Raw genomic sequence first — 57,671 nt, forward strand, 5'->3', positions numbered from 1 at the left:
CATAGCAAATCTCACTTCTAGTCTTGATTTATACTATAAGAATAGGCCAAAACTGACTCAGATGCATAGGCATGTTACAAAATTTCATTAAAAAGGCGAATGAGATACATAATTATAAATATGACTATGTAAAATCTACTTCTATAAATTTAGTGAAAAAATTAGTTATAATATGCCAAGTTCACGGAGAATTTACACAACGCGTTGATACTCATTTAAGAGGTGATGGTTGTCCCAAATGTGGTTATATTGATTCCGCTGATAAAAATAAAATAAAAACTGATGAGTTTATACTTCGTTCTAAAGTTATTCATAATAATAAATATAACTATGATAAAAGTCATTGTGATGGAGGATATAGTCTTGTTGATATTAATTGTCCCGTTCATGGTTTGTTTTCACAAATAGCAAGCCAACACTTAAAAGGTTCAGGTTGTAGAGCGTGCTATGTTGATTCAACTCGTTTATCACAGGACATATTTATCCAAGAATGTATATTAAAGCATCAAGGTAAGTATGATTATTCTTTAGTTGAGTACAATACAATAAGAGATAAAATCATTGTTAAGTGCCCGGAACATGGGGCGTTTTTGCAAACCGCTCATGATCACAAGAATGGTGGCGGCTGTCCAAGATGCGCTGAATATGATAGAAATCTTGGTAATAAAGATCCAGAAACACCTTGTTATTTATATTACTTAAAGCTAAAAGTAAACGAATTGATATTTTATAAAATCGGTATTACGACCGTATCAATAGGACATAGGTTTCAAAGTCTTATAAACGATAATGTTATAATAGAGGAAGAGTATTCATTTTTAACAACCTTACATAAAGCGATTAATGCGGAACAACAAATAATATTTGAGTTTTCTAACCACAAGCTATTGATGAATGATGTTTTGAAGCATACCAGAGGTGGCACTGAGTGTTTTGCTGATAATATTATGGCTCTTTATAATATGTCTCCAGAAGACTTTATTGAATAATGAGATACAGTTTTTTGTGGCGAATGGCGATGTCTATATTTGACTTTGTAGTGGATTAATAAATTTGAGTGCTACTTTGTTAATCATTCGAACGATTTTTCGTAGGTCATGCCATCGATGTCCGCCGCGCCTTTATTGGTTTTCACTTGGCGAAAACGTCATTTTGTATTTCTTGGATTTGAGTTTTACTGGGGCAGAGATTACGAAAGGTAAAGCAAGACTCAGACGACGAACCGCTGTGAAGAAGCAGAAGGCGACGTTGAGCGAGTATTATCAATGGATTAAAGCTAAACGCTCATTAAAACTGAGAGAGTGGCTACCACAGTTAAAGCGAAAATTAGTCGGATTTAGAAATTATTTTGGTTTGCCAGATAACAGCCGAAGCTTATCGTATGTATATGACTATGTTCTTCATAGCTTATACAAATGGTTGAATAGGCGTAGTGGACGGCGAAGTTATAACTGGAGTAATTTCAAGAAGATGTTAGAGTATTTTAGAATTGAGAGTCCAAAGGTCAACAAGCGTTTGGTGTTGATTGATTGGTACTAGGATCGTGTTTTACACGAGTGAATATATAACTGAAGAGCCGGATGCGGTAGTTCCGCACGTCCGGATCTGTGTGGGGTCGGGTCAGTAATGGCCCGCTCTACCACGATAGGCTGTAGAATTACTCTTTGTTACGAAAATACAGCCTATTTTATGGGTTCCAAATGCATTACTAGTGTCTTAAAAGCGCTTATGATTGATTTCAGGATCTCGTTTTTTAATTGAATTTGGCTGTTAGAGTTATTCTATAATCTCGTTATATGTCCAAATAAACCGTCGCGACAGTCAGCCAGAATAAGGAAATATCTATGAGACTTATCAAAGCAAGGGTAGAAAATTATCGCAGCATTATTGATTCTGGCGAGTTTGATATTGAGCGATTAAAAACAATTCTCGTTGGTCCGAATGAAGCAGGTAAGACCGTATTGCTTAGAGCATTACAACAGCTCAATAAACCAGAAGACGTTGAGGGGTTTGATGCTCTTAGAGACTATCCAAGGTCTAAATATAATGAAATTACCACAGGTCAGGTAGATCCGAATAAAGTCAAAGTGGTTACAGGCTGCTTTGAGTTAGAGGATAGTGATAAAGCACTAGTACCCTCCGAGTATCATGGATGTCAATATCAATTTACTCGTATGCTAAACAACACGGCATCTCACACACTTATAAATGCACCCGATAGAAAAAAAATAATTGATATCAGAAAAAGCCTAGCTAGAATGGCTGCACATATGGATAAGCAGCACACCAAATTATCAGACTCGGAACCCGACACTAAACCCTCTAAAGAACTTAATGAATTTATGTCTAGTTGGCTTGACGGAAGTTACATTTCTGGCGAGATGGCAAAATCATTAAAAACATGGCTTGACAAGTTTTATGAATACGTCGAGGAGGATAATGAGCAAGAAGAAAAGAGACATGTAGATCTTCTTGAAATAATTAAATTCAATCAAAGCAGGGACGACGTGTTATCGACCCTCCATAAAAGAATACCCGTATTTATACTTTTTAATAATTATTTCAATGTAAAACCGTCAATCCATTTAGAGCATTTAGCACAAAGGGTTGATGGAAACCTCTTAGATGACAAATATTATGATTATGGTAATTTGTGTTTATTGAAGTTGCTTGGGTTCACTCCTAGAGAACTAGCTAATCTAGGCGCAACACCTAGCCCAAATATTAATGATTCAGTCGCGCTTAAATCTTATCGGGATAAACTTGATACTAGGTCATATCAGCTTAATGCGGCAAGTGTAAGATTAACTAAAGAGATTAGATCTGTATGGATGCCAAATCCAGAGAGACCTGAAGCAGACAAGCTAAAAGTAACAGCTGATGGACAATACCTAAAAGTGGTAGTTGAGGATGACCTTGGCGTTGACGTGGAACTAGATCAAAGGTCAGAAGGGTTTCAATGGCTTGTATCTTTTTTTGTTGTGTTTTTCTCCGAAGCTATGGATAAGCACAAAAATGCGATTTTGTTACTAGATGAGCCAGGGATGAGTTTACACGCACTGAAGCAACGGGACTTTAGAGAAACGATATCTCGACTTTCTGAGGGGAATCAAACCCTATTTTCAACTCATTCTCCTTTCCTTGTTGGTCCCGATGAACTTGATATTGTTCGAGTTGTAGAAATGAAAAGCAGAGAACAGGGTACAGTTGTTCATACCACGTTATCTTCTGAGGATCCCGCCGGAATGCTGCCTCTTCAAGAGGCTCTAGGTTACGATCTTGCCAGTAGTGTATTTTCACAGCAAAGAAACCTGATTCTAGAAGGAATAACTGACTACTGGTATATCGAAGCAACCGCTGAACTCTTAAAAGAGTCTGGGAAAATAGCTATAAACAATAAAATCGCACTCGTATTTGCGAATACAGCTGGAAAAGTTGTTTACTATGCAACGATCCTACATGCCCATAAACTGAAAGTTGCTGCCTTGTTAGATTCCGACAGTGCTGGTGATCAAGCTGCCCAACAGGAAAATCTTGTACATGCCTTAGGTAATAAAAATATCCTGAGGACAAAAGATTATTGTAATGTTGGTAAGGCAGAGATAGAGGATTTGTTGAGAAGTACATTGGTAAGTATTGTTAAGTCTGAATACGGAGTTGATTTATTGGAAAAATCAAAGCAACAAGCAGAGAGGCCAATTGTAGAGCTTTTCTCAAAAGAAGTTGATGGATTTTCTAAATATAAATTGGCGAAGGCATATATACGTTGGACAAGAAATCACACACTAGAAGATCTTAGTGCCAATGAGATTTCTCAGTGGGAAAAACTTATTGAAGCAATTAATAAGTCTTTAAAATAATACTAGAAATGAAAACACATAACAAAAACAGTCAAGGCGACGCCAATAAAGCAGCGTGCTTGCTGTTGGCGTTACCTATAGAAATTTAACCTTAAACTCACAAACTAGAATTAATGTATTAACTCGAAAATGTCCAAAAATGGTTTAGTAAATGGCCCATTTATACCGATAATACAATTTTTGTAAGAGGATTCCTTTGTGGAAAAACATGGCTCTGCAAAAGGTATTTTAAAGGATATTAAAATAGACGGTTCTTTAAATGATGATGAATCTTTGCAATCTGCCATAGATGAAGATTGCGAAATAGCTGAAATAGCTGAAATAGCTGAAATAGTTTATCGGCGACGTGATCAAGAAGAAATCGAAATTGGGATTGATGACTTGTAATAGTCTTTAATGAAAACTAACTGTCCATTACTAACTTCTAGATGAATTTATCCAAAGTACCAATAGAGATTGTTTGCATCTTTATTTCTGTCCAAAAGTGAACTAGTAAGATGTCCTCTTAACTGTAATAAAGTTACAAATCGTTGTTATAGGCTATTAGAAGTCGCATCGATTTGTCAGACTATGCGTATATTTTATGTCAAAGTATGAGTTATTCATTTTTATAAGTGATTGAATCTTAATATGCAGCTATGTCAGACTTTGCTTCCAGCGACAAATGTAGGTTTGTTGATGGCTATTCAAATTAGTCTTTTGATTTAGCCGCTCACTCATCGTTTAGTTAAGATTGGGCGGGATATCCATACTTGCTGTAGCACTTGAGTTAACTTTTTTGGTATCAGAGCCAGGAAACCACTTGGCAACAACATGGTTAAATTCGCCGTTTTCTTTGATGGTGTCAAACGCTTGTTGCATTTGATTAAATAACTCAATGCGGGTGTCTTTGTGAGTTGCTAGCCCTAATGAAATTTTGCTAACAATAAATGCCGGAGTAAAATCGGCATGATTAAATCCTAAGTTTTTTACTGCTTCATTAAAACCAATTTCATTGTTGTAATTTAAATCAACGCGGCCAAATTGGAGCATGTTTACCGCAGTAGTTTGGTTGGTCACTAAATATACGTTGGCATAATCATGTTCAATGTTTAAGCGATCCAGTGACACGTCATTGCGAGATAGCGCTATGTTGTACCTGTCGATATCATCTGGATTAGATATATCGATATCGGTTCTTGCGGTTTGTTTGTAAATCGCGTCTTGTACCGTGTAAAAATCGCTTACCCATTTAAAAGACGTTAAGCGTTTGTCGGTTTTCCCAATTGAAAAAATAAACGTATTAGGGTGCTTTTGAGCATTTCTATAGGCCCGACTCCAAGGCATCATTTGAATATCGATATCAAAATTAACATATTGCTGGGTAGCGTGTAAGATATCAATTGAACATTTTTAGGGCGCATTCTCGCTTGCTTTAGCTGCGAGTTAAGCCTTGCGTAAAGCGAAGCTTTACTGTTTGCTTATTGCTTTGCTTTGCTTAATGGATTTATCAGAGGGAGGCTTCTTCTGATTGTCAATATAAGCAGCTACCTGTTCCAAATTTCCGCCACCACATGAAACTACACAATAGCTTGGTGACCAAAATTTACTACCCCAAAGTTTGGTACGAATACTTTCCCAAAACTCTCTGCGAAGTACATAACTAGATTTACCTTTTAGTTTTCCAACTAGATTTGATACAGCCACTTTGGGGTGTACCTGCACCATTAAGTGTACGTGGTCAGCTTCAAAACTGTATTCCATTAACTCACATTGCATTTGTAGGCAAGTCTCGGAAAACACCTCTCGAAGACGCTCTCCCATTTCTAAAGTAAAAACCGCTCTTCTGTATTTCGCAACAAAGACTAGATGGACTTGGTTTTTATAGATGCAACTGCGTCCTGTTCTCCACTCGTACATATAAACCTCACGCTTGATTTGCTATGCAAAGTAGTCTAGTCTGTTTATAAACACATTACAAGGTAGCTTACGCATGGCAATACGCGGTTTTAGTATCAATATCTCTGACAAAACAAGTAGCCGTCAGGCTACTTGTTTTGCTCAGTGGATCGGTGCTTCTAACGTAATGCGTAATCAAAAAAGATCAGAGTATGTTGGTCTGCTTGCTGAAAGCAAGGGCGACCAGATTAATCAAGCCTACAGCCACATACGCACAAATAAGGAACTGCCTTTTTTAAAGGCAATTCCTGTGCAGATAATGCGTAACGCAGCAAGCCTTGTATTTGCTGACGTAGAAGCTTCACGCAAAGGTTTACGTAAGTTTCCTAAGCAAAAGGGGCGCGGCAAAAAACGCAGTGCTTTGATCACAAAAGAGCTGTTTATGCTTGAGCCGTTAGGCGAAAGTAAAACGCTCTTAACCATCTTTGATAATGCGACCAAGAAACGGCAAAAGTTGTTTTCAATTCAACTGGATTACGTACCAGATCAACTTTGTAAACAGTTTAGGATCTCAAGATTAGGCAATAAGTTTACTTTCTCGGGTTCGTATAACGACGGTGTAGACTCACCCACAAACGAAGAATTACTTAATGGCTTTGTAGAATACAATGACGATGATTTGCTTGCGCAAATCACGGGCATCGACCGTGGTGTTGTTCTCCCTGCTTGTACAAGTGAGGGCGCACGCTACGCTTATAATCCAGCACAAGTTGCTAAACTGAAAGCTATCGCTAAGAAAAAAGCGCATTATCAGCGCCTTTTAGCGAGTAAAAAACGCTTAAACAAAAATAAAAACAAGCACCGCTGTGAGTCTAAGTCACAACAAAATTTAGCGACTAAAATTTCTAAATTAGATAGCAAAACAGCTAATGTTCGTGAGAACTTTTGCCATACAATTTCTAAAGAAATTGTTATACAAGCCAAACCTATTATTAGCTTAGAAGATTTAAAGCTGACCAATATGACGCGCAAGGCGAAGCCTAAGCGTGACTCAACAGGTCGTAAATTTATCAAGAATAATGGTAGAGCAAAGAGTGGTCTAAACCGCTCTTTACTTAATGTATCTCTCGGCAGGCTTGGTATGTTTATTACGTACAAAGCGAACGACTACGGCAAAGCCGTCGTAGCAATAAACCCTGCTTACACGTCACGAACGTGTCACATTTGCAAAAAGAAACACACCGTCAGACCAAACCAAGCTACGCTGGTTTGTCTAAACGGGTGTGGTACATTTAACGCTGACGAAAATGCAGCGATAGTAATAGCACAACGTGCAGTACCTTACATCAAAGAGTCTAAGTTTGCTGATAAAGCAAAAACTCGTAAGAATACTGCAATCAGGAAGAAAAAGGCGGTATCACCGCCACTGGTGAGCGAACTGTCATCAGTTAAAAAATCAGGAAAGTTAGAGGCTGTTTCTTCGGAAATGTCACCTTGTTTGCTAACGCAAACAAGCCGACGTAAGACCACCATCAGGCGGCACGCTGTGTACCAAGCTTTCTTACAACAAGTGACATTAACTTAGTTTTTGTCTTGGAAACTCGATAGCTTTAGCTACGAGTAGTTCATAAACCAACTAATTGACCTTGCTGATTTTGAGATTGAAATGGCGAGTATGCCTCAGTATAAAAAGTCACTTTTTCTTTTGCTTCACTAACGAGCGAAATAAGCGATATCACCACAATAGTTATAAAAGTGAAAAGAGACCTAATCATGAAATAGGATTACCTTAAGCCGAATTTTCCGCGCATCTTATCCTATTTATTCTATATATCAACGATCCTACTCATTATAGTTTATTACTGGATGTTGAAAAGTTGTAGACAGTGGTGTTTCTTATTTTGGTTTTTTAGTTTATGTCTTTGTTATCGTGATTTATTTACCACTGATTCAGTTACACCACATATTCGTCTGCCCAATCTTTTAAGCGCTCTAAAATATCCAATGCGGTACGGCCAAGATCGGTAATGGCATAAGACACTGCAATAGGGCGATCACTAATCACATGGCGAGTAACCAGACCTTGGGTTTCTAATTCTTTAAGACGTTGATCGACCATTTTCTTACTGGCGCCGCCTAACATGCGAGATAAATCATTAAATCGTACTGGACCATCTTGCAAGTGCCATAGTATTGATGCTTTCCATTTTCCGCCTAACACTCGCATTCCACGCTCAACTGAGCAGGGTTCTGCGCAAGGGTTGATAACTTTTTTTTGACCGTTATTCATTGTTTCAATTGTTGTTTTCATTTTTTCAACTTAAGTTAGCCTAGGTTACTAAAAGTATACTGGTTGCTTTTGTATCCTATTGTATCAAAATAGACTTAATTCAGGCTAGTGTCATTTTTGTCCCATTAAGGAATATTTCTCCATGGCAGTATTAACCTCTTACGATCCGGCGAGTTATCACAAAGCCGATGACGGCCAACATATTGAAGCCACTGCGGTTGGCAGTGTTGAAACCTTAGCGATATCTCAGTTACCTGAGGTCATTGCCAATGCCCGAGTCGCGCAAAAAAGTTGGGCGAGTTTGTCGCTCATTGAACGTCAACAGTATCTGGTCAAGGCCTACCAGCAACTTGTGGCGGTACAAGATGAGCTGGCAAGATTAATCGGCCAAGAAATGGGTAAAGATTATCGCCGTGCCACTTATGAAGTGGGTGGTACGGTACAAAATGCAGCGTATTTTGCCAGTGAAATAAGCGATGCATTAACCACTGAGCAAGTTGATAACCGCACTGAAATACAATATCGACCATTAGGTGTTGTGGCGGTGATTTCGCCATGGAACTATCCGTTAGCCATGGCCAATAACTTGCTGATGCCAGCACTTATGGCCGGTAACAGTGTGATATTAAAACCGTCGGAACAGACACCATTAGTGGCTGAGTTGTTTATCAATACATTGAATAGCGTACTGCCAACAAATGTGCTGCAACTGGCACAAGGCGATAGATCCCTTGGCCAAGCTCTGGTGGCGGCAGACATTAATATGGTGGCATTTACGGGTTCTATGGCGGCAGGAAAGCACATTATGGCCAATGCGGCAGCGGGCTTAAAACGCTTAGTGATGGAGCTTGGTGGCAACGATCCCATGATTGTGATGGCGACGGCCAACATTGACGCAGCGGTCAGGTTTGCAGTAGCCAGTTCGTTTGAAAACGCCGGACAAATGTGTACCTCAACAGAGCGCGTCTACGTGGATGAACGTATTGCCGATGAGTTTGAACAGAAGGTGGTGATGCTGGCCAGCCGTTATCAAGTCGGTAAATGGGATGAAGCCAATGTAAATATTGGTCCTTTAGTGAACCCAATGCAGCACCAAAAAGTACTTGAGCAATTGCAAGATGCTAAAGCCAAAGGGGCGAGTTTTTTACTTGGTAGCGATGATTATCCATTACCGTTTATTCAGCCAACCGTGGTTAGCGGAATAACGCCAGAGATGTTAATCGAGCGCGAAGAAACCTTTGGCCCTGTGGTCGCTATCAGTCGTTATAAGCACATTGACGAGGCCATAAGCAGAGCGAATGATAGCCATTATGGTTTAGCTGCAGTGGTGTTTGGTGGCCAGGGCGCTAAAGCGGTTGCTGAGCAACTTGAGGCTGGCATGGTGGGGGTTAACCAAGGTGCGGGTGCCGGTAATGCGCCATGGGTTGGCGCTAAGCAAAGTGGTTTTGGCTTTCATGGTACTGCTGCAGGGCATCGTCAATTTGCCCAAGTACGCGTAATGAGTTATTAAATTTTTGAGCTGGGCAACATTGATTAACCCATTTTTTGGTGAACAATCGCTGGCCCATTTTATGGTTAAAGGTATAAAAAAATGAACACAACAAGTGAAAATTCAGCTTATTTTGTGGTGGCACGTGAACCCGGCGCAGAGCATCCGGCGTTGCCAACGTGGGCTAATTATCAAGCCAATATCGCAGAGCTTAACGATGCAGAGCTGACGCAAACAGAGCGAACTAAGGTGAGCAAAAAAATGTTAGCCGAAGTGCCTGGTGCTTTTCAATTACTCAATGTGTTGTCGGCCGATGAGTGTAAACGGTTAATTTCGGCCAGCGAGACGATGGGCTTTTTACCGGATGCCGCAGTGTCACTGCCTCGTCATGTTCGTCATAACGACAGCTTAACTTGGGTGGTTGATAACACCACTGAGCAAGTCATTTGGGATAGGGTTAAGCATCTTATGGATGACACCTTAGGCATTTTTGATGGTAAAGCCGCCTTAGGATTAAATAACCGTTTCCGTTTTTACCGTTATAACGAAGGCGATTTCTTTAAGCCGCATTCAGATGGTTCGTGGCCAGGCAGCCAAGTGATAGACGGTGAATTAGTGCGAGATGCTTTTGGCGATCGTTACAGTCAGCTGACTTTTTTAATCTTACTGACTGAAGACTTTGAAGGTGGTGCCACCCGATTTTTAGTCAATGCGGATAACCCTAACTTACCGGCAAAACACGGCGATAATGTTAAGACCGTGGATGTCAGAACCCCAGCGGGGAGTGTGCTTTGTTTCCCTCACGGTATGCATCCGCTGCATTGTATTCATAGCTCTGAACCGATTTATCAAGGGATTAAATACATTATCCGCACCGATGTATTGTTTGAGCTGTAGACATAACGATTAAGCGATAAATAATATGATGGGTTAGCTTAACAATAAGCTAACCCATTTTTATGGGGCAATATAAATGATGTGTAGCGTCCGTTACGCTTAACGGAGAGTGGTTCTATATTAGAGAGAACAAACGTTACGTTTATCTATCTCTAGAGGCGATCAGCGCTATTCAATTAACTCTTTATTAACCAAATTTAATCCGTCTCAGTACTTGCTATTTTAGTGACGAGGTTATCTAATTGTGCCGCTTTCTCCACCACATTTAAAGAGGCGTTTACATGAGAGCTGTGCTGTGTAGTTTGTTGGTTGTGAGTGTTGTTTGCCTGTCTGGATGTGCAGCAACGCAAAATAATTTTGCATCCAAAGTGAAAGCTGAAGGTGAGCAACACCTCGACTTGTCCCAGCAATGGGAACAAGGTCAAAAAGACGTTAAAAATGGCAGCAGCTTGTTAGTTGATGGCCGGAATTTGATCGGCAAAGGTAATACGAAAATCCGTGAAGGAGAAAAGCTGATTATCGTTGCCAAAGAAGCGGCACAACAACACCGTGTTGCATTTCAATTGATGGCGAGCACGTTAAACGGTGCTCAAAATGGCGCACGAGCACTGGTATTAGTTGAACGATTAGACGATATTGCCGATCTTTGGGAAGATGCCGACGACATGTATGCAGACGGTAAAGAACTTATCGAAGACGGTAATACCAACCTAGCAGAAGGCCAGAGTTCCATTGAACAAGGTCAAAATATGCTCACCAACGGTCGCACTAGAATGCAGCAAGCTGAATCTCAGTATCAGCAACGAACCGGTCAAGGTTTGGTTGAGCAAATGCATTTAGAAGAGCAGCCTCGTCAGTTCTAGTTAGCGTAAGTCATCATCAAGGCGAGTTAACAATGAAAACCGATATTGCTGACCCAATATCGGTTTGCTGTTTTTAATGCTTTGGCTTAGTGCTTTGGCCTAATGCTGTGGGCTTAGTGCTGTGGGCTTAGTGCTGTGGGCAATAAACTAAAGCGCTTTGCTGTTAAGCCATTATTCAAAATCGGCTTTTACTTCAAACACCATTGCTTCGCCGCTCACCGGGTGATTTAAGCCTAAATACTGGGCGTGCAAATGCAGTCTATTAGCGACAACCCCGTATAAATCATCGCCCACAATCGGCATGTGCAATCCGTCATGATGAGCGCAATGGATGCGCAACTGGTGGGTGCGACCTGTTTTAGGATACAAATGCAGTAAAGTGCGTTTTCCTTGACGTTGATACACCTGCCAAAATGTCTCGGCATGCTTACCGTATTCATAGCACACGAGTTGCTTCGGCCTGTCGTCTAAATCAACCCTAAGCGGCAAGCTAATGTCGCCCTCATCTTGGTCCGGCGCACCTTCAATGAGGGCAATATATCGTTTGGTGACAACGCGCTGAATAAACTGCTGTTGCAGGGCTTTATTGGCCTCTTTGGTGAGCGCTATTACCATTAAACCAGAGGTCGACATATCGAGGCGATGGACAATTAATGGCCCGGTTGCATTAGGATATTGTTGCTGCATGCGGCTAAATACCGAGTCGGTAATGTTTTTACCCGGAACCGATAACAGTTCAGCGGGTTTATTAATAATGGCCATCGTCTCATCTTGATAAATAATATCAATCGGTAAGTCTTTACCTGGATTAATCAGTAACGGGTCATCATCAACCTGCATGCCTGTTAACATATGAGTCAAAATCGGGCGGCATTTTCCGTGGCAAGCAGGGTAGTAGTTTTGATGTTGTTTGATTTCAGATTTAGGTGATGACCCCCACCAAAACTCCGCCATGGCAATGGGGGTTAATTGATGGCTAAACGCATATTGCAGCAACTTAGGTGCAGCACATTCGCCAGCCCCAGCGGGCGGTAAATGATTGGGAGCATCATTAAAAATATCGTTTAAATCCCGCGCTTCACCTAAGGTATTTAAAAATTGATACTGGGCAAATAGCTTTTTTTGTAAGCCATTAGACAGTTGTTTACGCTGATATTTAAGCTGCTTAATCTGTTGTTGCAGGCTACCGAGTTGTGATTGTGTCGCGTCTATTAGAATCTGCCATTGTTGCTTTAACCCGTTAAGCTGGTGCTTTTGCTGCACGCTTTGACGGCTTAACTCAATCGACAATCTTTTATACTCATCGGCACTTATGTTTGATAGCGCTAATGCCGAATCTGCTTGCTCACGCTCTATTTTTCGTTGTTTGCGACTTGCCACAATTAAACCGCGTTGCTGCTCAAGTTCGGTGGCAGATTGCTGTTGTTGCTGATGTGATTTCGCGGTTAGCGTCGCCAGTAATGGATTGGCTTGTTGCTGACTAATCGACAGATTAATTTGATTAATCTGTTTATTCTCGGCACTAAAAAAACTGTCTTGGGTTAGCATGTCAAATACTGGCGGCACAAACGGTGGCAAGATATTTTTATCAGCCAATTTACCCGAAAAAGCTGCTAAAAAACCGATATTCCCTTGAGGATTTTTTACCACCAACACACCAAACATTTTACCAATCACCATACCGCGATCGTTTACGCTGTCTAAGCCAAAGTTATGTTGCCAAGGGTTTGATATAAGTAAGTCTTGTTGCAACTGCTCAGCAGCCTGCAAACATATTGGGTGTGGCTGATAATAGAACGGAAAGGTAAACGACTCAGGCTGGCTGTGCTCAGCAATACTGTGATTAAAAGGAATAAAATACGGGTCGTTAACAGCCATTACACACACTCACAGTACAAAAGGGTCGCTATTTTACCCCGTAGCGGTTTGTGATGCATCTATAAGTGCATTGCAGGTTTGGTATTAGTTCCTATCACCTTGGAGACACTTGCTGACATAGGATATAAATAGTCAAAAAAAATCCCCGCGGATAAACACCGCCGGGATAATATTTTAAAAAGCTCTCTCATCGCAAGCTCAGGCTATAGACCCAAAACGACTTAGGCTTTAGCCACTCTGTGCAAGGCACAAACTTTATTACCATCTGGATCGCGAAGATAAGCTAAATACAAGTCAAACGCTGGACCTGAGCGTACCCCAGGCGCATCTTCACAGCCTGTGCCGCCATTGGCTACACCTGCAGCATGCCATGCATCAGCCAATGCGGGTGTTTCAGCGGCAAAACCGATAGTCGTGCCATTGCCATGACATGCTGACTCACCATTAATGGGTTTAGTTAATGCCAATATACCCGTTGGCGTCATGTAAAAACACCGACCTTTGTCATCAATCTTGCCAGCGGCGTGGCCCAATGTTGCTAAAATTGCATCGTAGAACTTCTTTGATGTTTGGATGTCATTAACGCCGATCATAATGTGACTAAACATAGTAACTCTCCTTGTATGAACTCAACTGAATTCAATGGTTATCAGGCCCATCTATATCTTCACGACGGGTTTAGCTTATTGATGTGTTTTTATTGTCTAACATTGAGCTTAGTTAAGCTCAAATTTGAGGTTTGATAAACAGAAAATAATGTTGCTACGTTTACTTTGGCATTAAGTTTTGCCGCCAGTAAATACATACCTGCCAATTTTCGATGTATAAAAATAGCATCGGTTGGCGGGGTATGCCATTCATTTTGTTGGGTACTCATGACTTTACCTGCTTGAGTAATGCGTTTAGCTAAATTACTTGCGCCAAAGTCGTAATCCCCGTCAAAGCGAAGTGGCTCGCAAGCTTGATAGAAAATATCAATAATTAATTGTTGCTGGGCGGGATCAATTTGATCTTGAAAAAAGCCAATTTGCTTGGCTGCAGCCGTCATTTTAGTCTTGTCTTCATCAGCGGCTCCTAGCATGAGCTCTAGGTAGCCATCTGATAACGTATCACTGATCGCTCGCGTAGCGCCAAAGTCGAATAGAACGATTTTTTGAGTATCTTTTTGATACTGAAAATTGGCAAAGTTAGGATCAGACTGGACTAATTTAAATTCAAATAGCTCTTTAAAGCACAAGGCCATTAGCGTGGTAGCAATTTGATCCCGCACCTCTTGTGGTGATTGTGCTAATGACTCAATGGCCACCCCTTCGACAAACTGCATGCACAAAATACTGTCATTACTGAGTTGCTTATATACCTTGGGCACAATAAAGCTTGGGTCGTCAGCCAATTGCTGCTGATAAAGTGCTATTTGTTGTGCTTCGAAGTGATAATCTGCTTCGTTATGCAGCTGCGCTTTAGCTTCAGCCAATAAGGTATCGAGTTTAACGTTTGCCGGAATAAGGCGTGAGACTTTTAATAATGTGGCAACGTTGTCGATATCGCTGTCGATACTGTCTCGAATACCTGGGTATTGAATTTTGATTGCCAGTTTTTCGCCAGTCTCTAAATAGGCTAAATGCACTTGGCCAATAGAGGCCGCGGCAAATGGGCGTAATTCAAATTGAGCAAACGGAGCAAGCCAGTCTGGGCCCCAATGCTCAACTAATAAATGGGTTAATTGCTTATGTGGCATAGCTTTAGCGTCTGAACGCAGTTTTGCGAATATGTCTGCTAACTCGGGAGGCACGAGATCGCCCGCATCCATTGACAACATTTGACCCACTTTCATCGCGGCGCCGCGCAGCTGTGACAACTTGTCTGCTACATGGCCAATGTTGGTTGGGGTCATCATCAGTTGTTGCATTGATGGTGATTTGCCTTGGCTAAACTGTTTTGCGCCTTCAAACAGGACGTTACCCGCTAGGCGTGAAGCCAGCCCACCCATTTTTGATAATCGAGATAAACGGCTAGTTGGCACTTTGGCTTCATTATTTTTCATCATCACTCACTTGTTTCGCGTAAATGGGGAACGCATGTAGTCATTGTACGCTTAAGTTGATTATTTCGTTCAATATGCGCTGATGCCCTAGTCAGAAATAGCGGTATTTTATGTTAATGTTATTGGGACTCATAAACTAATAATAAGAAAAGGACCCTCGTTTGAGTATTATTAATCAATATTTGAGCCAAGCGGAATCGCTGTTTAAATCTAAAAATTATTCGTCGGCCAGAATATATGCTCGTAAAGTGGTTAAGCGTGATGATAGGCACGTTGGCGCCCTAGCATTATTAGGCCACATTCATTTACAGCAGCAACAATATGCCCAAGCCGAAAGCTATTTTGTTAGCGCTGTATCGATTGAACCTCATACGGTTTCAGTGTTGACGGGGTTACTGGCTATAGCTGAAGTGAAACAAGACTTTTTCTCGGCTAAAGGCTATTTAGAACAGTTAATTAATCTGCAACCACAGGTCGGCCAATACCGTTATAAACTGGGGCTAGTCGCGACTAAAGTGGCCGATATGGCATTAGCTGAACACAGTTTTGAATGGTGTGTTGAACATGATTTTGAAGAGCCAGCGGTGCAGCTCAATTTAGGTCATATTTATAAAGCGAAAGGTGATACTGAGCGCGCGGCTAATTTTTATCATCAGTATATTCAATTAAGCCCAAAGCAAGTCGGTGTTGGCTATTGGAGCTTAGCTGATTTAAAGCAGTATCGATTTAGCGCTAATGATTTAGCGTTATTACAACACTTTGCTTCGGACGCGTCGCTCAGTAAGCAAAATCAGGCGTTAGTTTATTTCGCCTTGTGTAAAGCCTATGAACAACATCAGCAAATCGATAAAGCCTGTGAGTCGATGTTATCAGCCAATCAAATTATGGCGGTTTATCGGCCATTTAAGCAGCCTTTGTTCGCTAAAATTGTGTTGTCTTTACTTGGACATACTCCGTCGCCACATATTGATAGTTTACCGACAACTGGCCAAACGCCCATTTTTATTGTCGGGATGCCGCGTTCTGGCACCACTTTGGTTGAACAGATTTTAGCCTGTCATAGTGAGGTAGGTGCTACCGATGAGTTACCATTTATGGAGCGATTTGCGCTACAAATGGACATGTCGGGCGGTTATCAATCTCAATTAAGCCAGCTTTCTGCTAATGAGATTATGCAGTTCCGCCAACGTTATTTAACCGAAGTGGATCATTATTTTACCGAGGCACCGACTTATGTGATTGATAAAAATCCGAATAATTTTTTGCATATTGCCCTCATTAAAAGCTTATTTCCCCAAGCAAAAATTATTAACGTGGTGCGTAACACGGTCGACAATGGTTTGAGCGTGTTTAAGCAGTTTTTCAGTTTTGGTCACGATTATTCGTATTCGTTTACGGGAATAACCAGTTACTGGCAGCATTATTTAGACATCATGGCGCATTGGGACAAACTGTACCCGAACGAGATATTACATGTGTGTTTTGAGCAACTGGTGCGTGAACCAGACTCGCAAATTCAGCGCATGCTGGACTATTGTGGCTTAACTACTCAGGCGCAATGCTTTACTTTTTATGAGTCAGATCGCGCCGTATTAACGCCCAGTGCCAGTCAGGTTAGGCAGCCTATGAACCCTAAGGCTATTGGTCAGGCTGCTAAGTACCAGCCTTTTATTGCGGCGGAAATTGCGCAACTTGATGCGATTGCCAAAAAAGCATCGCAGCAATTTTTTGGTTAATAAAATGGCGCCAATAAGGCGCCATTTTATCTGATTAGGATTAATGCTAACTCACTTTACCGTGGCAGGCTTTATAGCGTTCGCCGCTGCCGCATGGGCAAGGACTGTTGCGTGATTGTGGTGCCGCGATAGGACTGGCGGTTGTTGCCGTCGCCGCTTTAGCGGGGTGATTTTTACCAACGCCACTTTTGGAGACGACGTTAGGTGTCGCGGCTGCCGATTTGTTGCTACCTTGATATTGTTCGCTTAGTTCAATATTCATACACGCCACGACAACCAATTGTTCGAAGGCTTTTATCGCCGAGCCCGAATGCATTAGTTGCAGCGATTTAGCGCATTGGGAGGCTTTGACCATGGTTTGCTGGCGCAGGGCATGATAATGCGCCCAACCGGCTTTAGTACACTCAAATTGCAGCCATAACACCCGCCAATCGGCAACAAACTCAGCCATCAGCAACCTAAATGCACTCACTTCTTCAGTTGTGTTTTGGGCATTGTGATTAATTTCAGTTAACAGCTCATTGGTTAAATATTCAACCTCTGCCGCAGGCATGATCAGCGGGGAATTAAATTGCTCAGTGATGAATGTTGCAGGTAAGTCTGGGTTAAAGCCGACGAATTGACTGCTTAATGCGGTTGATTGATCGTCTACTATTGAGCGAGAGTGTTGAAAAACAGTGCGCCAAAATTGGCTTGAACCAGCAAGGTCTATCACTAAGTGCACTCGATACTGGTCACTGTTATTTTCCACTTTGTGATGTTTCCAAGAGTCGAAAATCCAACACTCCCCCGCACCCATGTGGACTTGTTTGTCATGACAAAAAAACTGTACTTGTTCGGTGGTGGTAATAGGAATATGTACGCGAACGCGTTTATACCAATGATAATTGATGTCTGAATGCAGTGGTACTTGTGCGCCAGGGGATAAACGCATTAAGCGTGAACGACTGAGTACTTCGCCAAATGAGGCTAATATTTGTTTGATGTAAGGGCTTTTATCTAGCGCCAATGTGGGCTTCATTGGCCCTTTAAAGTCATTATTAAATTCGCCGTTGACCGAGATTAACGGAATGGCAGAATTGCCTTGAAAACCTTCATGATGAGTCACCCAATCTGATTCGGTAAATTGCTCGATCTCTTTGGTTAATTGACCAACATCAAAGCTAAAAGGTAACTGATAAAACTCATGGGGTAACTTCATAATTTGGCTCTCTGCTGTTTAGCTTAACGCACCATGGCATTGTTTAAATCGTTTGCCAGACCCACAAGGGCAGGGACTGTTACGAGCCACATTATTATAGATAGGGACTTTTGTTAATGGCTTTGTTAATGGTGCGGCTTGCGGTTTTGCTAATGGCACGGTTGGCTCAGCAATGTCGTGTTGCTGCCATTGAGTGTCATATATTGGATGACCGCGTTCGTGTAAATGATGATTGATTTTGTTCAGTGTCGTAGAAGTACTCGGCCAAATTTTGGCAATGTCATGATAGTTTTCGAGCCACTTATTGGGTTTGGGTGTCGATATGGTGTAGCGAGAATGCGCTAATGGCTTACTGCATAATTGCGCTAAAGCTGGGTCGAAATCCGTACCGGTAAATTGACAGAGTTGCTTAACGGTTTTCGCAGGGTTGGCAATTAATTGATCATAAGACACCATGCACCAGCGATTGCTGTCGATCTTTTGCAATGAATCCATAATAGCTTCATTAGCCGCTTGCCATTGAAATGCGGCGATAGCCTGCAATGGTTGCTGATTTAACTGTTGCCATTTTTCTGGAAGCAGTAGCGACCAATTGTGTTTATCCCACCCCGGTAAGTTAGGGTAAGTGACAAACTTATTCGACCGCCAAGCTTGCATAATACTGCTAATATTTTCTTTGGGTTCTCTGACGAGGTAGATAAACAAGGCGTCAGGAAATAGCGCATTAAAAAAATCGACTCGTAAGCTATTCTTGGGGGTTTTCTCTAAAAAACGAATACTCGCATCGCTATTTTTTTCGGGCTTATGGCCTTGGTTATCTTGCAGCGCATCGCTAAAACGGTGCAATAATTGCTGACGTAAATCGGCATCAATATCCTGTTCCGTTAAGGCATTAGAACTAAATTGACGGTAGGCAACATTCAGTTTGGGAATGGTTTCAATCAGCGCATGGCTCTCCCCACCAATAGTGAATATTGACTGGCTTTTTGATAACACCTCGAACAACAGGGTACTGCCAGAACGGGGCGCGGATAAAATAATAATGGGCCGATCAAATGGGTGCATAGCAGTATGATGTTATTGTTATATTTATTTTAACATCATACCCACACTGGCAACCTATGGCTACTTTATCAATTTCAGTAAGGCCTTAAAGCGATCACCTTGGGCAACATGCTGTAGTTCAAATAGCAGTGATTCGACATTGGTAAGTTTAGCGCCATCATTGAGCATCATTTGCACTCCAAGTACTTTATTGTCTGTACCCCGAGATGACACCGCATCGGCGACAAGATGCACTTGATAGTCGTTAGCCAATAAGTCTTGGCAGGTTTGGTAAACGCAAACATGGGTTTCAATACCGGCTAGGATCACGTTGTGACGTTTTAATGAGTTAAGTTGTTGTTTTACTTCTTCACAGTGCCAGCCACTAAAATGCTTTTTAGCTATGGGTTGTGTGGTTTGCGACAACAATTGTGAGAGTTCTTCGCTAGTATGGCCTAATTTATCGGGTAATTGTTCTAACCAAATAATGGGGATATCAAATAGTTGTGCACCTTGAATTAATATCGCAAGTTTTTGGTGTAGCGGGGCCGATTGCTGCATAACTTGGGCGAGCTTACCTTGTACGTCCACAATCATTAATACACTTTGTTCTGCTGTTAGCATGGTCAGTTACTCGAATAGATTAAGTGAGCTTTCGAGTATTGGTTATTTTGACGATGGTGAAAATAGGCATTTAGTCTATTATGCTTTATGGGATTATTTACACTGGAGCGTCAGGGATTGATATGAACAAACGAATTATTATTTGTGCCGATGGCACCTGGAATCGGCCAGAAAAAGATCTTGAAAAAGATCACGCCACTAATGTGCTTAAACTCGCCAGAGCGATAAAGCCTATTGCCGATGATGGTGTGCCCCAGCAGGTGTTTTACGATTGGGGGATTGGTTCCTACTATGACTCGATGATTGGCGGCGCGACGGGGCGAGGGCTGCATAAAAATATTATGGATGCTTACCGCTACATAGTGCAAAACTATTCCCCTGGTGACCAAATATATTTGTTTGGGTTTAGCCGAGGTGCTTATACAGTGCGTTGTTTGTGTGGCCTAATTAACAATTGCGGTATTGTTACTCGGCCAGATGCCAAGCTTATCCAGCAAGCCTTTGACCACTATAAAATGAAAACTAAACCCTTCGCTCCAGATGGTGAACGTTCGCTGCAGTTTCGTCAGCAGCATTCTCATCCATCACGTGATGTGGCGTTTGTTGGCGTGTGGGACACAGTCGGAGCCATGGGGATCCCGGTGTCTTTTTTAGGCCTGTTTGAAGACAAAGATGAGTTTTACGACACTAAACTTGGCCGTAATGTAAAGGTGGCGCGCCACGCGCTGGCGCTTGATGAACATCGCAGCGACTTTGAACCGACACTTTGGCAACCCCGAAGTGGCATTGATATCAAGCAAGTGTGGTTTGCTGGCGCCCACAGTAATATTGGTGGTAGTGTTGCGCCCAATTCAGACGGTAGTACCTTGTCGGACATTGGATTGCAGTGGATGATTAGCCAAGCAATGGCATTTGATTTAACGGTAGAATTGCACTTAGCTGATACATTGTTGCCTAACCCTATGGCTGATATTGAAGATTCGTATCGCAGTTTTTATCGGATCAAAAAGCGTTTTTACCGTGAAGTAGCCCCTGTACTTGAGCCCGCACTTAAGTCTGAGCTTTCGCTAATACAGATCCATCAATCGGTTAAAACCCGTTGGTTAAATGACGATCGTTACCGGCCTCAAAACTTAGTAAAATACATTGATAACTATGGCTGGCCCGATAAACTGGTTGATTAGCCACTTTTGATTCGTCGCTTTTAATTAACATCAGGTATTAAGGAAAACATCTTGTTGCGTCTATTTTTATCGCTGAGCATTGTCATTGGATTATTGTCGGTGTCGTTGATTTTACCTGGGGCTGAACTCACTTCAGTACAAGCTCAACAACAAAAGCCACCAGCCAAACGGATTATTGCCTTGTCACCTCATGGGGTTGAAATGCTGTTTGCTATTGGTGCTGGGGAGTCAATTTTAGCCACCACTGATTATGCAGATTATCCCGCAGCGGCTAAAGATATTCCCCGTATTGGTGGCTATTATGGTATTCAGATAGAGCGGGTGATTGAGCTAAATCCAGATTTGATCATCGTTTGGCAAAGTGGCAACAAACAGGGCGACATTAATCAGTTGCGTGATTTAGGCTTTACCCTGTTTAATAGCGACCCTAAAAACTTAGCCGATGTGGCCACTGATCTTGAAGCGCTCGGTAAACTGACGGGTAACGAGGTGCAAGCGCAGCAAGTGGCGACAGATTATCGTCAACAACTAGCCCAAATCAGGCTAAAAAACCAAGCCAAACCTGCAGTCAAAGTGTTTTATCAGTTATGGTCTACACCACTAATGACCGTTGCAAAAGGCAGTTGGATCCAACACCTTATTGAAGTGTGCCACGGTGAAAATGTGTTTTATGACGCTGCTAGTGAGTACCCGCAAATCAGTATTGAGAATGTGTTATTAACTGGAGCCGAAGTAATTTTACAAAGCCAAGATGAAGGCAATGTATTAGGCATTAACTGGGCCGATTGGCCTGAATTACCCGCAGTAAAAAATCAGCATATTTACCAGTTTGATGCCGATTTACTTCATCGGGCCACCCCAAGGGCGATTCAAGGCGTTAATGCGGTTTGTGGGGCGTTGGATAAGGTAAGAAGGTAGATTATTGAACTGGTGCGTTTTGCACTGTTTCTTATGGCCTGCGGCCACTAACGTCGTGGCGCTTCGCCCACACCAGACCAAGAGGAAACCAACGGCTGTTCCCTCTTTACTCTTTATCAAAAATTGGCCCAGCCGCCCCGCAACATTTTCAAACAGCGAAAAGGTCGCCATGGGGATTAATCCAGCTTTTAACTTTGTTTGTATTCTGCCTCAGCCTTATTCGAAAATGCTAACGCTTCCGATAGGCCATCCTTGGCCAACGAAAGCTAGCCTGACGTCCTGTCAGGCTCACGCTATTTTCTTCAACGGCCTCAAGTTCAGAGTTGAATTTGTCCCTTTTTAAATCAAAAACCAACTTGTTTTTACCCCAATTCTTGCTGGCCATCATTAGAGCTCAAGCCTCTGCCGACTAAATTTGCCATAGATAACTTAATGAACTGGCAAAAGGCGAGGCTTGTCCCGATTTTTTTAGATGACGGGCTACTATTAGAGTTTTACGTACACAATCACGGTGATTGAGATAAATCAAACAAATTGAAAACAGTGACTTACGCTATTGATTGAAAACACTACGAACTGGTATGGTAGTGCGCTTGCATAGGGTTTAGAGCAGTTTGGTGTTGTAGATAATCTAAGTTTGATTTAATCAATGGAGTAGCAACTGTGTACACTTTTAAGAACACAGAAATTACCAATAAAAAATCATCTGAATATGAAACTAAATCGATGCTGTATCTAATGGGAATGCGCCCAGATAGTGATATGGTAGAGATTGTGGTGGTGGATTGCTTTAACGACGTTACTGGCGTAAATGATAACTTTACGATAATGCTTGATGTTCAAAGTAAAAACTACAGTACATTCAACCCATCGCGAATTGGAGATAGCCTTTACACCTTATTCGATAACTTCGTATCAAAATTTCAATTTCATGATTATGTTCTTTTTAGTAAGCCATTTAATCATAGCTATGTTTTTGACTCAAGTTTACGTTCGTTTGACTACAGCAACATCAAGCCTAAAACGCAACAACGTATAGAAAAAAAGCTACGAGAAGTCATCATTAAGAATCATAAATCTCTTGATGAAATAAAGTTCATAGAGTTTTTAGATGAAGTAACGTTTTTTAATGATGACTATCCTTGCAGTCATTATATTAAGGAACTTTCTAATTTTAAATCAAAGACAATAATAAATGATTTAACTTATGGAAATATTTTTGACGAAATACGAGATAAGCAATCAGCTTTAAAAAATTCAGAGATTGAAAATGAGACTATCTTAGAGCCTCGTGAAGTGTTAAGGCTAGAAAGATACATAACTAAGTCACAAATAAACTCTCTTATTATAAGCAGAATTATAGGGGTCGCTGATATTTTTAAGGGGAGGGGTATTCCTATTGACTTTATGACAGTTGTTACTAATGAAGGGCTTGGAAAGAATAAAGATGCGTTGAAAGATACGATACAAGACTGCAACTCTAACCTCAGTAGAACATTATTCGATAAGGGAACGTCTAAGAAATTTTGGCGACTATCTGAAGCAGTTATAAAAATGGTTAGAACATCTGAATCTAACTGTGTTTGTGATTTATACGATGAGTTACGGATAAAAGTAAAAAATATGCCCCCACATATGGATAAAGTATCCACATTATATTTGATCTCGTTGGTTCTTCAAGGAATGAATAATGATTTTTAAGGTTTTTGGTGTTGGTAATAAAGCAGAGTCTTTTTTTGAGGATAGGCTTAGCGAGAAAGTAAATGTAATTTACAGCGACGATAATAATCGTGGTAAGACTCTTGTTATGCAGGGGCTTCTTTATACTATAGGTAACAACTCAATTTTCCCTGATGGGTTTGATGAAAAATCATATACATTTTACTCATTGATTAGAATAGGTGAAATCGATTATCAATTTGTACGTAAAGGTTCAACTTTTGTAGTTAAAAGCGAGGGGCTTTTAAAAATATTCGATACTGAATCTGAACTTAGAACATTTTTATCAACCGTGATTGGAACTATACCAAAAGTACAGAAAAAAGGTATGGATGTAACGGTCGATCTAACGACTTTTTATGAAATGTTTTTTGTCGGGCAAGACAAAAGAAACCCATCATCTCTTATTGGTAATGCTTTCTTCAAGAAAGATGACTTCAAATCTATGATATGTCAGTTAGCTGGGATTGAAAGACCGAACTTCGATAGTGATGATGAACTAGAAACAAAACTAAAAATTAGTGAACTTAAAGTTCAATATAAATCTCTAGTTAAAAAATTATCAATGCTGTCTGAAACACCATCACTTGCGTTGTTGACCTCTAAGATAGCAGATCATGAAGATGCTCGTTTAGTTCGAACTAAAGCAAAGCAACTCGCTGAAGAGATAAATGAGAAACGCAAGCAGCGTAACAGAGAGACAGTGAGAATAGAAAAACTCACTACACTCACAAATGAGCTAAATTCATTGAACCGAAATATGGATTTAGGTGAAATTGTTTGTTCAGATTGTGGTTCAACTAATATTGTATTCAAAAACAAGAGTATTGAGTTTGATGTAAGTAATATAGAGGTTAGAAATGAAATATTGAAATCTATATCTGAGAATATAGCGGATAAAAATGAAGCTGTCGTGTCATTTAGTCATGAGATAAACACGCTGCAAAGTAGGTTGTTAGATTTAGAAAAAAGCACGCCGCCAGATTTATTTCAATTGGCAATGTTTAGTGAAAACATTCGTACGGAAGAGCAATACGATTCAGATGCACACGAAATATTATTAACAATTCAAGAGCTAGAGAATCAAAAAACCAGCCTTAAAAAAGGTTTCAATGACACTAAAAATCAATGTGTGGAATACTTAAAACTTATTGTTAATTCAATGAATCGTTATCGTGATGGAATAGACCCAAATGCTCGCCTACATTTCAACGATCTATTCTCAAAAGCGAATAATGTATACTCAGGCAGTGACGAGCAAGAATACTATTACTGTAGAGTAATGGCGATTAATAAAATTCTAGAACACAATTTTCCAATAATCATTGATTCATTCAGAGATGGTGAGCTTTCTAGTTATAAAGAAGAGAGAATGCTTGGTGAATATATAAATTTAGAAAAGCAGGTTATATTGACTTCAACTTTGAAGAAAGAGGAATACAATAACGGGAAGTATTCCGATCAAAGAATTAATAGTATCGATTATAGTAGGCACCCTAATGGTAAGTTATTATCTACCGATCACAATGAAAAATTTAAAAAGTGTATTGACGCTTTCGGTGGTTTAATCATTTTGTCCTAATACTTCATCTGATAAAATCATAAATTTTCTAGTTTGCCGTAATTTCCACAATAAACTCGAATTCATATGATAGTAGTAAATGATTAAAGTCATCGACTGGGTGATGCCAGAACTCAGCAGTTACGGAATTTCAATTCGTAAACAATAGGTTCAGGTCTGGCGTTTTGCTACTGGACATTCAGCTTAGTTTTACTAATCCTGTATTGGTGGACTAGAGCATGAAATCTAGCTCATTTCTGTCCATAAACGAGTTGATAGTAAGATCAAGCCACCCATGATTATTGGCGAATATTTAAGCATTGGTCTAGTCTTTAGTTAAGACCAAGTCACCCATGATTATTGGCGAATATTTAAGCATTGGTCTAGTCTTTAGTTATCTTTATTTACTTGCAGGTAATGAATGATGGCCAGACCAAGACAAACAATAGTCAGTTTAGATGACACGCCCTATTATCACTGCTGTTCACGTGTTGTTCGTAAAGCATTTCTATGCGGTATTGATAACACGACGGGTGAAAACTTCGAACATCGACGAGAGTGGGTTGATTCACGCATTGTTGAACTTGCCACCATTTTTGCAGTTGATATCTGCGCCTATGCGGTGATGAGTAACCACTTGCATGTTGTGGTTAAGGTTGATGCAGACAAAGCCAAAAACTGGTCAGATAAAGACGTACTTTTTCAATGGCACAAAGGCTTTAAGGGCACATTGTTAACGCAAAAGTTTATCAAAGGTGAAGACCTAAACGAATTTGAGCTTAAAACAGTGAATGATTGTATTACTCAATACCGACAACGCTTGGTCGATATCAGTTGGTTTATGCGTTCCTTGAGTGAGCCGATTGCCAGAATGGCTAATAAAGAAGATAAATGCACTGGCAGGTTCTGGGAGGGACGTTTTAAATCCCAGGCGTTATTAGATGAAGCTGCGGTATTAGCTTGCATGGCCTATGTCGATTTAAACCCTATTCGCGCAAAAATGGCAACAACCCCCGAAACCTCAGATTACACTAGCATTCAACGTCGAATAAACTCAGCGATAAAAGGTGAACAACCAGCAGAGTTACTGCCTTTTGTTGGTAATGAACGTCAAGGAATGCCTAAAGGACTGATGTTCCGTGTAGAAGACTATATTGTACTTGTAGAAGATACCGGCCGTATTATCCGTGAAGACAAGCGGGGTGCTATTAGCTCAAGTAGCCAACAGATCCTAAACAGACTCAATATTCCCGCAGAAAACTGGTTAAAAATAACCACCGAATTTGGTCATTTATTCAAAGGTGCGGTCGGTGCGTTACCGGCATTAACTGAATATTGTGAGCATCTAGATAGAAAACGACGACAAGGTGCATCAAACTGCCAGCGTTGGCTGTGCGCTTAACCGTTAATTTATAAAACCTGCCACTTAATTTCTACTTGATTAATATCAGGTTTTTATGTTGTGTTGGATTTATTATATTGACCGCGTCTAAACATTGCGAGCGTATTTTTTTGATGAAATCTATTGTCTTCCCATTTGGCTAGTCATAGAAGGCTATCGTCATCTAGGTTGAAAGAGGTTAAGTTAATTAGCTAGAAAAATGGGTGGCATTGTTGCTTGCAGGAAAGTCATGGAGCAGAAAGTATCAAAGCTTCGAGTGAGTATTGCAAAGGTAACCCCTGTGGTTACCGGGTAACATAGTACGCCTTAGTGGAGGCTTGAGCCGTATGCAGTGAAAGTTGCACGTACGGTTCTTAGGAGAGCGGCACTTGGCAACAGGTGTCGCTTATCCGACATAAACGAGTTAGTAACGCTTGCAAAAGTCTAAATTCAACTCTGAACTTGAGGCCGTTGAAGAAAATAGCGTGAAGCTCACATGGATGTGAGCTTAGCTTTCGCGGTACAGGATGTACCATCGGAAGCGATAGCATTTTCGAATAAGGCCGAAGACGGTTACAGATGAAGTTAAAAGCTGGATAAATCCCCGTGGCGACCTTTTCGCTGTTTGAAAATGTCGCGGGGCGGCTGGGAGTTCCAAGAGGGAACGGCCGTTGGTTTCCTCTTGGTCTGGTGTGGGTGAAGCGCCACGACGTTAGTGGCCGTAGGCCATATCTTAAACCCACTTTTGTCCATAATTTACTTAGAAGTCTTGATTGAAAATGCCTAAATTCAACTCTGGACTTGAGGCCGTTGAAGAAAATGACGTGAGCTGGCCATGGACGGCCAGCTAGCTTTCGAGGGGAAGGGACGCCCCATCGGAAGCGTTAGCATTTTCACTCTTTACAATAAGATGGGCTGAAGCAGGTTACAAACGAAGTTTAAAGCTGGATCAATTTCCGTCGCAATTTTTTCGCTGCTGTTGTTTGGTTAAACAGCGAAAATGTTGCCGGAACGGGAGGGGTGATCCAAGAGGGGATTGCTGTTGATCCCCTTTTGGCCCGTGCAGGGTGGAACCTTGCGATCTTAAGCGTTAGTGGCCGCAGGCCATATCTTAAACACACTTTTGACCAAAAATGATTTAATCACTATTAAATATATTACCTACAGGCATCAATCGTTTCTGTTCGCGAAGTAGATAACCCCCCTATATCCATAAAACAAAAAGTGTCCGCTCGGACACTTTTCTATTGAACGGACAGTTTTAAAGCTGTCCGCGGACACTTTTATGCTGTTCGGCTATCTTTTTTAATTCTTATCATTATGAAAAATAACAATAAATAACTATTGGCATGGCTTGTGCTTTACCTTGGTATATACGTGAAGTGGTGTGTGTTGTCAGCACCGACTGGGGAACTGAGATGATTAAAGACACAAGTAGCCAAGATACCGTTATCGCGCCGAAGTTAGGCAATAAGTTGCGCTTACCCTTGATAATAGGCTGCGGTGCTATTTTGATGAGTGCATTGGTGTGGGCAAGTTTAGGCCATGACAGCTCAGTGCGTTCAGTTGATGGTGCTGACTTACGCTTAGCAACGCTAACCCGTGGCACCTTGGTTCGTGATATCGCCACCACAGGTAAAATTGTGGCGGCTAACGCGCCGATTTTATACAGCACTGAAGAAGGTGTGGTGACGTTACTCAGTCTGCCCGGCGATGAAGTTGAGCAGGGACAAGTGGTGGCCAAGATTGAAAGCCCGCGTTTGCAAAGTGAGCTGCAACAGCAGCAGTCATTACTTGAAGGTATGCAAGGTAATTTAGAGCGGTCTAAGTTGGATGCTCGCCGTGAGCAGCTTAGGGTGAGCCAGATATTAGACATGGCGAAAGTGGATTTAGAAGCCGCTGATCGCGAAAGCCGTCGTGGCGATCAATTGATTGAGTCGAGTTTGATCAGCAAAATCGATTTTGAAAAAAGCAAAGATGACTTACACAAAGCAAAATTACTGCATAAGCACGCCCAGCAAGAAGTCGAGTTGATGCGCGACACCCTCAGTTTTGAAATTAAAAACCGTACCCTTGAAGTACAACGCCAAGCACTGGTAGTGAGTGAGTTAACCCGCCAAGCCAATGCCCTCAATATTATTGCCCCTGTTAGCGGCATTATTGGTAATTGGCTGGTGGAGCAAAAGGCCCGTATTGGCGCGAGCCAGCCGATGTTAACCGTAGTCGATTTAACGGCCTTTGAAGCAGAACTGGCTGTGCCAGAGTCTTATGCTGATGAGTTGGGACTGGGTATGGATGTTGAGCTGAGCTTTGGCAACGTCAATGTGGTAGGGCAATTGTCGTCAATATCACCTGAAGTACGCAACCGTGAAGTGACTGCCAGAGTGCGTTTTGCCGACAGTAACACCTTATCTTTGCGCCAAAACCAACGTTTATCTGCCCGAGTATTACTGGAAAATCGCCCCAATGTGTTGATGGTAAAGCGCGGTGATTTTCTCAATCTTGGCGGTGAAATGGCCTACCAAGTGAGTGAGTCTGTTGCCCGCCATAAAACGGTCAAGCTTGGCGCACGCAGTATGAGCCAAGTTGAAGTGCTTGAAGGGGGTGAAGAAGGTGAGGTGTGGGTGATATCGGGCACCGAAACCTTTAAACATGAACCCAAGATTCAGATCCGATAACTAATTTGATAAACAGGTCGAGAACTTAAGCTGACAGCGTAAGTCGATAACTACAAATACTAATCGAGTAAGGATATCCCATGACATTCACTCAACGTAGACAATTTATTGCGTTAGCCGCGCTGGTTCTTTTGGCCATAGCCGTTATTTATCGTATTGATAATCATACTGACTGGTTATCTGTCAGTTTGCAGTTAATTGATATGAGCAGCCAGGTATCGACTCGTCTGTGGGATAACAACCCTATAGTCAGTTTACATATTGATATCAGCTCAATTGCACACATTAAGCTACAGTTTTAGCCCTTTTATTAACATAACAGCATTTGGTTTAGCAGCACTTGCATTAGCAGCCATAGCCGCTGGGATGTTACCCCAAATTCACCAAGGAAAGTCACTATGTTATCCATGAAAAACATCAGCAAAGTGTTCAAAACTGATTTAGTTGAAACCCATGCCCTGCGCGATTTTAATCTTGAAGTTAACGAAGGCGAGTTTGTCGCGGTTACCGGTCCGTCTGGTTCGGGTAAAACCACCTTTTTGAATATTGCTGGTCTGCTAGAAGGGTTTACTGCTGGCGAGTATCGTCTTGATGGCGTTAATGTGTCTAATTTAAGCGATAACAAAAGTGCCAAAGTGCGCAATGAAAAAATCGGCTTTATTTTTCAAGGTTTTAATTTAATCACCGATCTTAATTTAGCCGAAAACGTCGAAGTACCATTACGTTATCGCGGTATGAATGCCAGCGAGCGTAAGCGCCGCGTTGAATCGGCTCTTGAACAAGTGGGCTTAGGTGCGCGGATGAAGCATTTACCGACCCAATTGTCTGGCGGGCAACAACAGCGCGTCGCGATAGCGCGTGCATTAGCGGGGGAGCCACGGTTTTTACTCGCCGACGAACCCACAGGGAACCTAGACAGCTTAATGGCACGCCAAGTGATGGAATTACTGGAAAATATCAATCAAAACGGTACCACCATTATCATGGTGACCCATGACCCAGAATTGGCCCGCCGCGCTCAGCGCAATATTCAGATTGTTGATGGTCAAGTATGTGATTTTTCGATGTATCAACACGCTGCCACCGGCACTCGTAACCGCTAAGGGGAATACTGATGTTTTTTTATTATTGCGATTTAGCGTGGCGAAGCATTAGACAAACGCCAATGTTATCAATGTTAATGGTGTTAGCGATTTCGATTGGTATCGGCATTACCATCACCACGCTCAATGTCTACAAAACCATGTCTTATAATCCGGCGGGCGATCGCAGTGAGGTGATTAACTCGGTGCAGTTATGGAGCCAAGGGTTGGATACGTGGGATGAGTTAATGGCAAATATCACTTATACCGATGCGATTAATTTGCGTAATAACAATGGATTAAGCCTTAAGGCAGCGACTTACCGTACTGGCTTAGCCCTGCAGTCTGACAACCTAAAAATTGAGCCAGTGTTGAACGGTGTTCGAGTGACAGATAGGGACTTTTTCCGAATTTTTTCGGTGCCATTTTTATATGGTAGTTACTGGGATGCTAGCGTCGATTTACGCCCTGCTTATCAAGTGGTGATTAGTCAAAAATTAAACTTACGCTTTTTTGAAGGTAAAAACAGTGTGGGTAAAACGGTATTTTTAAACCGTAAACCTTACCAAATCGTCGGGGTGATTGATGACTGGAATCCACAGCCCAAATACTACGATCCTCTCAATGGCGCATTTAATGACGCGGAAGAAATATTTATTCCTTTCTCGTTAACTGGCCAAGAAGAATTTGATGTGTGGGGCAATACCAGTGGTTGGAAATTTGAACCTATGCTGACTTACAAGGATCGATTAGTGTCTGAAAAAGTGTGGATTCAATTTTGGACCGAGCTGGCTACCAACGAGAAAAAGCAAAGCTATCTCGGCTGGTTAACGCGTTATGTCGAGCAGCAACGAGCCATTGGCCGCTTTACTGACACCGCTAAAACCCCCGCAGAATCTGTGCAAATCAGTGATATCGACAAATGGCTTGAAGACAATAATGTGGTACCTAAAGATAACAAAATATTAGTCGGATTAAGCTTACTGTTTTTAAGTGTGTGCTTGGTGAATATCCTCGGGTTATTACTGACCAAATTTTTAAAGCGTGCGCCAGAAGTTGGCGTTCGCCGTGCCATTGGCGCCAGTCGTGGACAGATTTTTAGTCAGTACATGGTCGAAGTGGGCATGATTGGCTTTATCGGTGGCGTGGTCGGGTTGTTGTGGGCGTGGGGCTCGTTGACGGCGTTGCACAGCTATTTTGACATGGACCAAAGTGTGACAGGACTTGATGTCAGTATGTGGTTTATCACCCCGTTAATAGCGATTTCTACCGCGGTTTTGGCTGGTATTTACCCTGCGTGGGTGGTGTGCCGCACTAAACCCAGTGTGTATTTAAAAGCCCAATAAGGACATCATCATGTTACATATTAAACCGATTTTATCCAGTTTAATGCGCAGTAAAAGTTCACCTATTTTATTGTTATTACAGATTATTCTCTCTGTTGCGATTGTGGCCAATGCCAGCTTTATAATTAACGAACGTTTGTCGTTAATGCAGCGTGAGTCTGGTTATGCTGAAGATCAAATACTCACATTTAGTGTGTATAACTTTGACCCCGCCATCGATAATGCGAAGCAAAATCAGGTTGATCAACTCATTTTGCGTTCATTACCGAACGTCATCGATGCCAGTTCCAGCAATATGTTGCCTTTAAGCGACAGTGGCTGGATGGACCGTTATGTTGATGGCCCTAATCCAGATACGGCTAAAAGTACCCCTGGATTTGCTTTTTACTTGGGCAATGAACATTTATTGGATGTGATGGGGGCTAAGTTAATTGCCGGGCGTAATTTTACTGCCGACGAAATCAATAGCAACTTAGATGACAGTGGCATGCTGGCGTTAGTGTCACAGCCCTTAGCCAAAGCCTTTTGGGGCGATGAGTCACCGCTGGGTAAAACCCTATATCAAGGTGAGCAAGCTGTGACGATTATTGGCGTGGTGGATAAGTTGCAAGGTGCTTGGGTTGACCATGAAAACTTTGAATATAGCGTGATCCAAAATATCGACTTTGGTGGCAATGGTAGCAACAAGTCTTACATGGTGCGAGCGTTACCTGAGCATATTCCCGCGTTAGAAGAAGCGATCCGCAAAGCATTGCATGCTGAAAACCCCAATCGCGTGTTTGATAACTTTCAAACGCTGTCAGAGATAAGATCCATTACCTACGGTAATCACCGACTAATGGCGACGGTACTGAGTATTATGGTGGTGTTACTGCTACTTATTACTGCGCTAGGATTAACGGGCATGGTGATGTTTAATATTCAACGTCGCACTAAACAAATCGGTACTCGTCGTGCACTAGGCGCTAATAAGCGTGACATCATTGAATACTTTATGATCGAAAACTATTTAATTTGTATTGTTGGCGGGGTGATAGGCGGCCTGTTGTCGCTCGTGCTGGGTCAGCAATTGATGAAGCTGTACAGCTTACCTATGGTGCCGATAATGTATCCTATCGTATCGGTCATGGGTTTGTTAATGGTTACCACGCTGGCGGTCATCGTGCCCGCCACCAAAGCCGCCAATATTTCACCGGCTATGGCGACCCGCAGTGTGTAAAGAGATTAACATGGCGATATTTTTCATTTAAATTATTTACGATAGCGTGACGATTTGTTATTACGTCATGCTAATGTTGTTTAAACATACTGCCGTTTAAACATACTGTTGTTTAGAGATAACCTAATTGGACGCAAGCATACTGCAATGGACACTATTTTAATTGTTGATGACAATCACCCAATTTGCCAAGCACTTGCGCTAATGATTGAGCTGCATGGCTACCAAGCTGTTTTTTGTCACACACCAGAAGCGGCCATTGAAATTGTCACCAAGCAAGAGATCAGCTTGGCTATTCAAGACATGAATTTTAGCCGCGACACCACCTCGGGTGAAGAGGGCAAACAGCTGTTTTATGCTTTGCGTCAGTTGCAGCCTAATTTACCGATTATTTTAATGACCGCCTGGACTCAATTAGAAACCGCTGTCGAGTTAGTCAAAGCGGGTGCGGCCGATTACATGGGTAAACCGTGGGATGACGCTAAGCTTTTAAATAGCATTAGTAACTTATTATCTATTTATCGATTGTCACAGCAAAATAGCCAACTAAGTCGAATTCACAGCGATCGGATGTCGGCCATTAATGGTGCCGACTTATGTGGCTTGATTTTTGGTAGTGGTGCAATGCAGCGTTGTGTTGACTTGGCGTTGCAAGTTGCCCGCTCCGATGTATCCGTGATGATCACCGGCCCTAATGGTGCCGGAAAAGACAAAATAGCCGATATTTTACAGGCCAACTCGCCATTAAAAGACCAGCCGTTTATTAAGGTTAACATTGGCGCATTACCAATGGATTTATTAGAGGCCGAACTGTTTGGCGCAGAAGCCGGTGCGTTTACGGGCGCTAATAAAACCCGCATGGGGCGTTTTGAAGCCGCTGACGGCGGTACGTTATTTTTAGATGAAATTGGCAACTTGCCTTTGTCTGGTCAAGTTAAGTTATTGCGGGTGCTGCAAACCGGTGAGTTTGAACGTTTAGGCAGTCACCAAACCCGCAAAGTGAATGTGCGGGTGATTAGTGCTACCAATGCCGATTTGGCCGATGACATTGCCCATGGCCGCTTTCGTGAAGATTTATTTTACCGCTTAAATGTGATTGAACTGAGTGTGCCGCCATTGCATCAACGCCAAGATGATATTTTACCGCTAGTGAAACACTTTATTGGTGCTAATTTTAGCCTTGATAAGTCGACCCAGCAGGCGTTAATTAATCATAGTTGGTCGGGTAATGTGCGCGAATTAGAAAATGCCTGCAAAAGGGCGGCGCTATTAGCCAAGTCACCACAATTAACGATTGATGACTTTGGCTTGATGGCGATAGCTAATGGCGGCGCGGCTACCCAGCATGCGCTTGTCGTTGAACATCATTTTGGCCAACGAGAGCAGGGTATGGATGATACTCAGTCGATTTGCGAACCAGATAAGCAACAGATAGAAGATGCCTTAGTGCAATATAATGGCGTTATCGCCAGAGTGGCAAAATCCTTTGGCTTAAGTAGGCAAGCCTTGTATCGCCGGATGGAGAAATACGGCCTTAGGGTGACTAAATAATGATGTTATCGTTACGCACTAAATTGCTGCTCAGTAACATGTTGAGCTGCCTTTTGGGTTCAGTGTCAGGGGCTTTAGTGTGGCTTACATTGGGTGACGACACCTTATGGCTGGCTATTATTGTGATGCTGGCCGTGTGTTATTTTTGCAGCATGTGGCTTACCCGCAGATTGAGTGACAGTCTACGAGCATTAGAAATCGGTCTACTTAACTTTAAAGATAATGACTTTAGTGTGTCGCTGCATCCTTACGGCGAGCCACAGTTAGATGCGTTAGTGAGCTTATATAACCAAGCGTCGGCAAAATTGCGCAGCGAGCGACAGTTTATTTATCAGCGTGAGTTAATGCTCGATAAGGTGATTCAAAACTCGCCTAATGTCATGCTGTTAATTGATGATAATCAACGGGTTATTTATGCGAATGGCGCCGCGAGGCATTTGTTTAATCAGGGTGTCAAAGTAGAAGGCATGTTGTTACCAGAACTTGTCGTTACGTTACCCGATGCGCTTAAAACGGCGTTAAACAGTGAACAAGAAGGCTTGTTTTCGATGGGCAGCAGCGATAGCACTTCGGATGATGTTGATAATAACGCTGGTAGTAACGCTGATAATAACGCTGATAGTAGCGATGTTGAAACCTGGCATATTTCTCGGGGGCGTTTTACCCAAAACAATCAGCAGCACCATTTAATTCTACTTAAACAGCTGACTAAAGAGCTTAATCGTCAAGAAGTGGCTGTGTGGAAAAAGGTCATTCGAATTATCAGCCATGAGCTCAATAATTCGGTCGCGCCCATTGCCTCCATGGTCAATTCGGGTAAGTTTTTAACCCAACATTTAGATAATGATAAGCTGCAATTAATTTTTGATACTATTGAAAATCGTACTACTCATTTAAGTCAGTTTATTTCCCATTATGCCCAGTTTTCCAAACTGCCACTGCCACAAAAAGAGTTGATTGATTGGACTAAGATGACCCAGCAGCTGGCGCAGCAATATCCGTTTCGTCTGTTATCAGCCTTACCGCAAACCGCGATTAAGCTCGATGCAGTGCAATTAGAACAAGTACTGATTAATTTACTTAAAAATGCCCATGAGTCCGGCTCTAGTGCCGATAATGTGGCGCTGAGCTTTGACGAAACGATTCATCCGCTTGCGGGTTTATTGATAAAAGTGGATGATCAAGGCAGCGGGATGTCGAGCGAAGTATTATCGCAGGCGTTATTGCCTTTTTATTCTACCAAACAGTCTGGCACTGGCATTGGCTTGCCATTATGCCGCGAAATTATTGAGGCCCACGGCGGACGGATTAGCATGCAAAACCGCCCACAAGGCGGCTTAAGCGTCAAACTCTGGTTACCTGCTCAACCCTGACACGTCATTAGCGACTCACTATTGGTTCACTCACTATTGGTTCACTCACTATTGGTTCACTGTTAGCTCATCACTATTGGTTCACTGTTAGCTCATCACTATTGGTTCACTGTTAGCTCATCACTATTGGTTCACTATTAGCCCATCACTTCTAACGAATCAACTTTAACAATTCACTATTAGCGACTCACTACCGCTCGAATTAACCCTTGTTGAAACCAAGCTTGTAAGGTTTGTAATACCATCAGTGGCGCTGACTGCTCGTCATGCCATTCAAGCATGTGTTCACACTGGTTGGCAAAGTTGTTTCCCTGAATAAAACCGAGCAATAATCCATGTTGTTCAGCAGACAATGACACAAACTCGGTTAAGCGAGATCCACCGCGCCATAGTAACCAAGCACGAGGTGACAAATAGTCTGGCGCAGGTGGCGGGGTGTCTATTTTTAAGGCTTGCCAAGCTTCAACGGCATTACTATGACAAGTAAACACTTGCACGCTGGGATGAAAACGTAAACAGCAATTAGGCCATTGTTGTGGCGGTAATGCTTGTAAGTCATTAAAGCTAGCGCGTGGGCTATCGGCTGCGTCAAACGCATTAAGCAACCGGCGTTCAAATCTGGCTAAATCAGCAATGATTGGGTGCTGTTTAAAAAAATCATCTTGTTGTAAAAAATCGGGCAGTGCATCGCAAAATTGGCGCAATGACTTATTACTCGAAGGATAAGCGCGGGTATAATCTGCGGCCATTTTGTCGAACAAATCATCGCCTAAATACAGCCCTAGGATCTGATGATCGGTTTCGATGGTTTCTTTTAAACGGATGCGATAAGCGTTGGCATAAATGGCTAGACGGATCTCGGCACTGATCCCGGCTTGATCAGACACATTTTTTTGCATCACCGACTGAATTTGGCCATGGTTATCATTTGCTTTATCAGAAAGTAAAAATTGCATAAATTGCTGTTGTATTTCAGCTAAACGGCTCATGTCTATCCCCTGATTTTTTGCGGTGAATCATGATGGGGGCTTGCTGAGGCGAGCTTGCTCGTCTCGCTAAGTGTGCGAGTGCCAAAGTGTGATCGGGCTAATGCTGGGTGGTCCGGTAAAGTTAACTGAGCAATATGCTTAGCTTCAAGTAATTCATTATATAACGCGGGGAATGCTGGAATATTAGCATCGCGCTCAATCATGGTGCTGACGGCACCAAAGCGTTCAAGTGCGGCTTGGTATAGGGTCCACACTGACGGCGTAATATCGTGGTCATGAGTATCAATAACGTAATCACCATAATCACTGTGACCCGCTAAATGGAATTGCTGCACTCGACGTGGGTCGATTTTGTTAAGATAATCGAGCGGATTAAAATGATGATTGCGGGCGCTGACATAAATATTATTGATGTCGAGTAAAATCAGGCAATCTGCCGCTTCAGCCACTTGGCTTAAAAAGTCCCATTCATCCATGGTCGAGTCTTGGTAAGACAAATAACTCGACACGTTTTCCAGTAAAATACGACGACCTAGAACATCTTGTACTTGCCTAACTCGCTGCGCCACATGGTTAACGGTTTCTTCGGTATAAGGTAAGGGCAGTAAATCGTGACTGTTGACACCGTGGAGTGATGTCCAGCAAATGTGATCGGATATCCATTTAGGCTGAATGTCGTTACTGAGCTTTTTTAGTGCTTTAAGATAGTCCATATCTAAAGGATCGGTACTGCCTATCGACATCGATACGCCATGCATCACCACCGGATACTGTTCGGCAATCGCTTCAAGATAATAACGGGGTTTACCACCGGCCACTAAGTAGTTTTCAGACAGGACTTCAAACCAGTCAATGTCTGGTTGGTGTTGTAAAATATATTCGAAGTGGTCAGTACGCAAACCTAAGCCAAATCCAAGAAAGTCTTCTGTAATACGCGTATCTGGCATGGGGTATCCTATTTCTGCGGACCTAGTAACGGACCTAGTTACTTGCTTAATTATTTGCTTAGTTATTTGCTTAGTTATTTGCTTAGTTACTGGCATTCGCGCTGCAAAGATGTGCTCGCGCTAAGATCAAAATACGTTAATGGCACTAAGGTATAAATAAGTTTATGACGCGGTAATATAAATAATTTGATGACTCTGAATAGAGATTAGAGACAGAGTCAACAAATTTAAGCGGAATTAGCTGGTTTTGCCACCAATGTCAGCACATGATTTTGCTGTGGTGTTAACAAAACCAGAGCCTTTACAGCTTGCCATTCCACCACAAGCGTTATCTGCGCCTTTACAGTCGTTATGACCTTTACATACGTTAACGCCATAGCAATGGACTAAATCTGCTTTGGTCACTTTGCCAACCCAGTCATCTTTTTGAGTGCCGCCAACATCAGCGCAGGCTTTTGATGGCATACCAACAAAGCCGCTACCTTTACAGCTTGCTTTACCGTTACAGGCATTGTCTGCGGTTTTACAATCGTTATGGCCTTTGCAGGCGTTAACGCCGTAACAATGGACTAAATCGGTTTGACCCGCAGCCATAGGTGCAGAGCTTGTTTCAGCAGCCATAGCCTGACCTGACAAGCTTGCCATTGCGAGTGCTAATGCTGCGCCAGTTAAGCTGCTTTGTGCTTTAATATTCATGATGTGTTCCTTGCATTGGTGGTTATTATATTTACTGCTATTCATGTTTACCCATGACAAGGCTGATGGATACTATCGTGGATGAACCCCATCATTCTCGTTAGGCGTTACTAGTATTGACCGTGGTGCGATCAAAAATCTTTCAACGTAAAGTGTAGACTAGTGACTGAAATGTTGTAGATGTGTTAACTTGTGGTTGATTTGTAAAGAGAAAGAAAGTTTACGATTTACTGGATACTATTTGCTCAATAAATGCTTAAGCATGATATGACTTGGCTTATTATTGATGCGGTGTTGAGCGGCGAATGTGATCACATTGTATTGATCACGCGGTATTGCCCACATTGTGATCAATACAATGTCGACAGCCAACAGGAGCGGGTTCAATCGGAGTTAAAAAACACATAGCAAACACATAATAAAAAATTGATAACTAAGGACAGATTATATGCAGACGATACTTATTTGTTTATTAATAGCCGTTTTATTGCCTTATGCCGCAAAAGTACCGTTAGCAATGGCAATGACTAAATTGGGCCGATATGACAATAATCATCCGCGGGCGCAGCAAGCTCAATTAACCGGTTTTGGTGCTAGAGCATTAGCGGGGCATCAAAATGCATTTGAATCGCTGATCATTTTTGGTATTGCAGTATTAACTGCGTTAGTAACCAATAATGTTACCGATTTGGTCGCGCTTTTAGCGATTGTGCATGTGGTGGCGCGGTTGGTTTACCATGTTCTGTATTTATTGAACTTCGGTACATTACGCTCGTTGTCTTGGTTTGTAGGCATAGGTGCATCGATAGGGATATTGTGCCAAGGGTTTTAAGATCGATTAGCGCAACTAAAAAAACGCCTTAACGGCGTTTTTTTATCGGGTTAGCCGATACTATTAATCTAGACTAGCAACGCGTTCGTAGCCCATTTCAGTTAATTGGTCATTCACGCAATCAAGCAAAAATGTCGCGACTTCGTTTTCTGGGAGTTGATCTTCAAGTGCAATTTGCTGGCAGGCCCCTTTTAAAGACAACACATCTTCCATTGGCGCTTGGGGAAGGGCGGCAGCGTTAAAACTTATCGCTGCACTGCTTATTAACATTGCGACTAAAGTGATATGGGTGAGACGTGATGATTGCATGGTTGTTCCTTCTTGGGAGAACTTTGTTATTGGACCAATATTACTGCAGCTTAGTTCCGGTGGATATAACAATTTACGGGCTTTTTATGATTTTATATGCAAACAGTAAGGCAGTAGTGGACATGGCTTCGTTACTGACTCAAGTCAAAAATTGTCAGCTTTGTGCATCAAGTTTAGTCGATGGCGTGCGCCCCGTGGTGCAAATTGATCCGCAAGCAAAAATACTGATCATTGGTCAAGCCCCTGGACGTAAAGTGCATCAGTCAGGTATTTTGTTTAATGATGCCAGTGGCGACCGATTACGACAATGGTTAGGTGTAACGACAGAGGTTTTCTACGATGCCAAGAAAATCGCCATTATGCCGATGGGCTTTTGTTTCCCCGGCAGTTATGCCGGCTCTGGTAAGGGCAAGTCTGGCGACTTACCTCCTAGGCCAGAATGTGCACCAAAATGGCACGGTTTATTGCTGCCGCACTTAGTCAACGTGCAGTTGATATTGCTGGTGGGGCAATATGCACAGCAGTATTATTTAACCCATAAACCGAAAACATTAACCGAAACTGTTCAGCAATGGCGCACGTTTGGACCTCGTTATATTCCCTTACCGCATCCTAGTCCGCGTAATAATATTTGGCTTAGCCGTAATCCATGGTTTGAGGCTGAATTACTCACCGATATTCGTCAGCGCGTCGCCATGACGTTAGCGTAACGATATTATGAATCGTTTTTTCTAATGATTGTTTCTGATTATTGTTTCTGATTATTGTTTCTGATTATTGTTTCTGATTGATAAAGTCGATAGCGTTTTCATCTAAGCAACGTTTAGATAAATAAGTGGTCGTTTTTTGTAGTTTAATTAAGAAGCCGACATCGGTTTCAATGATCCGATACATATCGGTCCACAAAATCTGTTGATTAACATGGGCAGACTGACTGTTGATACCATGATCATCGATAGTAAGATTAACATGTTCACCCGCCGCTTTACTCATCATTTGACGCCATAACCACCAGGTTTTATTAAAGCGAATACTCAAAAATTCTACCACGGCCAATCCAATGAAAAAGTAGCCCAAATAGTAGGTTTCTTTCGTACTCATTGCTGCTGAGCTTAGTGAGTCGAGCATTAAAATAGCCAAGCCAACCAGTGCAAATAGGGTGGTTTTAATAAAGCGTTTTGGTGATGGGTTGGGATTAATTGATTGCTGATAGCATTCTTCAAAGTAGGTTTTATCCAGTACATACTCAGTAGTGTAACTAAAGGCTTGTGGCATGATGACCTAATTAACGGCAGTTGATTAGCATAAGTATCGCATAGTCATCAATTTGCTCAAAGTATGGCGAATGCTGGCACAAACGGTGTCGCAAAAGATCGTCGTTAATAAGTGATGCCCAAACGACCTCAAAATACAGGCCAGCATGTCGAGATACTAGTATCGCTTCGCTGCTAGGGCGGACTGCGTCCTGCTAGTATCTCTTCGCTGCTAGGGTGGACTGCGTCCTGCTAGTATCGCTTCGCTGCTAGGGCGGACTGCGTCCTGCTAGTGTCGCTTCGCTGCTAGGGCGGACTGCTTCGCTGCTAGGGCGGACTGCGTCCTGCTAGTATCGCTTCGCTGCTAGGGCGGACTGCGTCTTGCTAGTGTCGCTTCGCTGCTAGGGCGGACTGCGTCCTGCTAGTATCGCTTTGCGACTAGGCTGTTGATTTTATAGCCTCTAGCCGCGAAGCGTACTAGCAGCGCAGCGTTCTAGGCTCTTTCGCTTGTCATCGCTTGTCACCGCTTATCATCTCAGATATCGTCTTCGCTGATGACTTGCATTAACGTCGCTGACAATTGTTGTTGTTGATCTGGGGTTAATTGCTGATCATCTTTGTTGGATAATAAAAACACGTTGTCTGCCCGTTCACCGACCGTGCTGATGGTAGCCGAATGAATATGCAAATCTAATTCCCTAAACGTACTGGCGATTTGTTCCATAAACTCACTGGTGTCTAAGGCTGATACATTGACTAAACTGCGGTTTGATTTACGTGAATGTAAAAATTCGACATTGGGTTGATTATCAAAACTTTGATGGCGCCTGGATTGGCGTTTTTTAGATAAAATCATGCCTTTATCCAGTACTTGATGCAGTTTATTGATCACTTGTTTACGACGTTGTGTACTGGTGATCGGTTTTTCATCAAAATCGAGGACCTTAAATGACTCAACCACGTAGCCATCTTTAGTACGGGCAATTTGTGCTTGTTTTACCGAAATACGCAGCGTCGCTAAAGTATTAAATAATTTAACAAACAAGCCTGAGCGATCTTTAGTGTACACAAACACGTCACTGCAGCCTTTAACTACTGCATCGTCGAGTAAAATTAAGGTGTTATATTGATTATCGGTTACTGGCGCAAGATCGTGATTAATCATCGCTTGGGTATATCTGGCGATATCATCGGCTTCGGCATTACTGAAAAATGCGATAGGTAATCGACGCCATAATGCCTTGATATATACGCTGCTGTCTTCATCAGCGGCCAATAAGTTTAGGGCTTCTTGTTTATGTTCTCGCACCAAAGTACGCAGTTGTAGAATATTTTCAAAACCATTACGAAGTGCTTTACGGGTAACAAAATACAAGTCTTTTAATAATGACGCTTTCCAGTCATTCCACAGGTCATCATTAGTTGCCTGAATGTCGGCAATGGTCAGGCAATATAAGGCGTCTAAACGAGTTAAGGTACCTACTTTTTTGGCAAAAGCGTTGACGACTTCGGGGTCGTAGATATCCATACGTTGTGAGGTAATAGACATTAACAGATGATGTTCTACTAACCAGCAAATCAGTGCTTCTTGCGAGGCTTTAATACCATGAAACTTGGCAAACAAACTGGCATCGACAGCCCCTAATTCACTATGATCACCGCCGCGACCTTTTGCTAAATCATGGAATAATGCTCCAAAGAGTAGTGTCGATTTATTTGACATTTTCTGATAGATATCAGCGGCTAATACCAGATCTTTATCTAACGTTTTGATGTCTTTATCATAGGTGTAAATGTTTTTAAGCACCTTGTGGGTGTGTTCATCGACGGTGTAGGCATGGAATAAGTCAAATTGCATCTGGCCAACCACTTCACGCCATTGGGGTAAATAAGACGCTAAAATGCCGTGTTGATGCATTAAGGTAATGGCCAAGCCCATGCCTTGAGGATGAACAAAGATGGCTTTAAATTGCTCGCGACAACGCTCAAAATCTTGCAGGTCGCCCATTAAGCGGCGTCTTACTTGGCGCAGTGATCGTAATGTTTCAGCGGTAATGCCGATTATTTTGTCGTGATGAATCGCGATAAACTCAAATAACGCCATAATTTGGGTGCGATCGATAAAAACGGTTTCGTCTCGAACGTGAATATAGTGATCGACAATTTCAAAATTATCGTTAATCACAATAATTTCTGGATTGCGCTCTGGAATAATTTCCCGTTGAAAATAGGCCATTAAAATTTTGTTTAATTCACTGATGCGTTTCATGGCACGAAATAATTGGCGCATCATTTTTTCGATGGCAATATTGCCGCTCTCGCCGATGGGCATTCCATCACCAAACCCCATTAATTTAGCGACTTCAGCTTGGTATTGCAGTAATAAACGATTTTCGGAGCGTTGGGCTGCTTGATGTAAGGCAAATCGCACCCTAAATAAAAAGTGTTGGCACTCCATTAATTCGGCGTATTCATCATTGGTTAAATAACCAAAGTGGCGAAGTGATTGCATATTGGCGACGCCGAAATGCTTGCGGGCCACCCAGCTAAGGGTTTGAATATCGCGCATACCGCCAGGGCTGGTTTTAAGATTTGGTTCAATACTATATGAGGTGCCTTGGGCTTTAGCATGGCGTTCTTGCTGTTCGCTGAGTTTGGCATTAAAAAACGCTTGGCTTTGCCATAAATCTTGGCCGTACAGCGCATTAAGAATCTGCTGTTGATGCTGATTATTACCAAATAAGTGACGAGTTTCCAGTAAGCTGGTCGCAATGGTGACGTCTTCTTTACACGCTTGATAGGTGTCGTCCAAGCTGCGTACAGCATGGCCTAAATCGAGATTAAGATCCCATAGTTGGGTAAGAAATTGGCTAATACGAGATGCTTCGGTAGGCGTTAATGGGCCATCATGGATAATGCAAATGTCGATATCTGAAAAAGGATGTAAGGTTTGTCGACCATAACCCCCGACAGCATTGAGCGAGATCCGCGCGGGATCTAATTCGAAAGGCAGCCAAAGTTGGCATAATAATGCATCGAAGAACTGCGAGCGCTTGTTCAAGGTGTCAATAATGGCACTTTGAAAAATGTTATCTTGTAAATATTGATCCAGTGACTTAATTGCCTGTTTTAATTCAGCGCTGGTCATATCTGGACGCAAATCTGTACAAGCAGGTTGCGAAAGCATGTTACTCCTTAATGATGTTGTGCATTAACAGAATAAGGTATTCTTAAACAAATTGGTATCATTCTATATTGGTGAAGTTTTATGGTGTCTAAACGAGGTCGACTTGATCAATTTATTGCTGGCACGTTACAAATTTCGAAAAAAACCGTCCGTGGATTGTTAATCACCCATAAAGTGCTTGTCGACGGTCAATTTGCCAAATCACCTGACTTACAAATTGATGAATTTACCCATATTGAATGTAATGGTGTGGTGTTACGTCAATATCAACCCTGTTATTTTATGCTCAATAAACCTGACGGCGTGGTGAGTGCAACGGTTGATGATAAACATACGACGGCATTGTCTTTATTACACGGTGTTGAACACGATATGTTGCATATTGCGGGTCGATTAGATCTGCATTCGACGGGGTTGTTATTAATCACTAATGACGCTAAATGGTCAGCGGCATTGATGGCGCCTGAACATAAAGTGGATAAACATTATCTGGTCACCTTGGCTAATCCCATCGACCAAGAATATGTCAAGGCATTTGCCAATGGGATGTATTTTGAATATGAAAACATAACCACCTTACCTGCACAATTAACCCTATTGTCTAGTCATCAAGCAAGAGTGGTGTTGCGTGAAGGCAAGTATCATCAAATTAAACGGATGTTTGGCCGTTTTCGTAATCCTGTCGTGGCACTTCACCGTGAGTCTATTGGTGACATTTATCTTGATAATCAACTAAAACCGGGCGAGTTTCGTTTATTAACAAAAGCTGAAGTTGATAGCATTATTTAGCACTAGATCAACTTTTTATATTTAATTACGTGTTAATTTATTGGCTTCGTTGCAATAAGTTAAGTGATATATGGATATTCAAGCATTAAAAAAAGTCAGTGAATTAGATGTATTTAGTTTGTTGGTGTTTAAACTTATTTACGAGACGGGCTTTGCTAATATTGCTGCCAAAGAGCTTGCTGTCTCTGCGCCTAAAATTAGTCGATGTTTAACATCATTAAGGGCTATGTTTGACGATGAATTATTTTTTCGGCGTCAACAAGGACTAAAACCGACACCATTAGCTGAACGCTTGTATCAGCCTGTATGCCAATTATGTGACATGGTAAGCCAAATTGAGCGAGTCGCAGAGGATCGTTTAAGTCACTATCAAACCCCTATTTTACATATTGCAGTATCGCCGAGTATTATTAACAGTGTGGCCATTGCCTTAAGTAATCTTAAGCGTGAGGTTATTGGAAAAGTTAAACTTCACAGTTGGCAGGCCGACACTGAAGAGTTGATTTACAATGGCGAACTTGATTTTGGTATTGGCTTTGAAACTCAAGATGCTCATGGTCTTGAGGCTTATCCGATTGCCAATGTGACGTCTTTATGTGTTGTGGGTAACATCAATCATCCATTTTGGGCGGGTGCCGAACACTTAACGTTAGACGATATTATACAGCACCCTATAGTGTTTTTACGCTGCAAAGGCTTTAATAATCGCATTGATCCTTTAGAGCTTTATTGTCAAACCAATGGTTTGCGACTAGAAGATATAGAATATGTAAGAAACCTAGAGGATTGGTATTGGCACATGCTGACCATGGACAGTTTGGCCATCACGATTTGTAATGAAGGTTCGTTCGCGAAACAAATTCCTCAACTACGAGTAGAAATACTTCCAGACAGTGAATTTAATAAGCTCAATAATGTCATGGCCATGCCAAGTTATTGTTTAATTGAGCGTGCAGAACATTATCGTCGTTATTCTTTAGAGATGAAACAAATGATAATAGATATCACTAAGTCGTTGTTACATTAAAGGTTAATTGAGTTTTGAATCAGGTCCAGCATAGCTAACTTTGTGTGCTGGATCTTTTTTATAATTATTAAGCGTTATAATTCAATTGTTTACTGTGTTTTTTTGTTCCCGCTCTTTATCTGCATTTTTAATACCCATCAAATACCTCTTTAGGGGTTACGCAATCTAAAACTGACTGTTTCATTTTTGCGGATACTCAAAACTGAAACTATCGATTTCAAGTAACGAATTTACATCCAACCTTCACAGGTTGGTGACAGTACGCGGGTGTTTTGGTCTATTTCCTTATAGTTTGTAAGTGTTAACCAACAAATTTAAATCGGGGGATTTAAAATATGAAAAAATATAATAGAACATTATTGGCTGTAGCATTAATTGCAGCGTTGGGTGTGACGGGGTGTGGCTCTGACGGCAGTGATGGTGCTCCGGGTGCTGCTGGTACTGATGGCGTTGCTGGTGCTGATGGTACTTCAGCAGGGTTAACTGTTACTACAGTTGAAAATGCCTATGACTTTAACTTACAACTGGATCCTAAAGAAATTGTTGTTGTGGGTACCGAGACATTTAACGTTAAATTTACCGTGACAGCTAAAGGTACTGGCGGAGCGGATGTGCCATATTCGGGACTTGATGAAGTTGCCTTATATGTGACCAGCCAATCAGCCAATACCACAGATACTGGTGCGCCAATGTTATGGACCAACCATGCCCTTGCCAATGATTTTGGTAGCAGCATGTATTGTTCGTTAACGGGGACAGCCAAAACATGGAGTGGGACCGAAGTTGATGCGTGTACATTAGTTGAAGATGCAGCCAATCCTGGAACTTATACTGGTACTTGGGAGCATGATGGTAATGCCCCAGTGGTATTAGCCGATGGCGATGCTAACGATTTAGTCCGTGTGATGATCCATGCCTATCATGTTGCCATGGCTGACGGTACAGATATAAGTGATAAGGTTTTATCAACGCCGATTGATTTTATTCCTGCTACTGGCGAACCTGCTGTTTCAGCAAAAGATGCTGTATCTAATGCGGCATGTATTCAATGTCACAGCCCAAAGGAAGGTTACGCTGATACTGATCTGCGTATTGCCAACATTGGCGCTCACCATAACTACCAAAAAGTTGAAAACTGCGTTGCTTGTCATAACCCAGCTAATGCGGGTGGACAAGACGATCCTGAAGTTGGTTATAACTTTAACTTCAATGCGATGATCCATACCATTCATGCTGGTCATCATATTGCTGACTCATTGACTGGCGACGCTAAAAAAGAAGGATGGGGAGAAATTGGTTTCCCATCTGAGCTAAACGAATGTACTGTTTGTCATGATAATGGCACCCAGTGGAACGACAACGTTTATGCTGAAGCTTGTGTGTCTTGTCACGTAAATGTTGACTTAGAGACTGGTGACGGTCATAAGGGCATTGTGCCTTCAAGTGACGCCGCTTGTTCTGGTTGTCATGGCGCGGGTAGTTTAAGTCCTGTGCAGGCGCATAATGTTGGCGTGCGTGCAATGGCGACAGATTCAATTGAGATTGCGGTTAGTTCTGTTTCTTATACTGAAGATGCTGTAACAGTTACTATTCCAGCGGCCACAGGTTGGGATGGCACAGTAACTGCTGAGCATGATGAAGTACAAGATGAAATCATTGTGACATTTGATGTGACTGTTGATGGCGCTCCTGTTGCTGATGGCTTCGAGTTTACCAAGTTCACTAAGTACGACGAAATGAAGACGGGCTATGTCAATGCCGATGGTACTTACTATGGCAGTGAGTCAGTCAATCTAAATGGTACTGTTGCAGCGGGTGGCAAGTTAGTTGTTACTCAAGTAGCCAACTATGACCTCGACGCTAAGAGCATTGCGATTACTCCTCGTTTCTCAGTGTGTACTGATTCAAAAGGCATGTTAATCGAATGTCTAGATGCAAGTGGTGAAGCACAATACGATGTCGGATATGTTGCAATTACTATGGCTCCAACGTATTGGAATCTTGCCAATGCTGACGGTAGCGGCGCAACCATCTCTCGTTTAAGTGACCCAATGCGTGTTACCGCAGATGAAGCCAAGTGTAATACTTGTCATACATCGCTAGGTATAGCTAAGCATTACGGTAATGAGCGTTTTGACCAATGTGTTGGTTGTCATAATGATACTTGGGGCGGTTCTTATCATCCACAACCAGAGTATAAAACTGACGAAGTTGATGCTGACGGTGCTCCAATCTTCAAAGCGATTGAAGGTCTAAACTACAACACTCGCGACATCTTTGCGGTAGCTCACCGTTTCCATAGTGGCTTATGGGACGACAACCGTGGTTTCCCTGCAATCCATCTTGATGCTGATATGGAAACTCAAGGTTACCCTGCGGTAGCAACTCAATGTGCAGCTTGTCATAAAGACGGTGTGAACCTGTTCGCTGCTGATGGTGGCCTGACCTCTGGTAAGCGTGCAATTGCTGTTGATGGTGGTGCTACTAAGTTCATCAGTCCAGTTGCTGAAGCATGCCGTACTTGTCACGCTCACTCTGATGCCGCTGCGATGGCGCATTTCGAGAGCAATGGTGCAATAGTTGATGGTGCTCCATCATCTACGTCTAACCTACCCGTTGAATCGTGTGCAACATGTCATGCTGAAGGTAAAACTTACGGTATTGATAAAGTTCACGCTGGTGCAGCTCACTAGATATTGAAAACTTCTTAATCATCACTTAAGAAAGTAAGAAACCAAGAGGGAGACAGCAATGTCTCCCTCTTTTTTATTGATTTTTTGTGCCTGAGTGTACTTAAGTGTAGGTTTATTAGTTACATTTGCTTACTAGTTACATTTTCTTAATAGTTATAATTCAATTGGTTAGGTGTAAATTTTTGTTTCATCTTTGCACATCAATTTTCCCCTCTACAAACCCCTGTTTAGATTTACATGTATGACACTGGCGGTTCCTTTTTACGGAGGCTTATTAATGGAGACTTATTTACGGCGACTTATTTACGGAGACTTAAGACTGAAATTACTATTTTAGTTAACTAGCTTGCAACATCGGTCACATAATTGAAACATATTGTGGGTGTTATTGTCTATTTGCTTCTATTTTAAAGCTGCTATCCAACAAATATAAATTGGGGGATTTAAGATGAAAAAATATAATAGAACATTATTGGCTGCAGCGTTTATGGCAGCTTTGGCTGTGACAGGTTGTGGCTCTGACGGCAGTGATGGTGCTGATGGTGTTGATGGTGCTCCGGGTGCTGATGGCGCTCCGGGTACTCCCGCTGGTACGGTTGCAACAAGCGTTGAAAATGCATTTGACTTAAACATTACACTGGCTCCAGCAGATATTGTCGTCGTCGGTGCGGATCCATTTAAGCTTACATTTACTGCAAAAAATGCCGCTGGCGTTCCCTTCTCTGGACTAGAAAGAGTTGCCTTATATGTGACTAGCCAGTCTGCTAATATGACAGATACTGGCGCACCCATGTTATGGACAAACCATACACTTGCCAATGATTTTGGCAGCAGCATGTATTGTACCTTAACGGGTACAGCTGAAGCGCGAGGCGGCGCTGTAGTTGATGCGTGTACATTAGTTGAGGATGCCACCAATCCTGGTACTTATACTGGTACTTGGGCACACGATGGTAACGCGCCTGTGGTATTAGCCAGTGGCGATGTTAATGACTTAGCGCGGGTGTTTATTCGTGCTTATGATGTTGTGATGGCTGATGGTTCAGGGGTAAGTGGTAAGATTTTATCGACTCCTCTTGATTTTATTCCTGCTACTGGCGAACCTGCTGTGTCAGCAAAAGATGCTGTGTCTAATGCGGCATGTATTCAATGTCACAGTCCAATGGAAGGTTACGCCGATACCGATATGCGTATTGCCAACATAGGTGCCCATGGTAATTACCAAAAAGTTGAAAACTGCGTCGCTTGTCATAACCCTGCTTATGCGGGTGGACAAGACGATCCTGAAAAAGGCTTTAATGCTAACTTCAACGCTATGATCCACACCATTCATGCGGGTCACCATATTGTTGACGCGCTTACTGGCGAAGCCAAAGCAGAGTTTGGTGGCATTGGATTTCCTGCGGAGCTAAATGAATGTACTGTTTGTCATGATAATGGCACCCAGTGGAATGACAATATTTATGCTGAAGCCTGTTTGTCTTGTCACGTAAATGTGAACTTAGCGACCGGTGAAAACCATAGAGGCATTGTACCGTCAAGTGATGCGGTTTGTTCTGGCTGTCATGGCGCAGGTAGTTTAAGCCCAATCCAGGCACATGGTGTTGATCGCCGTGACGTTTTTGAAAATGGCTTAGTGTTAAACGTCGCTTCTGCTGAAGTGGCTGCAGACCTATTAACTGTCATCATTGATGTAACATTAAATGGTGTGGTTGCGGCTGATGCTACTGATTTAACCCAGTACTTAAATAAATTCCAATCAGGTGATGATATCTTAATCGGTACACTTGATGGCAATGGTGACTATGTACGTGGATTAAGTATTAATACGAAAGATAATCCAGAAATGTTTATGGTTCTAGGTGGTAAGTTAACCTTAACCAAAGACGTTGTCATGACTCCACTTGGTGGCAAAACACTTTCAGTGTCTTCTGAAATGAACATGTGTGGCAACACTACAACTGACATGATTGTTATTAACACTATGTTAGCTGATGGTGCTGGTACCGACACGGGTGCTTGTGATGTCGCGGTTCCGGCTAACATTGTTACTAAGTTCTTTAAGTTTGATGCTGTTGCTGCAACAGGTGTTGAAACTACTGATAACTTACGTTTTGTCAGCCCTGCATTGACCGCTTATAGTTCACCTACACAGGTGGGTAACGACCGTACAACGGCTGATGAAGCAAAATGTAATGCTTGTCATGACAATTTGTCTCACGTTAAATCACCTAACCATGGTGTGACTAACTTTACCCAATGTGCAGATTGCCATAACAACAGTTATGCCGGTTCTTTCCATAGTGATGTTTATAAGCAATCAGGTGTAGATGCTGATGGTAAACCGACGTTTGCAGTAATTGAAGGCCTAGAGTTTTACAACCGTGATTTAGCCACTGTTGCTCACCGTTTCCACAGTGGCTTGTTTGCAGATGATGAAGGTGCTGGCATTTACTTAGACACAGATGGCGAGTTAGTTAACTATCCTGCTGTGCAAACCTATTGCCAAGCGTGTCATAAAGAGACCAATGCTGCAGGAGATGCTATGCCATTCTTCTCTGGCACTGGTGCATTAACCTCAGGTAGAACTGCAATTAAAGTCGATGTGAATCAATTTGATGGTGTTCCTGGCGAGTTTATCTCCCCAGTCTCTGAAGCATGTCGTAGCTGTCACGCTCACTCTGGCGCTGCTGCTCTTTCTCACTTTAAGAGTAATGGCGCGACAGTCTTTGGTGATAACATCACCTCAGCAGATGCTGTGCCAATTGAATCATGTGCGACTTGTCATGCTGAAGGTAAAACTTACGGTATTGATAAAGTTCACTCAGCTGCAGCGGACTAGTTATTAAGATAAGGTGTTAATCATCAATTAAGAAAGTCACAATGTCAGTAACAGGGAGGCCGCAATGCCTCCCTGTTTTTTTAACTGATTTTTTTAATTGATTTTTTGTAACTCAGTGCAGCTGGATGAAGTAATAAGTACTTTATGACTATCGGTTATTAATGTTTTTCTAGCGACAATGTCACGGCAACAAAAGCCGCGAAAAACACCCGGTCGCTAAAGACCTTGACGATAATTACCTTGACGATAGATATCTTGACGATAGATACCACGTCGATAATGACTATCAGCTTCACTGTCCTGCACATTCTGCCGATGTCAGCGTTCGATTTGTAGCCATTTATGAGTCATTTAATGGGTGTTAATTGTATTTTAGGTGAGCTGCATAATCCTAGTATCTTAGTATTTTAGTATCGTGGTTTGTTGCTGTATTCGATAGCGACTTATTGGTCAGACTTCTTTTTGGACACTTAGTCGGGACTTTTTTCTCAGAAAATCATTGAGGTTGCCGTTTTGTCGAGTGCGCTATTTCGCTTATGGATTGCTACTTGCTAGTGATTTGGTCATAAACAGAATGGTTAATTAATGGCGTTGGTATGGCAACTTGATGACCATTTATTGTTATTTTGTTGTGGATAGCAAAAGGGAGGCGTTGCTGCCTCCCTGTTGCTAAATCAGTTGCTGATGCTAACAAATTGCACGCGATGAACTAAGCGACTTGTTGGCGCTGCATCCTTAATAACCATTTACCGTAGATGAAAATCCCTACCGCCGAAGTAATACCGATAACCGCAATAATATACCAAGCCATGCCGATGTTGTTGGCATTATAGAGGGCTTGGGTGAGAACTTGGGGATCTTGTCCCGTAGAACTGACTAAGCGACTAAAGGCTTCACCTTGGGGGATGTTGGCTATATCGGTTAAGCTCATACCATTATCTGATAAGACTTCACGGGCAATACGCTCTTTTGAGGCGTACATGTCATAAAGCTTTGGGCCGAAATAACCTTCTAAAGTCCAACCTATGCCTTGAGGTAACATCACAAAACCTAAGTACATGGCTTTTTTACCTTCAGGCGCGATATTACCCATAAATTCGTTTTTCTTGGGGCTAATCATCATTTCACCGACAGAAAACAGCGCAATAGCCAGCACGATCATCCACGCCGCATTAAAAGCACCGACTAAGGCAATGGCTAAGATACTCAATAAACAGCCAAAAAACATGGTGGTGGTAATGCGATATTTAGCCGTCAGTGCCGCAACAATAAAGCAAGTGGTCATGATCAACCCGGCATTGAGATTGAGCATGCCTTCTGGCATTACTTTGGTGCCATCATTATTCAACCCCAGCCAGAACTGCAATATGCCGTTGCTGGTACCCTCTGGACCAAATAACGAGGTAACAATGACGCTGGTATCAACCCATTCAGCAATGTGGATCGGTAATACATCAAATAATGAGTTATATAAAAACCAAAAACCGGCAAACACTAACATGTAGTAAATCACTATTGGCTTTTTCAGTTCTCTGAGCGCGTCTTTCCACAGTGCTTCTTGTGTCACTTCACCTGCTGTTATTTGGCGCGTACGCTCTAAGCGCTCGGCTTTGCCTGGTTCTTTGTAAGCGAGTAAAAATAAAAAGTTAAATGAGATAATGGCCGCGCAAGCGTAAAACACATTGTCCCAAGATAATTGGCGCATGTGCACCGCAACTAATGGGCCTAAAAAGCCACCTATGTTGACCACTTGGTAAAAAATGCCCCAAGCCATTGAGGTATTATTGCGATTAGTAGACAGCACCAAGGTGCCTTGAATGCCCGGTTTAAATACGCCAGTACCCATGGCTAACAACATGGCGCCGGCGAGGAATCCCCAAAAATTAGGGAAAAAGGCCATGGTTAAGTAACCACAGATCTTGACTATGGTAGCAACGAAAATGGTTTCTTTGTAGCCAACGCGGTCGGAAATCCCCCCGGTGAGAACAGGCACAAAGGTTTGTAATAGGGCCCATACTGAAATGATGATGCCATAATCACTTAAGTTGATCCCCAGCCCGCCTTCGGATACTGGCGTTTTAGCATATAAGCCCGCACTGGCTTTGACGCCATAATAGGCAATACGCTCTACCAGTTCCATGCCACCTACAAGCCAAAAAATATAGCCTAAACTGGATATCGCGGCCCACATGCCCAACTGTTTTACTTCACTCAGATCGTTGCCTGAATGTGAATTAGTGCTCATAGGTCACCCTTTTATTTTATGTTCTATATCATTTTTATAACAAAGGCTGACACTTTACCTAAGTTCTGGGGAAATATCCAAAATCAATAAAAAAAGCGGATCCTAAGACCCACTTTAATGTTTTATTGATAAACATCCCACTAAGGGACGTTCACCTCAGTATGGTAATTTATGCACCACAACACTTTTTGTACTTTTTTCCACTGCCACAGATGCACACATCGTTACGGTTAGGCTTAGCGTCAAACTTTACCGTTTTAGGTTTGTTCAAAACACCCGTTAATTCAATAATGTTTTCAGGTTTGTCTGCATTAATGGTGATATTAGCCAATAGCTGTTGTTCAGCAACCATTGCCGCCAGTTCATGTTGGCGAGCTTCGGTTTGGACTGACAATATTAGCGGTAAAGCTTCCGTCCCCGGTTTTGCTGTGCGCTTGGTGTTATAACCACTTTCACCATAAGCGGGTTTAGGTGTTTTACGACCTTTAAAAAAGAATTTATCAGACATGGTTTTGACCCATTAAATAGAATGGTGATATTGGCCGAAGCTTATACACCAAAAATGTAAATTGAGAAATCAACGTTTCAGTTTCGTGCGAAATAAAAAACCAGCGATGCATCGCTGGTTTTTGTTTCTAATGGTATTTTTTGATTATGCTTCTATTTTGGCCAGTTCGATTTTTTGTTCGTTTAATTTTTCAATGTCACGAGTCAAATCGGCCATTTTTGCCCGCTCTTTATCTATAACCGCAGCAGGTGCTTTAGCGACAAAGCCTTGGTTAGATAATTTGCCTTCAATGCGGGCTATCTCTTGAGCAAGCTTTTCAAGCTGTTTGTCGATACGGGCCAATTCAGCGCCGACATCGATTAAGCCTGCCATTGGGATTAATAGCTCCATATTGCCGACAAACTGAGTGGTCGACATCGGTGCCGTTTCACCCTCGGCTAAAATGGTCATTGACTCAAGTTTAGCCAAACTGGTAAAGAATGTTTGGTTTGCTTCAAGACGAATGCGATCTTCATAGCTCACGTCACGAAGCAGCGCATTAAGCGGCTTAGACGGGGCGATATTGAGTTCAGCACGAATATTACGTACTGCGACAATGACTTGCTTAACCCATTCCAGATCCGCCATTGCGGTCGCATCGACTTGATCTGCTTGATACGTTGGGAACGATGCCAGCATGATGGTATCACCCGTTACGCCAGCTAACGGTTTGACGCGTTGCCAAATCGTTTCGGTAATGTATGGCATAAATGGATGCATTAGACGCTGCATTTTTTCAAGCACATTGACTAACGTATGGCGTGTGCCGCGCATTTGCGCTTCAGTGCCGTTTTGCATAACAGGCTTGGTTAATTCTAAATACCAGTCACAGAATTGATTCCAAGTGAACTCGTATAAAGTGTTAGCGGCTAAATCAAAACGGTAAGCGGCCATGTGATCTTCAACGGTTTTGACGGTTTGATTAAACAAACCAATGATCCAGCGATCGGCTAATGACAATTCCATCGCACCCGGTTTGCCATCAACTAACAGTTGACCGCAATCTAAAGGCTCACCAGCTACATCGCTATCTGGATTGGTTTGCACTTCAGTGTTCATTAACACATAACGTGACGCGTTCCATAATTTGTTACAGAAACTGCGGTAACCATCAAGGCGTTTCATGTCCCAGTTGATGTCACGCCCGGTTGATGCCATTGCCGCTAAGGTAAAGCGCAGTGCATCGGTACCGTGAGCTTCAATGCCATCGGCAAATTCTTTACGGGTACTTTTCTCAATTTTTGCCGCCAATTGTGGCTGCATCATGTTGCCAGTCCGCTTAGCGACTAAGGTTTCAAGGTCGATACCGTCAATCATGTCTAATGGATCAAGCACGTTGCCTTTGGATTTTGACATCTTATTACCGGCTTCATCACGGATAAGCCCGGTCACGTACACGGTTTTAAAAGGTACTTGAGGTTTGCCGTCTTCATCTTTAATGAAGTGCATGGTCATCATGATCATCCGCGCAACCCAGAAGAAGATGATATCAAAACCTGTGACCAACACATCGGTTGGGTGGAAGGTTTTTAAATCTTCTAAATTGTCTGGCCAACCTAAGGTTGAGAAAGTCCATAATGCCGAACTGAACCAGGTATCTAATACGTCATCGTCTTGGCGTAATACCACCGAATCTGCAAACTTGTGCTTAGCGCGTACTTCAGCTTCGTTACGGCCAACGTAGACTTTACCGTTCTCGTCGTACCAAGCTGGAATACGGTGTCCCCACCAAAGTTGGCGTGAAATACACCAGTCTTTAATATCGCGCATCCACGAGAAGTACATATTCTCGTATTGCTGGGGCACAAACTTGATGTCGCCATTTTCCACGGCTTCAATGGCTGTTTTTGCCATTGATTGAACGGCCACATACCACTGATCGGTTAATAAGGGTTCAATTGCTACGCCTGAGCGATCGCCATAAGGTATTTTTAACGCGTGCGGAGCGACTTTTTCAAGCAAACCTAAGCTGTCAAATTCAGCCACAATAGCATCACGGGCTTTAAAACGATCAAGGCCAACATAACGTTCAGGTAGCGCAATTTCGACGTCTTTGTTTGGTGTGCCGTCGGTATTAACTACTTCTACAAAACCGCGGACACAGGCATCTAAGGTAAAGATGTTGTACATAGGCAGTTGATGACGCTTGCCAACTTCATAGTCGTTAAAGTCATGGGCTGGAGTGATTTTTACGCAGCCTGTGCCAAATTCCATGTCGACATAATCGTCAGCAACAATTGGAATTAAGCGGTTAACGATAGGTAATAGCACAAACTTACCGATCAATGACTGATAACGTTCGTCATCTGGATGCACGGCTACTGCGCTGTCACCTAACATGGTTTCAGGACGCGTGGTGGCGACTTCTAGGTAGTCTTTACCATCGCTAGTTAATGCGCCTTGGGCTAAAGGAAAGCGGAAGTGCCACATGTGGCCTTGCTTCTCTTTATTTTCAACTTCTAAATCTGAAATGGCGGTGTGAAGCTTTGGATCCCAATTAACTAGGCGCTTACCACGATAAATAAGTTCGTCATCGTATAGACGGACAAACACTTCTTGAACCGCTTTTGATAAGCCTTGGTCCATGGTAAAACGTTCGCGATCCCAATCAACCGATGCGCCCATGCGACGTAGTTGTTTGGTGATGGTGCCACCAGACTGTTCTTTCCAGTCCCACACTTTATCAATAAAGGCATCACGGCCTAAATTATGGCGTGTTTTACCTTCTTCGGCTTCAAGTTTACGCTCAACCAACATTTGGGTGGCGATACCAGCGTGGTCGGTACCCACTTGCCATAAGGTATTCTTACCTTTCATGCGTTCATAACGAGTAAGCGTGTCCATGATGGTGTCTTGGAAAGCATGTCCCATGTGCAAGCTACCGGTTACGTTCGGTGGCGGGATCATGATGCAATAATTGCCTTGAGATTCATCGCCATGCGGCTTGAAGTAACCTTGCTCTTCCCAGTTTTGGTAAAGGGCCTGTTCGATAGACTTTGGGTTGTATGTTTTTTCCATAGGAGCGTTATGTTCTCTATCTAAATTGAGTGTTTATTCAGCTAATGCTTGAGTGCTGGGCGTAATGCCAACATTCTGGTATTGACGATAGCGATTGCGGGCAATCCGCTTGAGTTCATCATCATTAGCGACAAAATCGATAATATGGGCCAAGTTTACCGCAAAACTGGGCATGTGGTCTGCAAGATTAATCAGAACTTGGCGACTTTTATTTGGCCCTAGGGTGTCAAAACCAATTTCGACAGGTGCACCGGTCACCGGACCTTCGCCTTTTAAGTTGTGAGGCACAAAGGCATTAGGCTCAAATTGCCACAGTAATTCGTCAATGGCATACGCTTGCTGCTTGTTTTCACAGTGAATGTAGACGGTTTTTTGTTGGCGATATTCTTGTTCTGCTAACCTGCATGCAGCCAAATAAACCGCATCTAATGCACTCATTTGATTATGATTATCAGGCATAAGGTAAAACAAGGCTTGAGTC

46 protein-coding genes (1 of these 46 running past the window's edge) are annotated in these 57,671 nt (G+C 42.4%); 27 read left to right on the top strand and 19 right to left on the bottom strand.

What is annotated here, in order from left to right; genetic code table 11:
- Positions 1–71: 71 nt before the first annotated feature.
- The 4 genes from AAEZ00_RS13940 to AAEZ00_RS13955 all read left to right on the top strand — a co-directional run bounded on the left by AAEZ00_RS13940 (position 72) and on the right by AAEZ00_RS13955 (position 4,247).
- Positions 72–989 carry a DUF723 domain-containing protein gene (locus tag AAEZ00_RS13940; RefSeq protein WP_351088807.1) on the top strand — a complete coding sequence of 306 codons (918 nt, stop codon included), beginning with the start codon at positions 72–74 and terminating at the stop codon, positions 987–989.
- A gap of 238 nt (positions 990–1,227) precedes the next feature.
- A complete protein-coding gene (locus tag AAEZ00_RS13945; RefSeq protein WP_351088809.1) occupies positions 1,228–1,539 on the top strand; it encodes a group II intron maturase-specific domain-containing protein in 312 nt (103 codons plus the stop codon).
- Between the two features lie 305 nt (positions 1,540–1,844).
- Entirely contained in the window at positions 1,845–3,860 is a 2,016-nt protein-coding gene (locus AAEZ00_RS13950) for an AAA family ATPase (RefSeq protein WP_351088811.1), read from the top strand.
- Between the two features lie 198 nt (positions 3,861–4,058).
- Complete coding sequence (locus AAEZ00_RS13955; RefSeq protein ID WP_351088813.1) at positions 4,059–4,247, top strand: hypothetical protein; 189 nt, start codon at positions 4,059–4,061, stop codon at positions 4,245–4,247.
- A gap of 336 nt (positions 4,248–4,583) precedes the next feature.
- Here the strand turns inward: AAEZ00_RS13955 and AAEZ00_RS13960 are convergent, their stop codons facing one another.
- Both AAEZ00_RS13960 and tnpA read right to left on the bottom strand, forming a co-directional pair.
- Entirely contained in the window at positions 4,584–5,243 is a 660-nt protein-coding gene (locus AAEZ00_RS13960) for a substrate-binding periplasmic protein (protein WP_124013692.1), read from the bottom strand.
- Positions 5,244–5,309: 66 nt separating this feature from the next.
- On the bottom strand, positions 5,310–5,759 hold the full coding sequence (tnpA, locus tag AAEZ00_RS13965; protein ID WP_124013301.1) for an IS200/IS605 family transposase: 450 nt from the start codon (positions 5,757–5,759) through the stop codon (positions 5,310–5,312).
- Between the two features lie 73 nt (positions 5,760–5,832).
- Between tnpA and AAEZ00_RS13970 the strand changes: the two genes are divergently transcribed.
- The gene (locus tag AAEZ00_RS13970; RefSeq protein WP_351088816.1) at positions 5,833–7,323 is read left to right on the top strand and encodes an RNA-guided endonuclease InsQ/TnpB family protein; all 1,491 of its coding nucleotides are present in this window, start codon (positions 5,833–5,835) and stop codon (positions 7,321–7,323) included.
- Positions 7,324–7,692: 369 nt separating this feature from the next.
- On the opposite strand, the gene AAEZ00_RS13975 is transcribed toward AAEZ00_RS13970, so the two are convergent.
- Complete coding sequence (locus AAEZ00_RS13975; RefSeq protein ID WP_351088818.1) at positions 7,693–8,049, bottom strand: winged helix-turn-helix transcriptional regulator; 357 nt, start codon at positions 8,047–8,049, stop codon at positions 7,693–7,695.
- A gap of 121 nt (positions 8,050–8,170) precedes the next feature.
- Between AAEZ00_RS13975 and AAEZ00_RS13980 the strand changes: the two genes are divergently transcribed.
- From AAEZ00_RS13980 to AAEZ00_RS13990, 3 genes are all read left to right on the top strand, one after another.
- Positions 8,171–9,538 (top strand): aldehyde dehydrogenase family protein, encoded by a 1,368-nt coding sequence (locus AAEZ00_RS13980; protein WP_351088820.1) that lies wholly within the window; start codon positions 8,171–8,173, stop codon positions 9,536–9,538.
- A gap of 81 nt (positions 9,539–9,619) precedes the next feature.
- Entirely contained in the window at positions 9,620–10,414 is a 795-nt protein-coding gene (locus AAEZ00_RS13985; protein ID WP_124013695.1) for a 2OG-Fe(II) oxygenase family protein, read from the top strand.
- A 281-nt stretch (positions 10,415–10,695) separates the two neighbouring features.
- Positions 10,696–11,277 (top strand): hypothetical protein, encoded by a 582-nt coding sequence (locus AAEZ00_RS13990; protein ID WP_101032610.1) that lies wholly within the window; start codon positions 10,696–10,698, stop codon positions 11,275–11,277.
- Between the two features lie 171 nt (positions 11,278–11,448).
- On the opposite strand, the gene AAEZ00_RS13995 is transcribed toward AAEZ00_RS13990, so the two are convergent.
- The 3 genes from AAEZ00_RS13995 to AAEZ00_RS14005 all read right to left on the bottom strand — a co-directional run bounded on the left by AAEZ00_RS13995 (position 11,449) and on the right by AAEZ00_RS14005 (position 15,199).
- The gene (locus tag AAEZ00_RS13995; protein ID WP_124013696.1) at positions 11,449–13,155 is read right to left on the bottom strand and encodes an RluA family pseudouridine synthase; all 1,707 of its coding nucleotides are present in this window, start codon (positions 13,153–13,155) and stop codon (positions 11,449–11,451) included.
- Between the two features lie 221 nt (positions 13,156–13,376).
- A complete protein-coding gene (locus tag AAEZ00_RS14000) occupies positions 13,377–13,763 on the bottom strand; it encodes a VOC family protein (protein ID WP_124013697.1) in 387 nt (128 codons plus the stop codon).
- A gap of 89 nt (positions 13,764–13,852) precedes the next feature.
- Positions 13,853–15,199 (bottom strand): ABC1 kinase family protein, encoded by a 1,347-nt coding sequence (locus AAEZ00_RS14005; RefSeq protein ID WP_124013706.1) that lies wholly within the window; start codon positions 15,197–15,199, stop codon positions 13,853–13,855.
- A gap of 161 nt (positions 15,200–15,360) precedes the next feature.
- On the opposite strand from AAEZ00_RS14005, the gene AAEZ00_RS14010 reads away from it, so the two are divergent.
- Positions 15,361–16,935 (top strand): tetratricopeptide repeat-containing sulfotransferase family protein, encoded by a 1,575-nt coding sequence (locus AAEZ00_RS14010; protein WP_351088824.1) that lies wholly within the window; start codon positions 15,361–15,363, stop codon positions 16,933–16,935.
- A gap of 46 nt (positions 16,936–16,981) precedes the next feature.
- Here AAEZ00_RS14010 and AAEZ00_RS14015 read toward each other — a convergent pair whose 3' ends face one another.
- Genes AAEZ00_RS14015 through AAEZ00_RS14025 form a run of 3 tightly spaced genes read right to left on the bottom strand, consistent with a single transcriptional unit; the run spans position 16,982 to position 19,804 of the window.
- Positions 16,982–18,136: an aspartyl/asparaginyl beta-hydroxylase domain-containing protein gene (locus AAEZ00_RS14015; protein ID WP_351088826.1), complete on the bottom strand. Its 1,155-nt coding sequence runs from the start codon at positions 18,134–18,136 to the stop codon at positions 16,982–16,984.
- Between the two features lie 18 nt (positions 18,137–18,154).
- Positions 18,155–19,201, bottom strand: a complete 1,047-nt coding sequence (locus AAEZ00_RS14020; protein ID WP_351088828.1) for a sulfotransferase family protein — start codon at positions 19,199–19,201, stop codon at positions 18,155–18,157.
- Between the two features lie 60 nt (positions 19,202–19,261).
- Complete coding sequence (locus tag AAEZ00_RS14025; protein ID WP_124013701.1) at positions 19,262–19,804, bottom strand: hydrolase; 543 nt, start codon at positions 19,802–19,804, stop codon at positions 19,262–19,264.
- 122 nt (positions 19,805–19,926) lie between these two features.
- Between AAEZ00_RS14025 and AAEZ00_RS14030 the strand changes: the two genes are divergently transcribed.
- The 12 genes from AAEZ00_RS14030 to AAEZ00_RS14085 all read left to right on the top strand — a co-directional run bounded on the left by AAEZ00_RS14030 (position 19,927) and on the right by AAEZ00_RS14085 (position 35,816).
- A complete protein-coding gene (locus AAEZ00_RS14030; protein WP_351078033.1) occupies positions 19,927–20,988 on the top strand; it encodes a T6SS phospholipase effector Tle1-like catalytic domain-containing protein in 1,062 nt (353 codons plus the stop codon).
- Positions 20,989–21,087: 99 nt separating this feature from the next.
- A complete protein-coding gene (locus AAEZ00_RS14035) occupies positions 21,088–21,906 on the top strand; it encodes a cobalamin-binding protein (protein ID WP_502959331.1) in 819 nt (272 codons plus the stop codon).
- A gap of 663 nt (positions 21,907–22,569) precedes the next feature.
- Positions 22,570–23,607, top strand: coding sequence for a hypothetical protein (locus AAEZ00_RS14040; RefSeq protein WP_351088830.1), 1,038 nt, complete (start codon positions 22,570–22,572; stop codon positions 23,605–23,607).
- Positions 23,597–25,207, top strand: coding sequence for a hypothetical protein (locus AAEZ00_RS14045; protein ID WP_351088832.1), 1,611 nt, complete (start codon positions 23,597–23,599; stop codon positions 25,205–25,207). Before AAEZ00_RS14040 ends, AAEZ00_RS14045 begins: the two co-directional genes overlap by 11 nt.
- A gap of 403 nt (positions 25,208–25,610) precedes the next feature.
- A complete protein-coding gene (locus tag AAEZ00_RS14050; RefSeq protein WP_351088874.1) occupies positions 25,611–26,588 on the top strand; it encodes a transposase in 978 nt (325 codons plus the stop codon).
- Positions 26,589–27,985: 1,397 nt separating this feature from the next.
- Positions 27,986–29,245: an efflux RND transporter periplasmic adaptor subunit gene (locus AAEZ00_RS14055; protein WP_351088876.1), complete on the top strand. Its 1,260-nt coding sequence runs from the start codon at positions 27,986–27,988 to the stop codon at positions 29,243–29,245.
- An 80-nt stretch (positions 29,246–29,325) separates the two neighbouring features.
- Positions 29,326–29,547 (top strand): hypothetical protein, encoded by a 222-nt coding sequence (locus AAEZ00_RS14060; protein ID WP_101032596.1) that lies wholly within the window; start codon positions 29,326–29,328, stop codon positions 29,545–29,547.
- Between the two features lie 96 nt (positions 29,548–29,643).
- A complete protein-coding gene (locus AAEZ00_RS14065; RefSeq protein WP_124014018.1) occupies positions 29,644–30,348 on the top strand; it encodes an ABC transporter ATP-binding protein in 705 nt (234 codons plus the stop codon).
- A gap of 11 nt (positions 30,349–30,359) precedes the next feature.
- Positions 30,360–31,673 (top strand): ABC transporter permease, encoded by a 1,314-nt coding sequence (locus AAEZ00_RS14070; protein WP_351088834.1) that lies wholly within the window; start codon positions 30,360–30,362, stop codon positions 31,671–31,673.
- 10 nt (positions 31,674–31,683) lie between these two features.
- Positions 31,684–32,892 carry an FtsX-like permease family protein gene (locus AAEZ00_RS14075; RefSeq protein WP_351088836.1) on the top strand — a complete coding sequence of 403 codons (1,209 nt, stop codon included), beginning with the start codon at positions 31,684–31,686 and terminating at the stop codon, positions 32,890–32,892.
- Positions 32,893–33,039: 147 nt separating this feature from the next.
- On the top strand, positions 33,040–34,443 hold the full coding sequence (locus AAEZ00_RS14080) for a sigma-54-dependent transcriptional regulator (protein WP_351088838.1): 1,404 nt from the start codon (positions 33,040–33,042) through the stop codon (positions 34,441–34,443).
- A gap of 2 nt (positions 34,444–34,445) precedes the next feature.
- Positions 34,446–35,816: a sensor histidine kinase gene (locus AAEZ00_RS14085; protein WP_351088878.1), complete on the top strand. Its 1,371-nt coding sequence runs from the start codon at positions 34,446–34,448 to the stop codon at positions 35,814–35,816.
- Between the two features lie 179 nt (positions 35,817–35,995).
- Here AAEZ00_RS14085 and AAEZ00_RS14090 read toward each other — a convergent pair whose 3' ends face one another.
- The 3 genes from AAEZ00_RS14090 to bufA2 all read right to left on the bottom strand — a co-directional run bounded on the left by AAEZ00_RS14090 (position 35,996) and on the right by bufA2 (position 38,448).
- Positions 35,996–36,805: an HvfC/BufC N-terminal domain-containing protein gene (locus AAEZ00_RS14090; RefSeq protein WP_124014022.1), complete on the bottom strand. Its 810-nt coding sequence runs from the start codon at positions 36,803–36,805 to the stop codon at positions 35,996–35,998.
- Positions 36,806–36,807: 2 nt separating this feature from the next.
- Positions 36,808–37,752, bottom strand: a complete 945-nt coding sequence (gene bufB / locus AAEZ00_RS14095; protein ID WP_351078054.1) for an MNIO family bufferin maturase — start codon at positions 37,750–37,752, stop codon at positions 36,808–36,810.
- 237 nt (positions 37,753–37,989) lie between these two features.
- A complete protein-coding gene (gene bufA2 / locus AAEZ00_RS14100; protein ID WP_124014024.1) occupies positions 37,990–38,448 on the bottom strand; it encodes a BufA2 family periplasmic bufferin-type metallophore in 459 nt (152 codons plus the stop codon).
- A 448-nt stretch (positions 38,449–38,896) separates the two neighbouring features.
- Here bufA2 and AAEZ00_RS14105 point away from each other — a divergent pair, with 448 nt between their 5' ends.
- Positions 38,897–39,280: an MAPEG family protein gene (locus AAEZ00_RS14105; protein ID WP_351088840.1), complete on the top strand. Its 384-nt coding sequence runs from the start codon at positions 38,897–38,899 to the stop codon at positions 39,278–39,280.
- Positions 39,281–39,343: 63 nt separating this feature from the next.
- Here AAEZ00_RS14105 and AAEZ00_RS14110 read toward each other — a convergent pair whose 3' ends face one another.
- Positions 39,344–39,589, bottom strand: coding sequence for a hypothetical protein (locus AAEZ00_RS14110; protein WP_335688539.1), 246 nt, complete (start codon positions 39,587–39,589; stop codon positions 39,344–39,346).
- Positions 39,590–39,675: 86 nt separating this feature from the next.
- Here AAEZ00_RS14110 and AAEZ00_RS14115 point away from each other — a divergent pair, with 86 nt between their 5' ends.
- On the top strand, positions 39,676–40,299 hold the full coding sequence (locus AAEZ00_RS14115; RefSeq protein ID WP_351088842.1) for a uracil-DNA glycosylase family protein: 624 nt from the start codon (positions 39,676–39,678) through the stop codon (positions 40,297–40,299).
- Between the two features lie 64 nt (positions 40,300–40,363).
- Here the strand turns inward: AAEZ00_RS14115 and AAEZ00_RS14120 are convergent, their stop codons facing one another.
- Entirely contained in the window at positions 40,364–40,864 is a 501-nt protein-coding gene (locus tag AAEZ00_RS14120) for a YcxB family protein (protein ID WP_101032586.1), read from the bottom strand.
- Positions 40,865–41,377: 513 nt separating this feature from the next.
- The gene (glnD, locus tag AAEZ00_RS14125) at positions 41,378–44,029 is read right to left on the bottom strand and encodes a [protein-PII] uridylyltransferase (RefSeq protein WP_351088845.1); all 2,652 of its coding nucleotides are present in this window, start codon (positions 44,027–44,029) and stop codon (positions 41,378–41,380) included.
- 81 nt (positions 44,030–44,110) lie between these two features.
- Here glnD and AAEZ00_RS14130 point away from each other — a divergent pair, with 81 nt between their 5' ends.
- From AAEZ00_RS14130 to AAEZ00_RS14145, 4 genes are all read left to right on the top strand, one after another.
- Positions 44,111–44,818, top strand: coding sequence for a 16S rRNA pseudouridine(516) synthase (locus AAEZ00_RS14130; protein WP_351088847.1), 708 nt, complete (start codon positions 44,111–44,113; stop codon positions 44,816–44,818).
- A gap of 70 nt (positions 44,819–44,888) precedes the next feature.
- Complete coding sequence (locus tag AAEZ00_RS14135; protein ID WP_351088849.1) at positions 44,889–45,845, top strand: LysR family transcriptional regulator; 957 nt, start codon at positions 44,889–44,891, stop codon at positions 45,843–45,845.
- Between the two features lie 335 nt (positions 45,846–46,180).
- Positions 46,181–48,538 (top strand): OmcA/MtrC family decaheme c-type cytochrome, encoded by a 2,358-nt coding sequence (locus tag AAEZ00_RS14140; protein ID WP_351088851.1) that lies wholly within the window; start codon positions 46,181–46,183, stop codon positions 48,536–48,538.
- Between the two features lie 448 nt (positions 48,539–48,986).
- Positions 48,987–51,380 carry an OmcA/MtrC family decaheme c-type cytochrome gene (locus AAEZ00_RS14145; RefSeq protein WP_351088853.1) on the top strand — a complete coding sequence of 798 codons (2,394 nt, stop codon included), beginning with the start codon at positions 48,987–48,989 and terminating at the stop codon, positions 51,378–51,380.
- Positions 51,381–52,089: 709 nt separating this feature from the next.
- On the opposite strand, the gene AAEZ00_RS14150 is transcribed toward AAEZ00_RS14145, so the two are convergent.
- From AAEZ00_RS14150 to AAEZ00_RS14165, 4 genes are all read right to left on the bottom strand, one after another.
- Positions 52,090–53,625, bottom strand: a complete 1,536-nt coding sequence (locus AAEZ00_RS14150) for an MFS transporter (protein ID WP_101032579.1) — start codon at positions 53,623–53,625, stop codon at positions 52,090–52,092.
- A gap of 169 nt (positions 53,626–53,794) precedes the next feature.
- Positions 53,795–54,133: a PBPRA1643 family SWIM/SEC-C metal-binding motif protein gene (locus AAEZ00_RS14155; protein ID WP_351088856.1), complete on the bottom strand. Its 339-nt coding sequence runs from the start codon at positions 54,131–54,133 to the stop codon at positions 53,795–53,797.
- Positions 54,134–54,277: 144 nt separating this feature from the next.
- Positions 54,278–57,190: a valine--tRNA ligase gene (locus AAEZ00_RS14160; protein ID WP_351088858.1), complete on the bottom strand. Its 2,913-nt coding sequence runs from the start codon at positions 57,188–57,190 to the stop codon at positions 54,278–54,280.
- Between the two features lie 33 nt (positions 57,191–57,223).
- A protein-coding gene (locus AAEZ00_RS14165; protein ID WP_124014035.1) for a DNA polymerase III subunit chi crosses the window boundary here: on the bottom strand, positions 57,224–57,671 show its 3' portion. The gene runs 2 nt beyond the window's last position; 448 of the gene's 450 nt are visible here — the last part of the coding sequence; the start codon is cut by the window's right edge — 1 of its three bases falls inside, at position 57,671; it ends in the stop codon at positions 57,224–57,226.

The sequence above is a fragment of the Shewanella sp. S1-49-MNA-CIBAN-0167 genome, from assembly GCF_040310145.1.
GTDB lineage: Bacteria > Pseudomonadota > Gammaproteobacteria > Enterobacterales > Shewanellaceae > Shewanella > Shewanella psychromarinicola.

Excerpts from the sequence above, each read along its gene's own strand:
- AAEZ00_RS13940 (WP_351088807.1), top strand. The coding sequence starts at position 72 with ATGTTACAAAATTTCATTAAAAAGGCGAATGAGATACATAATTATAAA.
- AAEZ00_RS13950 (WP_351088811.1), top strand. The coding sequence starts at position 1,845 with ATGAGACTTATCAAAGCAAGGGTAGAAAATTATCGCAGCATTATTGAT.
- tnpA (WP_124013301.1), bottom strand. The coding sequence starts at position 5,759 with ATGTACGAGTGGAGAACAGGACGCAGTTGCATCTATAAAAACCAAGTC.
- AAEZ00_RS13970 (WP_351088816.1), top strand. The coding sequence starts at position 5,833 with ATGGCAATACGCGGTTTTAGTATCAATATCTCTGACAAAACAAGTAGC.
- AAEZ00_RS13975 (WP_351088818.1), bottom strand. The coding sequence starts at position 8,049 with ATGAAAACAACAATTGAAACAATGAATAACGGTCAAAAAAAAGTTATC.
- AAEZ00_RS13980 (WP_351088820.1), top strand. The coding sequence starts at position 8,171 with ATGGCAGTATTAACCTCTTACGATCCGGCGAGTTATCACAAAGCCGAT.
- AAEZ00_RS13985 (WP_124013695.1), top strand. The coding sequence starts at position 9,620 with ATGAACACAACAAGTGAAAATTCAGCTTATTTTGTGGTGGCACGTGAA.
- AAEZ00_RS13990 (WP_101032610.1), top strand. The coding sequence starts at position 10,696 with ATGAGAGCTGTGCTGTGTAGTTTGTTGGTTGTGAGTGTTGTTTGCCTG.
- AAEZ00_RS13995 (WP_124013696.1), bottom strand. The coding sequence starts at position 13,155 with ATGGCTGTTAACGACCCGTATTTTATTCCTTTTAATCACAGTATTGCT.
- AAEZ00_RS14000 (WP_124013697.1), bottom strand. The coding sequence starts at position 13,763 with ATGTTTAGTCACATTATGATCGGCGTTAATGACATCCAAACATCAAAG.
- AAEZ00_RS14005 (WP_124013706.1), bottom strand. The coding sequence starts at position 15,199 with ATGAAAAATAATGAAGCCAAAGTGCCAACTAGCCGTTTATCTCGATTA.
- AAEZ00_RS14015 (WP_351088826.1), bottom strand. The coding sequence starts at position 18,136 with ATGAAGTTACCCCATGAGTTTTATCAGTTACCTTTTAGCTTTGATGTT.
- AAEZ00_RS14020 (WP_351088828.1), bottom strand. The coding sequence starts at position 19,201 with ATGCACCCATTTGATCGGCCCATTATTATTTTATCCGCGCCCCGTTCT.
- AAEZ00_RS14025 (WP_124013701.1), bottom strand. The coding sequence starts at position 19,804 with ATGCTAACAGCAGAACAAAGTGTATTAATGATTGTGGACGTACAAGGT.
- AAEZ00_RS14030 (WP_351078033.1), top strand. The coding sequence starts at position 19,927 with ATGAACAAACGAATTATTATTTGTGCCGATGGCACCTGGAATCGGCCA.
- AAEZ00_RS14045 (WP_351088832.1), top strand. The coding sequence starts at position 23,597 with ATGATTTTTAAGGTTTTTGGTGTTGGTAATAAAGCAGAGTCTTTTTTT.
- AAEZ00_RS14050 (WP_351088874.1), top strand. The coding sequence starts at position 25,611 with ATGGCCAGACCAAGACAAACAATAGTCAGTTTAGATGACACGCCCTAT.
- AAEZ00_RS14055 (WP_351088876.1), top strand. The coding sequence starts at position 27,986 with ATGATTAAAGACACAAGTAGCCAAGATACCGTTATCGCGCCGAAGTTA.
- AAEZ00_RS14060 (WP_101032596.1), top strand. The coding sequence starts at position 29,326 with ATGACATTCACTCAACGTAGACAATTTATTGCGTTAGCCGCGCTGGTT.
- AAEZ00_RS14065 (WP_124014018.1), top strand. The coding sequence starts at position 29,644 with ATGTTATCCATGAAAAACATCAGCAAAGTGTTCAAAACTGATTTAGTT.
- AAEZ00_RS14070 (WP_351088834.1), top strand. The coding sequence starts at position 30,360 with ATGTTTTTTTATTATTGCGATTTAGCGTGGCGAAGCATTAGACAAACG.
- AAEZ00_RS14075 (WP_351088836.1), top strand. The coding sequence starts at position 31,684 with ATGTTACATATTAAACCGATTTTATCCAGTTTAATGCGCAGTAAAAGT.
- AAEZ00_RS14080 (WP_351088838.1), top strand. The coding sequence starts at position 33,040 with ATGGACACTATTTTAATTGTTGATGACAATCACCCAATTTGCCAAGCA.
- AAEZ00_RS14085 (WP_351088878.1), top strand. The coding sequence starts at position 34,446 with ATGTTATCGTTACGCACTAAATTGCTGCTCAGTAACATGTTGAGCTGC.
- AAEZ00_RS14090 (WP_124014022.1), bottom strand. The coding sequence starts at position 36,805 with ATGAGCCGTTTAGCTGAAATACAACAGCAATTTATGCAATTTTTACTT.
- bufB (WP_351078054.1), bottom strand. The coding sequence starts at position 37,752 with ATGCCAGATACGCGTATTACAGAAGACTTTCTTGGATTTGGCTTAGGT.
- bufA2 (WP_124014024.1), bottom strand. The coding sequence starts at position 38,448 with ATGAATATTAAAGCACAAAGCAGCTTAACTGGCGCAGCATTAGCACTC.
- AAEZ00_RS14105 (WP_351088840.1), top strand. The coding sequence starts at position 38,897 with ATGCAGACGATACTTATTTGTTTATTAATAGCCGTTTTATTGCCTTAT.
- AAEZ00_RS14110 (WP_335688539.1), bottom strand. The coding sequence starts at position 39,589 with ATGCAATCATCACGTCTCACCCATATCACTTTAGTCGCAATGTTAATA.
- AAEZ00_RS14115 (WP_351088842.1), top strand. The coding sequence starts at position 39,676 with ATGATTTTATATGCAAACAGTAAGGCAGTAGTGGACATGGCTTCGTTA.
- AAEZ00_RS14120 (WP_101032586.1), bottom strand. The coding sequence starts at position 40,864 with ATGCCACAAGCCTTTAGTTACACTACTGAGTATGTACTGGATAAAACC.
- glnD (WP_351088845.1), bottom strand. The coding sequence starts at position 44,029 with ATGCTTTCGCAACCTGCTTGTACAGATTTGCGTCCAGATATGACCAGC.
- AAEZ00_RS14130 (WP_351088847.1), top strand. The coding sequence starts at position 44,111 with ATGGTGTCTAAACGAGGTCGACTTGATCAATTTATTGCTGGCACGTTA.
- AAEZ00_RS14135 (WP_351088849.1), top strand. The coding sequence starts at position 44,889 with ATGGATATTCAAGCATTAAAAAAAGTCAGTGAATTAGATGTATTTAGT.
- AAEZ00_RS14140 (WP_351088851.1), top strand. The coding sequence starts at position 46,181 with ATGAAAAAATATAATAGAACATTATTGGCTGTAGCATTAATTGCAGCG.
- AAEZ00_RS14145 (WP_351088853.1), top strand. The coding sequence starts at position 48,987 with ATGAAAAAATATAATAGAACATTATTGGCTGCAGCGTTTATGGCAGCT.
- AAEZ00_RS14150 (WP_101032579.1), bottom strand. The coding sequence starts at position 53,625 with ATGAGCACTAATTCACATTCAGGCAACGATCTGAGTGAAGTAAAACAG.
- AAEZ00_RS14155 (WP_351088856.1), bottom strand. The coding sequence starts at position 54,133 with ATGTCTGATAAATTCTTTTTTAAAGGTCGTAAAACACCTAAACCCGCT.
- AAEZ00_RS14160 (WP_351088858.1), bottom strand. The coding sequence starts at position 57,190 with ATGGAAAAAACATACAACCCAAAGTCTATCGAACAGGCCCTTTACCAA.